Below are 44204 nucleotides of genomic sequence, written 5' to 3' on the forward strand. Positions count from 1 at the left end.
AATGACTAATGACTAATGACTAATGACTAATGACTAATGACTAATGACTAATGACTAATGACTAATGACTAATGACTGCTGTCGAAGCGGAATCTCGATCGCAAACTCAGTACCTTTCCCCAATTCCGAATTGCATTTTAAAACGCCGCCGTGTTTCTCTACCACAATTTGGTAACTAATTGACAGTCCCAATCCAGTACCTTTACCCACTGCCTTAGTTGTGAAAAAAGGGTCAAATATGCGTTTGCTCATAGATTCCGAAATCCCCGTACCGTTATCAGAAATCCGAATCACCGCGCTAGGAATATTACCATTAAGTTGACCGACAGCAGTAGAGATTTTAATTTGAGGAGCTACAGATGAACCAGCGAGCAACTTGTGCGATTCCAAAGCATCGATCGCATTCCCGATTACATTCATAAACACCTGATTCAACTGTCCAGCATAACACTCAACTCGCGGCAAAATGCCGTATTCTTTCACTAGCACAATGTTTGCACCGTCCGCATTAGATTTCAGCCTGTGCTGTAAAATTAACAGCGTGCTGTCAATGCCCTCGTGAATATCAACCGCCTTCATTTGACTTTCGTCAAGACGAGAGAAATTCCTTAAAGACAGAACTATTTGACGGATGCGATCTGCTCCCACCTTCATTGACGATAGCAATTTTGGCAAATCTTCTAGCAGAAATTCCAAGTCAATATCTTCACTCAATTTTTCTATTTCAGGACTATAATCGGGATATTGCTGCTGGTAAAGTTCCAGCAAACTCAGTAAGCTAGCAGTATATTCACTAGCGTGATTGAGATTGCCGTAAATAAAATTAACCGGATTGTTAATTTCGTGAGCAATCCCGGCTACCAGTTGCCCCAAACCAGACATTTTTTCAGTTTGAATCAATTGAGCTTGAGTGTGTTGCAAATCTTTTAAACTTTGAGCGATTTGTTCTGCTTGGCGTCTGGTTTGAGCCAGCAAATCGGCTTGTTGGATAGCAACGCCTAATTGATTGGCAATCTGAGCTAAAAAGTTGACTTCTGAACTTTCCCAACAGCGGGGCCCAGAATGTTGATACGCTGTCAGCAAACCCCAAAGTTCTTGTCCTACAAAAATCGGCGCGATCGCATAAGCCTTCACCTGAAATTGCTCTAAAATACCAAGGTCACACTCCGAGTGGCAAACTTGATAGATATCGTCAACGGCTAGAGTTTCATTATTGGCATATCTGCCGCCTCGGTTTGACTGCAAATAAGTATCTTGCCAAACCGTATTGATACCTTCGCCTACCAATTTTATCCAGCCATCTTTCACAAACTCTGCCACATAATGGCCGCTCCAATCAGGATTAAATTGATAGACAGCAATTCTATCAACTTGCATAAACTGACACACTTCTTGGGTGGCAGTCTGAAAAATCGCGTTGATATCGAGAGATTCTCGAATCTTAGCCACCACTTCAAACAGTATCCGCTGTTGCTCGGCTGCCCACTGCAAATCAACTGATTGCTGCCGCGTTTTAGCCAACAAATCTGCTTGTTCTAATCCTACACTCAACTGAATTCCCACTTGCGTAGCAAACTGAATTTCCGAAGTGTTCCAATGGCGCAAACCGCTGCACTGGTGCACGCACAGCAAACCCCAAAGTTGGCTGCCATTCATCAGTGGCATAATCACCTGAGCTCTAATTTGAAATTGAGCTAAAAGAGCAACATGGCAGTCTGAAAGTCCAGCATTTTCGACATCTTGTAGCACTTGAATCTGTCCCTGACTATATTTTTTAGCATAGTTTTCGCTAAAGAAATGATCGCGAACTTTTACATTCATTGCCGAAGAAAAACCAGGCAAAACATCTTCGGTAATAAATTCGCCTTCATTAAAGTTTAAACTAGGATCGAAGCGATAAATGCCAACTCTATCGGCCTTTAATATCCGCCGCACTTCGGTAGTTGTAGTACGAAAAATTGTATCTAAATCGAGAGATTGTCGAATCTTAGTAACTACCTCAAACAGTATTCGCTCCTGCTCTGCTACCCGCTGCAACTCAACTGCTTGCTGCTGAGTTTGAGCGAGCAAATCTGCTTGTTCTAGGGCGATACTGAGCTGAGCGGAAATTTGGGTAGCAAACTTAATTTCGGAAGATTCCCAGTTGCGGGGAGCCGAACATTGGTGTACGCACAGCAACCCCCAAAGGTCGTTGCCTTTCATAATCGGTGCAACTAAAGTAGCTTTGACCTGAAATTGCTCCAAGACTTGCTCAAAGCAATCTTCCAGTCCGGCTTGTCTGATGTCAGACATGGCGTGAACTCGCCCCTGAGAGTAGAGATTGGCGTAGTTTTCTCCAAAGCAGCGATCGTGCACTTTGACTGCCATTGCTGACCGAAAATCTGGCAAAACATCTTCGGCAACGAATTCGCCGTCCTTAAATTCTGATGCGGAATCGAAGCGGTAAACTGCCACTCTCTCTGCATTTAAAGCCCGCCGCACTTCCTGGGACATCGTGCTAAAAATCTTGTTTAAGTCGAGGGATTGCCGCATTTTTGCCACCACTTCAAACAGCACTCGTTGGTGTTGGGTCAACTGCTGTAGTTGAGCAGTGCGCTTTTGAACTTGATTTTCTAAATTTGTGTTAAGTTCCTCTATTTGTTGATCGAGTTGGTAGTGGTTAATAGCATTAGAAAAGTGGTTGCCCAAAATTTGGAGCAATTCAATTTCTTCAGCCTTCCATTCGCGAATTTGGGCAGCTTTTGACTCTTTCCACGCTTCAAAAGATATCCGAGATTGGGCGAGCCGCTCGTCCCTATCAAACTGTCTAGCCCAGAGAGTTTCGGTGTCAAATTCTTCTCGAAAAATGGTCAAGTAACCGAATATTTGCTGGCGGGTTCTGAGCGGTACGATTAAAATGCTGCGAATTTTGGTCGATCGAAATGCAGGTTGCAGGCTTCTCAAACTGCTAATTTGGTACAAGTCGGGAATTGCCCAAACCTGTTGAGCGCCGGATTTAAAATATTCGTGCCAGACGCTGTATTGCTCAACCTGGGGGTATTTGGCAGAAATTGGCATCTTCGGCCCTGAGCCGCAAGTGTAGACTGTGAGTTCGCGAGTGGAGTTATCCGAATAGGGAACTAGATTCGTAACCTTGCTGCTGTCGCAAACGAATGGCGTGGCGAAAATGCACAGCCTGCCGCCGGCGGCATCTAGTGCTGCTACCGATTCTGCCAAAGCTGTTTGGAGTTCAATCGCCGGCTGGGAGTTAAGGGCTGTGGCGACGCGGTTGACGGCAGCTTCCCGTTGAGCTTTCGCCCTTGCTTGGGCGAGGAGGGTTGACTGGGCTATGGCGACGCCGAGCTGATCTGCCACCGTCTGAACGCCTTGGAGTTCGTTTTCTGTCACACTCCGCGACTCGGAGTGGTGAGATACCAACAACCCCCAGAATTCTTCGCCGTGAAAAATTGGTACTACCAAGCAAGCCTTGACGCCCAGTGCAGTCAAGTATTCAGCGTGGCAGGGGTCAACCGCGCGAAAGCGCATTTCGTCGTCGGGCAGCAGTTTGCCGGAAACCGCCTCGCGGCGCGGACTTTGGCCTAGCAGCCCGGAATCTATATCGACGATCGATCGCACCTGTAGTTGCGCGAACATTTCGCGGGCGTGAGGGGGAATATCGTCTGCTGGAAAATGCAGCCCCAATAGGGATGGCAAGCGGTTGCCGTTAATTGATTCGGCAATCACTTCACCGCTACCGTCGCTATGAAATTTGTAGATTTTTACTCTGTCTGTTCCCAAGAAGGATTGAACTTCTGCTGCTGTTGCGCTCAGAATTTCGGGTAGTTCTAGAGAGTGGCGAATGCGGTTGGCGATGCGTTCGAGCAAATTTGCTCGATCAAACCTCACCTTGACATTTTCGATCTTTAATGAGTCCATTATTAATCTTTTGCTTTCCTAGCAATAATAGTAAGCGGCCCAAAAGTTTTGTGCCTGTTAAAAAATTCGGCAAGCACAGCCATTTAATAAAATATAAATATCCTGATGGCGATCGTCGATTAGTTTTGCACCGCTAGCGAGCTGCCTTCAAATTGCAACTTTTCATTGTGTGGGATTAAAACTTTTCTACTTTAAATATAAACTTTGTAGAGCCTGCCTTGCAAGTCTCATACCCTAAATGATTACATTTGTCAAGTTTCAAGACTTGCAGAGTCACTCACAGAAAGGTCGAGCGAGCGCAAAGCCCATTTTTCCAGATATTTGCTGAAAAAAAAGCTGCCGCCGCGCGAGCTGGAGCTTTTTTCGATGAGACAATCAAATCAGAAATAAATTCGATCGATTAGTCCAAATCAGGCATAGCCAGCACTGGTTCATTTTCGCGATTGAGCCCCTTCTCAAAGCCAGCGACAGTAGCGCGAGCGCGACCCGCGTGCCACAAGTGGCCGACCAAGAAGAAGAATCCCATTACAAAGTGGAAACAGGACAGCCAAGAACGAGGAGAAGTGAAGTTAAACGAGTTAACTTCAGTTGCGACTTTGCCTTGGCTTCAGGTGTCCATTTTAAGTCATCGGAAAATTCGGAATCGGGCATGGCGTATTGGGCGATCGACTGCAAGCCTTCTTTTGTCTGCTTTTGAGGGAAAGCCTGGATTTATTAAATTTACCATGAGTGCGATCGGGCCACACCTTCTCACTCTGCATCCAATTGCTTGCCTAAAATAGCCAACGCTTCTTGTAAAAGCTGACTCTGCTCTTGTCGAATTGCCTCCAACCTTATCATCCCCAAGGTCGTATCCAAGCAACTGATGAACTCTCCATCGTGTAACACTTTTAACCTTCGTTTAGCAACTCTCTCAACCGGGCGGATGGTGGGGTCGCGTCCAATCAGTAGCCTCAGACTCGTCAGGGCCTTCATACCTCAGCAATTTTTTGATTGAATTTTCACTATCCTTGGGCTTCAAATATAATGTGCATTCTCTACTAACCTCTTCTTCAGAAATCTGATTTTGATCGCACCATTTTCTAATAGCCATATCAGCCAACTCTTCTACTATGTCCGCCTCTACTAAAGCAACTTCAGTTTCAGGAGTACATTCAATTAAATCTAGAATATACTCAGGTGAAGGAGAGCGCAAGTTGTCTTTTTGTCCATCGTACAATAATATTTTATAGTCATCATTATGTTTCAAAAGAATATATATAAGAATATATTCACCTGAATAATTTAAAGCACTAACCAAATCACTTTCGAGACTTTCCGCATGATCGCGATGGAAATGTAGTTTACGAGTATGTTGATAATAACGAGAAACGTCTTTATCATCGGCATTCTCAAGAGTTAAAATTCCCTTTTTAACTTTAGTATCAGAAGCAAAATCTGGCATATTAATTAATTGGTTATCATCTGATGTTAAAACAGGCAAATCAGTTAATTTACGAGATTCTTCATGGCGTTGCATTAACTTATCCCAACGTTTACCTATATCTACAAATTCATCTTGTAACTCTTTGGTCTCTGTAAGAATTGGAATGAAAGTATATATTCTTACAGTCCGAAAATCATCCCAAAGTCTTAAAATTCTTCCGGCTCTTTGAATCGGCTCAATAGGAGTCCATGCTATGTCATAATTAACTACAACTGAGGCATCCTGCATATTAACGCCAATGCCATAATTATCAGTAGTGATAAATACATCATAAGTATCTTCACCATTTGGAGAAGTATTATTAGCAATGGGGGCAAACTTTTCAATTGCTTTTTCTACTTTATTTAAAGTTTTTGGTTGATATTTAGTATCTTTATTTTTTTCAATCGTGCTAAATATTCTTAAAAATGGCTTTAACAATTTAATTGTTTCTTCTAAATAAGAAGCAGTAGGATAACGTTCACAAAAAATAACTAATTTTTCTTGAGGACAGTGAAAATCTATAATCTTCAGCAAATTTTGGAGTTTTTTATCTTGTTGTGGTTTGGATTTATCTAGCTTACTAATAATTGGATTTAAAACTTCTTGACGTTCTTCTTTTGAAATCAAAAATTCAGACTTCTCCAAAATAAATGCTTTTTCTCCTCCAGGGGTATCGACAACACTTTCTAAACTTTCTTTTAATGCTAAAGGAGAACTTGCCCAGGCTTTCTTGATCTGAGTAACAATATTTTTTCGATATATAGCATTAGGTATGTTTAAATCAAAATAGCCTTGAGTGATTACTGAGCTTAACTCAGATTCCAAAATTACAGGAAAAGAAATAGTAAAAAGAAGAACATCAGGAAAATATTTTTTTTGTTCTCCCAAATTGATATAACGTCCTTTTTCATCTGATTGACCATAATATTTAGCAACGTGGGGAGTTGTTAATTGGTGAGCAACAGGTAATTGTGTGAATTGACTTGATTCTTCAATTTTCCAAGCACGAGCATTATCAAAAAAATCCGGAAATAAAACATCAGGTGGGGCAGTGTGAGGTAATAAAAGAAGTTGAACATTAATATTCTCAATATCTGTGGCGTAAGGTGAACCTGTTAATAATAAAACTTTAACTCTTTCGGGATTTCCAAATTCATTCACAACTTTATTGATTCTAGTGAATGCTTTTCTTTCTCTTCTTCTTTCACTTTTAGAATATTTATTTCCAAATTGATCTGGATAACGCTTTCTTAACTTATGACTCTCATCAAATATTAATAGATAACGTCCTTTCCCTGAGCAGATATCATCAATAAAATCCTCCCAATTATCCAGATCCATTGCCTTATTTGAATCTTCTTTATCTAAAGTTTCCAGAGTGAAAAAATCAGCAGATATACTAGCATCTCGCATTTCTTTACGCCAACTAGCCTTAACAGGCATTGGACAAATAATAATCACTTTATCAATAAAATCTTCTGATTTTAATTGAACGGCAATTAAAGTTCCCATCACAGTTTTACCTAGTCCTGTTGAAGCAACTAGCATTGAGCCACCATGTTCATAAATTTGGCTTAATGTTAAAGAAATCATATCTTGTTGATAAATGAGAGGCTTTTTACTATAAGTAGTTTTAACTGGTTTAATTTGCTCTAAAGTTAATAGTGTTTTTAGATAAATATCCCAAGGTGTAGCAAATTCTAACCATTTCTTCAAAATTTCTAGTAGGTCTTGGGTTAAATCGTGAGCGTTGTTAAAAAAGTTATCAAATTCTTGAATTAAGTCTATCAATTCAGATTTTTCAGTAATAATATTTCCGCCTTCGACTTGCTCGATGAGTCCTTTTCCCGTTAAATTTGAGGAGGTTTGAATAGCAGCTCTTTCATCAGAAATATAAAGCTTGTTATGGTGGTCTTTGGCCCTAGCATCAACAATTTCAAATTGATTAGACTCGATTTTTTTCACAAGGTCACGAACCGACTTTCTTCTATCTATGTCTAATCCTGTTCGTAAGTCTCGCATTATTTCTTGAATTAAAGCCATTCTTGCTCGTTGTTCACCAGGATCGTCTAAGCCAACTAAAAGATAGGTTTTTTTACCTGTAGTGTAACGACGGATTAAGTTCCATCCTTTAATTGTAAAAAATCCTGTAGCAATCCGAATTTTTTGTTTAGCTTTTTCTAGCTGCTCAGTAATATTTAGCAATGATTTACCTGCTTCAAACCAACTTAAGCGTTTTTTATTGTTTTGCACAATTACTCTACCCTAATAATATTCATTACCTCACCCGTCAGCCCATACAGACGCGGGTTTTCCCTCTCCCCGCTCAATTTTTTATATCCATATCCCCTTGGGAATTCAATGTTTCCATAATCCTCCCTATTTGTCAACCACACTTTCCCCAACATTCCCCTACAAAAAAAAGCTCCCGCCGTTAAGCAGGAGCCTTTTTCGATTAGACAATCAAATCAGAAATAAATTCGATCGATTAGTCTAAGTCTGGCATAGCCAGCACTGGTTCATTTTCGCGATCGATACCCTTCTCAAAGCCAGCGACAGCCGCGCGAGCGCGACCAGCGTGCCACAAGTGGCCGACCAAGAAGAAGAAACCCATCACAAAGTGGAAACAGGACAGCCAAGAACGAGGAGAAGTGAAGTTAAACGAGTTAACTTCAGTCGCCACACCGCCCACAGAGTTCAAAGAACCCAAAGGAGCGTGAGTCATGTACTCAGCCGCGCGGCGAGCTTGCCAAGGCTGAATGTCATTCTTGATTTTGTTCAAGTCCAAACCGTTAGTACCGCGTAAGGGTTCCAACCAAGGGCCTTGGAAATCCCAGAAACGCATCGTTTCACCGCCGAAAATGATTTCGCCAGTAGGAGAGCGCATCAGGTATTTACCCAGACCGGTGGGGCCTTGTGCAGAACCGACGTTAGCACCCAAGCGTTGGTCGCGGATCAGGAAGGTCAAAGCTTGCGCTTGAGAAGCTTCCGGGCCCGTCGGGCCGTAGAATTCGCTGGGGTAAGCAGTGTTGTTGAACCAGACAAAGCAGCAAGCGATGAATCCCATCAGGGACAAAGCGCCCAAGCTGTAAGACAGGTAAGCTTCGCCAGACCAGATTAAGGCGCGGCGAGCCCAGCCGAAAGGCTTGGTCAAAATGTGCCAAACACCGCCAGCGATACAAATCAGGCCAACCCAGATGTGACCGCCGATGATATCTTCCATGTTGTTGACGCTGACAATCCAGCCTTCGCCACCAAAAGGAGAGCGAGTCAAGTAGCCAAAAATCACAGCCGGATTCAGAGTGGGGTTCGTGATAATACGCACGTCGCCGCCGCCTGGAGCCCAAGTGTCATAGACACCGCCGAAGAACATGGCTTTAGCTACCAGCAGCAAAGCGCCGCATCCCAACAGAATCAGGTGGTAGCCGATGATGTTGGTCATCTGGTTCTTGTCTTTCCAGTCGTACCCGAAGAACGAAGAGTATTCTTCGAGAATTTCCGGGCCGCGAACGGCGTGATAAATGCCGCCCAAACCGAGAACAGCAGATGAAATTAAGTGAAGAACGCCGACTACGAAGAACGGGAAGATATCAGTGACTTCACCGCCGGGGCCTACGCCCCAACCCAAAGTAGCGACGTGGGGCATCAAAATTAAGCCCTGTTCGTACATGGGCTTTTCTGGGATAAAGTGAGCGACTTCAAACAAAGTCATTGCACCGGCCCAGAACACGATCAAACCAGAGTGAGCGACGTGTGCGCCCAGCAGTTTGCCGGAGAGATTGATTAAACGAGCGTTGCCAGACCACCAAGCGAACCCGGAGGATTCTTGGTCGCGACCGCTTGCGTAGGAATTAGAGAGCGTTACCACCCGGTAGAACCTCCAACGATTTTAGATTTTGGATTTTGGGTTTTTTTGTTCCCCAGTAGGACACGGGAGTACCGCACCTGCGCCGGGGAATTGGGATTTGGATTTCAGATTAATTTAAAAAAACTAAATTAATCTGAAATCCAAATCCTGATTTTTTTAAAGTGCGTTACCGCGAGGCAGAACTTCTTCAGGGAAGATGAAGTTTTCGTGAGGTTGGTCAGTCGGAGCCATCCAAGCACGAATGCCTTCGTTAAGCAGAATGTTCTTAGTGTAGAACGTTTCAAACTCAGGATCTTCAGCAGCGCGTAATTCTTGTGATACGAAGTCATAGGCGCGCAGGTTTAATGCTAAACCGACAATGCCAATGGAACTCATCCACAAGCCTGTGACAGGTACGAACAGCATGAAGAAGTGCAACCAGCGCTTGTTGGAGAAGGCAATTCCGAAGATTTGCGACCAAAAGCGGTTAGCTGTAACCATCGAGTAGGTTTCTTCAGATTGAGTTGGGTTGAAGGCGCGGAAGGTGTTTGAGCCTTCGCCGTCTTCAAACAAGGTGTTTTCTACGGTTGCACCGTGGATAGCGCACAACAGCGCGCCGCCCAAGATGCCTGCAACGCCCATCATGTGGAAGGGGTTGAGCGTCCAGTTGTGGAAGCCTTGCAGGAATAGCAAAAAGCGGAAAATTGCTGCGACGCCGAAACTGGGGGCGAAGAACCAGCCTGATTGACCCAAGGGGTAAAGCAGGAACACCGAAACAAACACGGCGATGGGGCCGGTGAATGCTAGGGCGTTGTAGGGACGGATGCCTACCAAACGGGCGATTTCAATCTGACGCAGGCAAAAGCCGATCAGTGCGAAGGCGCCGTGGAGGGCGACAAATGTCCACAGCCCACCGAGTTGGAACCAGCGGGTGAAGTCCCACTGTGCTTCGGGGCCCCACAGGAACAGCAGGGAGTGTCCGAGGCTGTTGGCTGGGGTGGAGACTGCTACGGTGAGGAAGTTGGCTCCTTCGAGGTAGGAGCTTGCCAAACCGTGGGTGTACCAGGATGTGACGAAGGTGGTGCCTGTTAACCAGCCACCGATGGCTAGGTAGGCGCAGGGGAATAGCAGGATGCCAGACCAGCCTACGAAGACGAAGCGATCGCGTTTGAGCCAGTCGTCGAGGACATCAAATATGCCTCTTTCGGTCTGGGCGCGTCCGACTGCGATTGTCATTGGGGTAAAATCCTTTTGCTTGTTAAAAGACCAAGGTTTCTAATTAAAGTTAACATAACTATATATTAGAAGTTCATAATTTTTCAACATAATTAGCAGGAGTTGATACACAATGCCGATCGGTCGATCGCGATCGCGCCAGCGAACCGTGACGCTCGGTGGGCTACTTGAATTAAAATTTGGCTTTAAGGCTGTTTAGTTTTATGACTGCACAAACAACGACCTCGACCGATCCTGTCCTGCGCTACCAGGTTGTGGGCTCCCGCCGCTTCAGCAATTTCTGGTGGGGGACGATTGTCAGCATTGGAGGGACTGGTTTCCTGCTGTCGGGCCTTTCCAGCTACTTGCACGTGAACCTGCTGCCTTTTGCTGACCCGACTCAGCTTGTTTTCATCCCCCAAGGCATTGCGATGAGTTTCTACGGTGTCTGCGGCGTGCTGTTGGCGCTATACCTGTGGCTGACTATTCTCTGGGATGTCGGTGGCGGTTACAACGAGTTCGATCGACAAACTGGTAACATTCGGATCTTTCGCTGGGGATTTCCCGGCAAAAACCGCAAAGTTGATTTTACTTGCAAGACATCGGACGTGCAATCTGTGCGGGTGGACATTAAAGAAGGTCTCAATCCCCGCCGCAGTATTTATCTTAAGCTCAAAGACCGCCGTCAGTTTCCTCTGACTAGAGTCGGACAGCCGATTGCTTTGTCTGAAGTGGAAAATCAAGCGGCCGAATTGGCTCGATTTTTGCAAGTTCCCTTAGAAGGACTTTAGGGATTTTCGATTTGCGATTTGAGATTTGAGATTGGTAATGTCTCGTAGGGTGCGCCGGGCCGCGCACCTTACCTACCTGGTAAGTGAAAAAGATCGATCTGCGAGTAAGCCCGTTACCAATTTTTGAATCTATCAATTAACCATACTTGCGAAAGTTTTTGATTGCAAACCGTAGAATAAGAGTTTCAAGGCTCCAAAGCAAGTTCGCTATCCAAGGAAAATCGCTGGTTTTAGACTACGAACTAAAAACAGTTCGGACTATTGAATTAAAATCTTTAGTTGCAAAGTCCGTAATTGACTCAAAGTGAAAATACAAATGCAAATGCAAATCAAAATTCAGCGGTGGTTGTTCTCACTTTTAATAATTGGCGCGTTGTTTGTCGGAGGATGCAGTAGTTCCCCTGTGGCAAACTCGACTCCGACACCGAATCCGGTGTCGGGTGAAAATATTTCTTTGTCTCCGTCTCCTTCTCCTGCTGCTGTAGCGGCGAGTTCGCAATTTAGCAATTTGCCACGATTGCAAGGAAAAGCAACGGTGGTGATGACGGTTAAAGGTGCTCCAATTACGATCGAACTCGACGGCACAAATGCGCCAATTACTGCGGGCAATTTTGTCGATTTGGTTCAGAAAGGAGTTTACGACGGGCTGGTATTTCACCGAGTCGTGCGGGAACCTCAGCCTTTTGTAGTTCAGGGCGGCGACCCCCAGGGTAAAGACCCTAAATTCCCTACGGCGCGGCTGGGAACTGGTGGTTTTATTGACCCGAAAACTACTGTAGAACGCAGGATTCCTCTGGAAATTAAAGCTAAAGGTGCTGCCAATCCGACTTACAGCGCGACCCTACAAGAAGCTGGGGTTAAGGAGAAACCCGTGTTGATGCACAGTCGCGGGGCTGTGGCTATGGCTCGATCGCAAAGTCCTGATTCGGCTTCTTCTCAGTTTTACTTTACTTTGACGGATGTGCCGTTTTTGGACGGTAGCTATGCGGTTTTTGGGTACGTGAAGCAAGGGATGGATGTTGTTGATAAGATTCAAGCGGGCGATCGCATTGATAAGGCTACTGTTACTCAGGGTTTGGAAAATTTTAAGCCTGTTCAGTAGTCAGTAGTCAGTAGTCAGTAGTCATATCAATTCCGGTTGCACAATGGAGATGATTGTTGACTGTTGACTGTTGACTGTTGACTGTTGAGTCGGAGTAGAAAAACTGACTGATTGTTGACGGTTGATGGTTGACTCGATTTTATGATTCCGATGCAACCGGAAACGATATCAGTCGTTGGTCGTTGGTTAGTAGTTAATAATTTGTTCCAATCATAAATAACTAATAACTAATAACTAATGACTAATGACTAATGACTAATGACTAAAAATTTGGGAATCTGAGGGCTGATGTGGATGTTGTTATTACGGGAATTGGCCTGGTTTCTGCTTTAGGCACTCTGGATTGTAGCTGGAAAAGATTGTTGTCTGGGGAATCAGGAATTCGGCAACATCAACCTTTTATAGAACTTGAACGGCGACCTTTGGCTTTAATTGGCACAAAACCGACCGATTTAATAACTTTAATTCGGCAGGTTTTAGCAGATGCTTTGCAAGATGCTAATTTGACTTTGCCTTTGCCTGATTGCGGGATTGTTATTGGCTCTAGCCGAGGTTTTCAGGCAAATTTGGAACTGTTGGCGAGGGAAGGAAGAGGGAAGAAGGAAGAAGGAAGAAGGAAGAAGGAAGAAGGAAGTTCGGCAACGGATTCTGTAACGGATGTAAAGGATAGAAGGAAGAAGGAAGAGGGAAGAAGGAAGAAGGAAGAAGGAAGAGGGGACAAGGAAGAGGAAAGAGAATTCTCAATGCCCAATGCCCAATGCCCAATGCCCAATGCCCAATGCCCAATGCCCAATTCTCAATTTGTGAATTTTTTGCCTCACATGGGGGCGATCGCGGCGGCGAGGGCAATTGGCTCGATGGGGCCGGTGCTGGCGCCGATGGCTGCTTGTGCGACGGGCCTACAGTCGATCGCCCGTGCTGTTGATTTAATCCGCACTGGTGAGTGTCAGCGGGCGATCGCAGGTGCTGTGGAAGCGCCTATCACACCGCTGACTCTGGCTGGATTTAGCCGGATGGGTGCTTTGGCAAACAATGGGTGCTATCCCTTTGATGAAAATCGGGAAGGCTTTGTGCTCGGTGAAGGCGGGGCTTTATTTGTATTAGAATCGGCCGAGTTGGCAAGGCGTCGTGGTGCTAAAATTTACGGTCGAGTTTCCGGTTTAGGCTTGACAAATGATGCTTGTCATGCTAATGCCCCGGAGCTGGGGGGGGAAAGTGCGATCGCGGCGGTAAGTCAATGTTTGAAACGCAGCAATTTAGCGGCGATTGATATAGATTTTATTCATGCTCACGGTACTGCAACTGAGTTAAATGACCGACACGAAGCACTGTTAATTGAGAAGTTATTTCACCCAGGAGTTGCTGTTAGTTCGACTAAGGGGGCGACGGGTCATACTTTGGGAGCTTCGGGAGCTTTGGGCGTGGCTTTTTGTTTGATGAGTATTAAATATCAGATGTTGCCGCCTTGCGTGGGAATGAAAAAACCGGGGTTTGAATTAGATTTTGTTCGCTGTGCGCGATCGGCTATTGTCAGAAATGCGGTTTGTTTAAGTTTTGGCTTTGGCGGGCAGAATGCTGCGATCGTTTTAGCGGGCGATCGTTAATTTTTGTAAACTCGGTCGATCGGCATTTAAATTACACGATCTCTCTACAGTTAAAATCTTCTGAGGAGGCCGGAGAACCCCCGCACATCCAATTTAAATCTCAAAAATACTACAATACTTATGTATTTTAGTCAATTAACTGAGAATTTTGGTGAGATTGCTGGTGCTGCTATGCTAGTCTGGCTCTGCATCCCGACGCTAATCCTTGCGTCAAAGCCTCGGAGGCTAGAAAAGAGAGCCAGATTAAAGCAGTATTGTATTTTATTAACGCACCGATGGTGATCAGCGAAAATAGAAGAAAGAAACTGTTTAAATTAAGTCTCAGGTATTTTCACATGGATCTGGCCTCTCATCGATTTATGTCTTATTTTGAACCAGAGCAAGCTGCTCACCTTTGCCAAATAGCTGTTTTGGAGAGTTTTGCTGAGGAAACGCTGGTTTTTGAAGAAGGAGAAACAGCGGATTTTTTATATCTAGTTTTAGAAGGTAAAGTCGAGTTTAGCAAGCGGATCGAAAATCATAAATATCAAACTGTTGCTGTCGCTAACCCAGACGATTATTTTGGCGAACTCGGAGTTTTAGACGGAGAGCCTCGCAGTGCTAGAGCTGTGGCAGTTACCGGCTCGACTTTGGCCAAAATAGACCGTGAAGAACTAATAACAACTCTCCAGTTTGCTAAAGGCAGTTCGGTACTGCAAATGTTTAGTTTCATTACTAAAAATTTACGGGATACCACGGATCAATATGTTAGCCAGTTGGTACACAAACAAAAAATGGTATTGGTAGGAGAAATGGTGAGTACAATTATTCACGATTTCAAAAGTCCTTTTACCGGAATTAAACTCTCCAGTGAAGTGCTCAAAGAAATGCACCCGGATGAGGAAACTCAGGAGTGGTGCGAACTTATTCAATTGCAGGTTCAGCGAATGTTGGGGATGGCTGAAGAAGTGTTAGAATTTTCGCGCGGCAATTCTGTATTAAATAAAAAACCAGTTAATCTAATTCAGACGTTGCAGCAGTTTCAAAAGTTGAACCGAGTTTATTTTGAAGCAGCAAAAGTAGATTTGGTAGTACGGGTGACAGAAGTGATAGTGGAAGCGGATGAAAATAAGATTTTGCGCGTTTTACAAAATTTAGTTGGGAATGCTGTTGAGGCTTTTGGCGGACGAGGGGGGCGGGTGGAGATTGCTGCGTGGCAAAGTGAGGATTGGGCAGAAATTAGCATTTACGATAACGGCCCCGGCATTCCACCTGCAATTAAGGAAAAGTTATTTGAACCGTTTGTGACCTATGGTAAACGGACTGGTACTGGGTTGGGAACGGCAATTGTTAAGTCGATGGTTGAGGCTCACAAAGGGCAAATTACTTATGAGTCGGAGGACGGAAAAGGGACAACTTTTTACATCCGCTTGCCGAAAACCGAGGCTTTAGCAGATCAAAATTAAGTAGGTTAGAAGATATATACTGAGGACTTTTTCACTAAGCCTCAGAGACTTGGTTGATGAGTAGATATTTTGTAATCAAACAATATTTTTCTAAGAAACCGGCTGGAAGAGCGTAAGTCCTAATACTGTGTAGCGACTTGCAGAATAAAGTAGAATTGAATTAACGAAATGCTAAAAATCTGATGCCAGTTACTATTCAAACCTTACCCACAGAAGTTATCAATTTAATTGCCGCCGGCGAAGTGATTGACTCGATCGCCGCAGCGGTACGAGAATTAGTTGAAAATTCTCTGGATGCTGGCGCAACTCGCATCGTTGTTTCTGTCTGGCCCGAACAGTGGCGGGTGCAAGTTGCAGATAATGGTACAGGAATGGATCTGGAAAATTTGCGGCAGGCGGCTTCCCCTCACAGTACGAGCAAAATTACCACTGAAGCTGACCTTTACAAAATTGATACTTTGGGATTTCGTGGGGAAGCTTTGCACAGTTTAGCTCAGTTGGGCTGTTTGGAGGTTTTGAGCCGATCGAATGATTTGGGATTAGGGGATTTTTCGGAAAATCGAGATTCGGCGCAAACCCCCGCTAAATCTTCCTTTAACAAGGGGGGAGTTGAAAATGCTCGATCGGGCTGGCGGGTCGTTTACAATAACGCAGGCGTTGCTGTAGAGGTGGAAACAGCGGCGATCGCTCCGGGTACGGTGGTGACTGTTGATAATTTGTTTGGCAATTGGCCTTTGCGCCGCAGTTTTTTGTCGCCGGCACAGCAAATGCGATCGATCCAATTAACCCTTCAGCAAATTGCTATTTGTCACCCGCACGTTAATTGGCAGTTGCGTCAAGGAACTACGCCTTGTTTGCACGTAACTCCTGGTAGCACAGCGGAACAACTTTTACCTCAATTCGTGCGCGGAATTCGCTTGAATGATTTGCAGTATTTAAAAGTAAATTTGCCTTCAGTTCCTGAAAGGAATAAATCGCCAGATTATTTCGCACACACGCAATTGTTTTTGTCAAAAACACAGCCGAGTTACCAATTCCCAATTCCCGATGCCCAATGCCCAATGCCCCATGCCCAATGCCCCATGCCCAATTCCCAGTTTTTAGAATTAGTAATTGGTTTGCCGGATCGCTGTCACCGCAGGCGGCCGGATTGGGTGAAAGTTGGGGTAAATCGGCGAGTTGTGCGATCGCCCGAATTAGAGCAAACTATTCTCAGCGCCTTTGCCCGCACTTGTCCGCGCGATCGCTATCCGGTGTGTTTTGTTCACCTGCAAATCTCCCCTTCGGAAATCGACTGGAACCGCCACCCGGCTAAGGTTGAAATTTATCTGCACGATCCGAGTTTTTGGCAAGAACAAGTTAGCGCGGCAATTGCTCGTGCTTTGCACCTGAACGATGAAGTTTTGCCGTCTGCCCCAATTCCCGATCGAGTGGGAAAATTGCTGAAGGCATCGGAACAAAAAAGTGCTTACAGTGTCGGGATTTCGGCTATACAAAATGAGGAAGGCGACGAACAGGAAAAAGCTAATAAAATAGGATTGATGGAATTGAGGGCGATCGCTCAAGTTCACAATACTTACATTGTTGCAGAACATTCCAGCGGCATGTGGTTGGTGGAACAACACATCGCTCACGAGCGCGTTTTATACGAGCAATTATGCGCGGCTTGGCAGCTAAAATATCTGGAAAAACCAGTAATTCTCAGTCAATTATCGGCGCTGCAAATTGAGAATTTATCCCGCTTGGGTTTGGAAGTAGAAAGTTTTGGCGAACAGCTATGGGCTGCCCGCGAAGTTCCTGAATTGTTAGCCGAGCGAGATGACTGTGCGGATGCGCTGTTTGAGCTCAGTAAAGTCGCAGATTTACAAGCGGCTCAAGTTGCGACTGCTTGCCGTAGCGCTATGCGAAACGGTACTCCTTTGAGTCTTTCCCAAATGCAAAACTTGTTGGATGAATGGCAGCAAACTCGTAATCCGCGCACTTGTCCTCACGGCCGCCCCATCTATTTTGCTTTGGAAGAATCGACTTTGGCTCGGATTTTTCGTCGCAGTTGGGTGATTGGTAAAAGTCACGGGATTTGAAAGTTGATTTGACATCCGAGGGCGTTCACCTCAATCTGGCTCGATCGAAAAAAACATCGTGAAGCTTTATTAAAAATAGGGGCTGATTTAGATAAAACAACTTAGAATATATTAAAATTTAAATAATGCAGTGTTTTTAATATCTTTTGGGCAACAGGCAAGATGCCTGTTCCACAAGAAAAAATGCCTGTCTTACCATAAAAGATTTAATTACACTACAAAAAGCTGCAACAGGCAAGATGCCTGTTCTACAAGAAAAAGTATCTATATTACCATAAAAAAGGTTAAGTATACTACAAAAAATGCCGATTTACCCTAATAATCTTTGTTGTGGAACAGGCATCTTGCCTGTTCATGATATTAGTCCAATAAGTAGATTAAAAATAAATCAATAATAAATATGGATTTTCCGATCGCCCGACAACTCTTTTATCGAGAAATAAATCAGCCCGATGGCTCGATCGACCTGGCGAAAGCTGCTCTTTACATGGCTTTGGAAGAATACCCAAATTTAGAGCCAGAGGAGTATCTCAACGCTCTCGACACGATCGCCGATGAAGTGCGCGATCGCCTGCCGGCACAGAATTATCCGCTGCGGATAATTCAAACTATTAACGGCTATTTATACGGGGAGTTGCAGTTTGCGGGCAATGATGTTGATTATTACGACCCCCGCAATAGCTTTTTGAATGAAGTGATCGATCGGCGTACTGGCATTCCCATCTCTTTATCTTTGGTTTATTTGGAGGTTGCTAAGCGCATTGATTTTCCGATGGTGGGAATTGGGATGCCAGGACATTTTTTAATTAGACCGGATTTTGAAGATGCTGGTATTTTTGTTGATGCGTTTAACGGCGGCGAAATCTTGTTTCCTGAAGATTGTCAAGCCCGACTTTCTCAAATTTACGGGCAACCTATGGAGTTGCAGCCGACTTTTCTCGCCCCGGTAAGTCGCCGACATTTGTTGGGGCGAATGCTGGGAAATCTCAAGGCGATTTACTTGCAACAGGGAGATGCTGTGAGGGTACTCTGGGCGATCGAAAGGATTTTGCTGCTGTTTCCCGAGGCGCTGGGGGAACGGCGCGATCGCGGAATTCTCTATTATCAACTGGGACGCTTGGTCGAAGCGCGCCACGATTTGGAACTATACCTGAGAAATGCTCCGAATGCTCCTGATGCTGCTAGAATTCGCCAATTGGTCGATCGGCTCGATCGGGATCTGTGAACGTGAACAAACCTGACGGTCAACTGAGTACAGTTAGACTGCAGGCTTCTTTTTCCTTTTTTTTCTCATGCTTTTTATAGTGAGGTAGTTCCACCCCCACTTGCTAATATAGTATCAGAGTATTTCCCGATCATGAAGGGGTATAAAAGAATAATTGTCGGTTTCCGTCCCTACACCCGACGAGCCTTTCATCACGCGGGCGTAATTTATTCGGGCTACGGGGCTCCGCGCTCAGATTAATCCCCTCTAAATATACGCCCGGGACTTCCCGGCTGGTAGTTAAATTTGGTATATGTCGCACAGCACACTATAAGACATAAAAGTGAGACTCAATAAACTGCTGACCGACGACCAAATTTCGCTTTTATAATTTTTGCAAAGGTATCTAAAATTGTCAAACAGCTAATTATAACATATTAATTCTCAATTAATACCTATCTTTTGATAGGTTAAATTTGCTTGACATGACTGTAAAATCATAGGTCATTTACCGAACTTCCGAGTCCACTTTCCCGACTGATACCCGCACTGATACCTGCACTGATACCCGCAATGACGAGCGATCGAAAAAGTATTTTGACGTAAAGAGGCACAAACTCATGAACTTTCAGTTTCAACAAGGTTATCTCAACGGAATGCAACCGCTGTCAGCCAATTTAACCAAAAGAATGTCAAAGTCTTTATCATTTGGTTTGGCGCTTTTGTTGGGAACAAGTGCAGTATTCCTAAGCAGCGGCAAAGCCTTGGCATTAGATAATGTCACCGTAAAATACGGTGCTGTTGACGTAACATTACCGATGAGCGACTTACAAAGCTTTGCACAAACCGGCAAACCATCATCTCAACTGCAAAGCGTTCTGAGTCTTGCGAAACAAACTCCCGAGTCGGTGCGCCAAATATTAACGCAAGAAGTCCCTTTAGATTCCCAATTAGTAGCGGGGCTGGCAAATACTTATTTTGGGGAAATTGTTTTCAAACAATTGGGGGAGGTTGCTTATACGCCGGCCACTCGTCTTCAAAGCGCGCCCGCACTGCGCGATGCTTTAGTCGCAGCTTCCAAAGATGGCAAAATATCGCTGATTGAAGTGATGCAAAATTACGGCCCTGCGGCCTTAGAAGTTGACGGGAATCAAGCTATGGCTATTTACCAACGAGTGATTAAAGACTTGCAAAATTTGCAAGCTATGTATCAGAATTCCCCTGCTTTGCAAAATACCGCCGGCCAAGCGGTGAATTCGGCCCGACAAATGATTTGTCAGCCCAGTCCATCAGGAAGTGCGAAATAAATAACTGAAGTTGGAGGGAATTGGGAATTGGGAATTGGGAATTGGGAATTGGGAATTGGGAATTGGGAATTGGTGCTTTTTTTCCTATTAGCTCTAGCTTTCAGCTATTACCAATTACTCATGACCAATTACCAATTATTCGGCTACGCGAGGGTAATAGTTTCCCAGGGAGCATCTCATATTTGCAAAAACACTTCTTTCTTCTTCCTTCTGACTCTTTTCTCCTGGCTCCTGACTCCTGACTCCTAATTCCAATTTCGAGCTTTGCTGCTTTCATTGAGATGCTCCCGTTTCCCATTACCCATTATCCATTACCCCTTACCCATTCTTTGAGATAGTTGCTCGGCTACCCGCTTGAGTCGGCGGAGTTGGTCTTTCATATCTTTTTCCGTCCAAGGGGCGGCAAAGCGATTGAAACCAAATCTAATTAAACGATTGGGAATTTGAAATTCAAAGCGGTTAATCAAGAGAGTTCCTTGGATTTGCGGCTGGCATTCCCAACGATCGCATCCTTTGAAAAATCCGTCAAACCCCCAAACAATTAAACCTGGTTGTCGCTCCAACACAACACTCTCTAAAGAGGGTTGCAAAACAGGAATTTTTATGATAAACAAGCTGCGACTTCCTACGGCAGTATCCCATTCGCCCTGGGGATCGCAGCGTAGCAAGGGATTGAGCCACTTGTGCATTAAAGTGCGATCGACTATACAGCGCTCCACCAGAGTAGCAGCCGCCTGAATTTCAATGGATTGCTCGAAAACTTGACGAATTGACATGAGAACCTGCAACAACGAGGGTATTACAAAACTTTGCTTACTTTAATAGTCCTTTATTTACTTGTAACGTCAATTTTTCCATAAATTAAAAGATTGACACACTCATAAATACAGTGTATCATCTTCAAATAAAGTATATATACTGATTATGGAGTTAGTCGAAAGGCACATCATTAAACCAAATCATAGGTTTTATCGAGAAGCCGAGAGACTGTCTTTGCTGTGCAAAAATCTTTACAATAGCGCTAACTACATCTACCGTCAAAACTTTTTCGCCAGCCAACAAACAAATGCTCTGGCTGTTTATCTCGCGCTCAAAACAAGTCCTGATTACAAAGCACTGCCCGCAAAGGTAGCACAAAGCACGATCAGCTTAGTCCTCAAAGCATGGACTAGCTATTATCTGGCGGTGCGAAACTATCAGGAATACCCAACTAAATTTAAAGCCGCCCCGAAAATCCCTCATTACAAAGGTTCAAGAGAGCGAAAAAGAGAGGACGGGCGCTATGTAGTTGTATTTAATTGTCAAGCTGTCAGCAAAAGAGCCTTAAAAAAAGGATATGCTCGTCCCTCTGGGACTAATATTTGGTTGCCCTCAAAAGTCAGCTCGATTCTGGAAATCCGGATTGTTCCCAAAGTAGGTTGTTATGTTGTCGAGGTGGTCTATGAAAAGTTAGAACAGCCTTTACAAGTTAATCAGAGAGCAGCAGCCATAGATTTAGGATTAAACAATCTGGCAACATTAACTTACAATGTTCCTGGGTTAGTACCGACAATCTTCGATGGACGGGCTGTTAAGTCAACCAACCAATACTGCAATCAAGTTTCATCGGCATTGAAATCATTGCTGCCCGTAGCGCCAAAAAACAGTAAAAAAGTTGCCCCATTGTGGCACAAGCCTAACTGTAAAGTGGATTACTACCTCCACACGACGAGTTCCGCAATTATTAAAGAACTCGTTAATCATCAAAGGGGCTTGCTAGCGATAGGCTGGAACCATGATTTTCAAGATGGGATTAATACTGGTAAGGTTAATAATCAAAATTTTGCCTGTATTCCCCATCGCCGATTCGTGCAAATGTTGCAGTACAAAGGACAACTTGCGGGAATTAAAGTTGTGTTAGTTGAGGAGAGTTACACATCCAAATGTTCAGCTTGGGATTTGGAACCAATTCAACAACATTCCGACTACATTGGCAGTAGGGTAAAAAGAGGATTGTTCAGAACCCAAACTGGACTCTTCATAAATGCCGATGTCAAGGGTTCTTTGAATATTGGCACAAAAGCAGTCGGAGATGGGTTGATCCCAAATTCGATAGAGGGTTTTGTAGTTAACCCAGTACGATTAAAAGTGTACAAACATTAAATTTAGGCGATGTCTAGATTTTTTGGAACTATTATTAAAGTTTCGTCTTCTCCTTGTCAAATGTGACGTTAACCTGAGAAAAAAATGAATGAAACTTGGCAAGAAATAACTCAACCGATATCGGGCCCCATAGCGGCTTTGTCCGATCGCCTTTTGGCACAGGCCCAGCCCGCAAATCCGCTGGCACAGGCCGAACGCGGAATTAACAATCTCTTTCAGGGCTCAAACATTGAAAATCTCCTCTGGGCCGTCGGTATCCTGCTAGTTGGCTTGATAGTATCAGCCGTCGTCTCATCTATAGTCGGGGGATTGCTCAAGAAGACGACGATCGACAATCGGCTGGCGGCTTGGATTACCGGCCGCCCGGAAGGAGCTGAAACCCCGCAAGTGGAAAAATGGATTTCCACAGCGGTGTTCTGGATCATTTTTATCTTTTTCCTAATTGCCTTTTTCGATCGCCTGAATCTAACGGCTGTCTCGCAACCGCTCAATACTTTTCTCAATCAAATTACCGGTTTCTTGCCGAAGTTAGCCGGCGCGCTAATTTGGTTGGGGATTGCTTGGGTGTTGGCGACAGTCGCCAAAATGGCCGTATCGCGCGTGATGCGGACTTTTAGCGTAGACGAGCGCTTGAATCAGGAGGTGGGCGCAGCGCCCACTGAGCGCCCTTTGCTGCTGAGCGATACTGTGGCGAATGCGCTGTACTGGTTCATTTTTCTGCTGTTTTTGCCGCTGATTCTCGACTCACTGGAAATGCAGCAGGCTCTGCTGCCGGTTAATAATTTACTCAACCAAATTCTGGCGGCAATTCCGAAAATTCTGGAAGCTGTGCTGATTGGGTTTGTGGGCTGGCTACTGGCTATGGTGGTGCGGCGGATTGTCACGAATCTGTTGGCTGCTGCTGGGGCGGACGGTTTGGGCGCTCGGTTTGGAATTTCGCGGACTTCTGGCGGACAATCGCTGTCGTGGATTGCCGGGACGATCGTCTATGTTTTGATTTTGATTCCAACCGCGATCGCAGCTCTCAACGCTTTGGACATTCAAGCGATTTCGCAGCCGGCAATCGCGATGCTCAACGACATTTTGGGCGCGGTACCCAAAATCTTCACGGCAGCCCTGATTCTGGCGCTTGCTTACATTTTGGGGCGCTGGGTAGGCGATTTGGTTACTAATATCCTGACCGGAATTGGCTTTAACAATGTCTTTTCTTGGTTGGGAGTGCAGGCACCGAAACAGTCGCTGAGGCTACCGCCAAGTTCGATCGATCCGGAGGCAACGATTCTTCAGGAACCGGAACTTCCGGCCCGCACACCTTCTGAGTTTGTCGGTATTGTGGTGCAGGTGGGCATCATCCTGTTTGCTGTGGTGGCAGCTACCGACGTGCTGCAAATTCCCGCGCTGACGGCGATTGTTAGCGGTATTGTCCTGGTTGCAGGTCGGGTGCTCGCCGGTTTGGTGGTATTTGCGATCGGCTTGTATTTGGCGAATCTGGCGTTTAGTTTGATTGCCAGTTCTGGAACTCGTCAAGCGCGGCTTTTGGGCCAAGCGGCTCGGATTGCTATTATTGCCTTTGTTTCGGCCTTGGCGCTGCAACAGATGGGCATTGGCAGCGATATTGTGAATTTGGCTTTCGGGCTGCTGCTTGGGGCGATCGCAGTTGGTATTGCTCTAGCTTTTGGTTTGGGCGGGCGCGAGATTGCGGCCGACCAAATTCGCGAATTGTTAGCGTCGTTTAAACAAGATAAGACGCCGCGTTCGTAACTCTATAAAATGGCGTTTGTCAAGTACAAACGCCATTTTTTTATGATTAATTTCATTGTAAGGGTCGCGAACCAATCGCAAAGCCTTTGAATTTGAGGATACAGCTATAGCAATCCTCGCATCATTTGCATAATTATTGTAGGGGCAATCCCACGCCCGGTTGCCCGATAGATAGGGGGTAGGCACTCTTAGCACTACCCGTACAAATTTATCTGAATCATTTAGGATTGCTATAGCGCGTCGCGTGAGAACCCCGGTCTTTCCCGCAGGGTATGAAACGCAGTTGCAGCCTTTAGGCTGCGAGTAATCTGTGTTATAATCTAACAATGCGGAACAAGTAGGCGTATCAACTACGTGTTGAACCATTCCTAGAACGGTGAAATTCCGGGCAGTAAGACACCCTCAGCATTTTTGACCGAAGAACGAGCCCGCCGGGCCCCGGGCTTTAGACACGGGGATAAGTCGGTAGCGGTTTCAACCGCCTTCAGTTTTTGATATAATTCAAACAGCAAGTAAGAATAACCATCTACGCGAAGAATCATCAAGCGTGCGGAGAAATCCCGGCAACGGAGACATCCGCCTTTGATGCGGAATACTTAAAGGGCGAATAATGGCAGGGTGAGGAGCGTACCTATCTGGCTCGTGCGATGGACTCTGAAAGTAAGAAAAACTCTAAAAGTAAGCGCAATTGCAATATCTTTGATACGGGTATTGTTTTGAGCGTCTAGGGGGACTTTTGCCTGTCCCTTCCAAGTTTAGCTTGGAGAATCCCCAGGCTTCAGCCGTGGGGAGTGTCAAATCACCATAATCAGTGGTTTTTATTAGCCCGTTTGGAGCGAGCCTTTGGGAGGGTTGGGTAATTTTTGATTTTAGATTGACCAGCGCAAAAGTTGAGGTAGAGCAACTCAACCATTCTTAGGCCGCTTTTTGACAATTTTTTCAACTTTCAGGTCCATCAAATTAAGGAAGTATTTATTACGTTCAGATAAATTTAATTCAATCCTCACAAATCACTTTTCTGTAAAACTCCAAACACCATTCCAGTTATCAGGCACACCCTCCCTCATCAATTGCTCAATCCTCTCCAAATAAAGGAGAGCAGTTTTATCAGCAGGATGTACAGCAATCACCTTCTCAAAACTTTCTCTCGCAGATTCCAGCCGATCTTTGTGCCGATATAATTCCAATCCTTGTTCAAAATCCAGTTTGGTTTTCAACTTCAGTACCCTGACATCCTCATGTTCTGCATCCAGGACCTCATAAACCGCAATCGGCTCATTTCGTCCCTTCACAATCGCCCGGTCTAAAAAGCGCAATTGGTATTCATCGGCATTAGTTGAATCGTCTAGCACTTGCTGAGAAATCAGAAGAGAAACGCCGTAAAACTTTGTTAGCCCTTCCAACCGTGCCGTTAAATTAACATTGTCAGAAAAAGCATCACCCTGCATCCGGTTCTCTTCGCCGACCATGCCCAGCATCATGTGACCCACATGAATACCAATCCCAATCTTAATAGGTTGCTCACCTGCCTGAAGTCGCCCCTCGTTGAATTGCTCAACGACTCTAAACATAGCAACGCCCGCTGCCAAAGCATCATTGCCTCCATCTGGAAAAACAGCCATCATACCGTCCCCCAGAAACTTGACAATCAAACCATGATTGGTACGAATTTCTGGACTAACTTTCTGCAAATAAGTATTGACAAAAGCAAAATTTTCCTTGGGAGTCATTTTTTCAGACAGCGTAGTAAAGGAGCGAATGTCAGAAAACATCACCGCCATAACTTTGCTGACATGATCTCCTAATTGCACATCAGTAATGCTTTTCTTCCGCAGAAACCTCAGATAATCATGAGGAACAAAGCGACCATAAGCTGTCAGCAGCTCTTCCAAATTTTGATTTGCCCTGGTCAATTCCTTCTCTCGTGCTTTGACCGTATTGACCATCTGAGTAAAGACTCGTGCCAGTTGTCCTAGTTCGTCACTGCGTTTAGCAACCTCTGTTAGTGCATCCGGTTGAAAAGCATCTCGTTCCACCTCAGAAGCAGCACTTGTCACCTTACCAACTTGCTCAATATATGCTGCTTGACGTAAAATTTCAGCTTTGAAAAGTCCTTCAGCTTCCTGTCGCTTGAGGAAATTCAAATAGGCATTGGAGTGATAGCGGATGCGAGCGATCAGTTCCATGCGATCTGGCAGTTTCACTAGGTAGTCATTGGCGCCCAGTCCAAAGGCCTTAGCTTTGATAGTAGGGTCTTCTTTACTGGACAGCACAATTAGCGGAATATTACAGGTAAAACTGTCTTTGGATCGTAGAAATCGAACTAACAGCAAGCCATCCATTTGGGGCATAACCAGGTCTTGCAGTATGACAGTTGGCTGGCACTCCTCCGCAATGTCAAAAGCTTGAGTTGGATCGCTACAGTAGTGAAATACGATGTCCGGTTCGGAAGCCAACATTCGACGAATGGCTTCACTAATGATGGGTTGATCGTCAATTAATAAAACTGTTATTTGCTCGTGTATCAAAGTTGTCATAAGTGGTAAAAAGAATAAAGTCAGTATAGAGAGCCAGCTTTTAACTAATCCGTGTTTGACGTTTTATTAGATGTATTTACTTAATTAGCGGTTTAGTATGAGATTTTGGCGGAGGGTAGTGCCGATCGCATCTGGTGATAAAACCTCTACAGCAGCATTCAACTCTACCGCAGCTTTAGGCATTCCATATACCACACAACTGTCCTTATCTTGAGCAACCGTGTGCCAACCTTGAAGCTTCAATACGCTTAATCCCTCCGCCCCATCTCGACCCATTCCAGTTAGCAGAATCGCAGTTCCCTTGCGCGTCCAATGTTGAGCAACACTCTTGAAAAATACGTCAACTGATGGACGATAGGGATAATTAATCGGCTCTTTGGTGTAGCCGAGAGTCAAGTCCGGTTTTAAATACAAATGATCGTTAGTACCTGCCACTAAAATAGTTCCCTTTTCCAATCGATCGCCCGCAACCGCAATTCTTATGGGCAATACTGTTTGTTGTCTCAACCAATCAACCAATCCACTAGAAAACTGATCGTCTATGTGTTGGACGATCGCGATCGCTGCACCAAAACTAGCAGGTAGCTGCGAAAGGATGGTTGCTAATGCTTTCGGGCCACCTGTAGACGATCCAATCGCCACTAACGGGACAGTAGATACAGTAGATGAAAGTCCACTTTGTCGCTCCAATTCCAGCGACGAAGTGGACTTTTTTGCTTGTATCTTTGTTGAAGAAGGCTGTTTTAGCAGTTTGCGAATTGTGCCAACTTTAGCGAGTAGCGCGTTTGCTGTATTAACGCTGTCTGCTCCACTCAAAACGGGTGTATCAACTGCATCTAAAGCGCCGTGTCCCATCGCTTCATAAACTTTTGCAAGATTTTTATCAGCACTGGCTGTAACAATCAGAATGCGACAAGGAGAGTGTTTCATAATCTGACGGGTTGCTTCTACTCCATCCATGACAGGCATCAGTAAATCCATTAAGATTATGTCGGGCGTATCTTGAGCGCACTTAGCAACTGCTTCTGCTCCATCCCGTGCAGTCCAAATCACCTGGTAGTCAGAAACTGTCTGCAAAACCCGTCGGAGTGCAGCAGTTGCGATCGCCAAATCATTAACAATTGCAATTCTCATCAGCAAATCCCCCTAAATTAAACGTAAAACACGGATGAGTCAGTCGATTTTAGATTTTAGATTTTAGATTTTAGATTTACCCCACAGATAAATCAGGGATCTTGAACTTTGGTCTAAATTTTTTATCTTTCCACGACAGGAGTACGTGGCACGGTATCCGTTTTTGGGCTGGGTCAAAAGCTCGGTGTCTATGCCTTCTTCCTTCTGCCTTCTTCATTCTACTTATCAACGCCCAATTAAATTCACGACGGCATCAATCAGGGTGGCATCATGAAAACTACTTTTAGTTAGATAGTAATCTGCACCCGCTTCTAAGCCCTGAATCCGATCCTCCTCGCGATCGCGATAAGACACAATAATCACAGGAATGGAATACAAACGGGAATGGTTCTTCATTTGCTTCACCAGTTCAATCCCATTCATGCGTGGCATATCAATATCACTAATCACTAAATCGTAGTGGTTAGTCCGAACAGCATTCCATCCCTCCATCCCATTGACAGCAATATCCACGCTATAGCCGCGATTTTCTAGCAGCTTACGTTCCATTTCCCGCACCGTGATCGAGTCATCCACAACCAAAACTTTCTTGCGTTTGTCTTTAACGACATCCGTTACCTCGCCTCCCACCTTTGTTAATCGTCCGGCGTTGAGGATAGCATCGATCGATCGCACCAGATCCGATACATCAACAATTAGAATCGGCGAGCCATCTCCCATTATAGATGTGGCACTAATATCAGGTACTTTGCCCAAACGCGGATCGAGTGGTCGAACCACTAAATCGCGCTCACCTAAAAACTTGTCCACCACCAAACCATAGGGATTAGATTGATCGCTGATCACCACCACAGACAGCGAACCTGGATTAGAGGATGGTTCAGGTAATTCTAGAACTTGATGGGCAGCGATTAAACCAATATTTTGTTGATTCATCGTAAAGTATTGGCGATTTTCCACCTCCGAAATGTGCGATCGCTCCACAGTAACAATCTGATCGATGCGAGCCAGGGGCACCGCATACGGCTTGCCAGAAACTTCCACCAACAACGTGCGAACCACCGACAGCGTTAGCGGCAGTTGAAAGTGGAAACTCATTCCTTTGCCCGGTTGCGATATAGCACGCACCGTTCCGCCTACTTCCTGTGCCATACTTTTAGCAATATCCAGACCCACACCTCTTCCAGAGATTTCCGTTACCTGTTTAGCGGTGGAGAATCCAGGTAAAAACAGAAACTCCATCAATTCAGCATCCGTAAGCTGGGCTGCCATTTCCGAAGTTGCCAGGTTTTTGTTAATCACCTTTTGGCGCAACTGCTCTGGATTGATACCTCGCCCATCGTCGGAAATGGTAATTGCTAGCATTCCACCTCGATGAAATGCCTCCAGTCGAATCATACCCACCGCCGATTTTCCAACAGCAGTCCGTTCGTCTGGTAGTTCAATTCCGTGATCCGTTGCATTTCGCAAGATATGAGTCAGGGGAGCTTCCAGCTTTTTGAGAATGTCGCGATCGACCGGCGTTGCCTTACCTACAATTTCTAACCTAACTTGCTTATTCAACTTGCGTCCCAAGTCGCGGATCATGCGCGGAAAGCCTTGTACGCCATCCACAAAGGGACGCATATGCGAGGTAATGACTTCCCGGTAGAGGCGATCGGACAGATTAGCAGTCCGTTGGGCATATAGCTCCAGTTCCCCCAAGCGCTCGCCCAGAAAGTCTAGACACTCTTGTTCTTGGTTTCTTGCTGTTTCTAGATACTCCTTTCCTTCTGGCTGATAGGCACCGTGTTCAAGGCTATCCTGCAACTGTTCTAGCGTTCTGGAAATTTCGACCATCCGCCGTTTCAGGGACATCATGGAGTCTGCGTAGGGTTGCAGCCAGTTGGCTTCAATCAGTGACTCACCTGCGAGCCCCATAATTCGATTTAAGTTCTCAGCACTGACTCGCACTACGCGATCTTGAGTAGCCGCGTGTTCTGATTCTGAAGAGGAAGATTTACCCCGCTCTGGACTTTCCTGCACCATCACGTCTGATGGCGATGATTCAGCTTGATCGATCGCGATCGCGGTATATGAAGATGTGGACTGAATGCTAGATTGGTTGGAAATTTCTAGGGATGATTCGGAAACTGTAGAAGCGACTGAAACACGGGACTGAGAAACTATATTTTCCTCTTCTCCATCTCTAACTCTCGCGCGATCGAGTTTGGGTGCAGATTCTGGGGTCAAAATAGCAGTGATCGCCCCTCTTGTTATTTCAAATTCGGCATTATGTTCTGCTAACCAACTGGCTAATTCTACATCGCTTACTTGACCTATACCTTCGAGCAAATCCACACCTTGAAGCAGCACATCGACACAATCGGGATTCAGTACCACTGTCTTGTTCTGTGCTGCCACAAAACAGTCCTCCATCACATGAGCTATATTGACTAACGCATCGAGTCCAACAATGCGAGCAGCCCCCTTAATCGAGTGGGCTGCTCGCATTAATGTTTCCAATGCCTGCGTCGATTGAGAATTGCTTTCCAATGCCAGCAATCCCTCATTCAAGATAGCAACCTGTGCTTCTGCTTCCAGGCGAAATAAGTCCATCATGGAGTCATCGCCAGTCAGCGTCGCTGTTACATCTGGGGGTGCTGTAGGGGTTGTTTTTGTAGTATCCAGTGCCGCTGACACAACTGGGGGTGCTGTAGGCGTTGTTTTTGTAGTATCCGCTGCCACTGTTACATTTGGGGGTACTGTAGGCGTTGTTGTGATAGTTGGGTTGGAGGAAATGGCGATCGCCCTTTCTTCGTGTCCTCCGTTATCAGAAGGGATAAGTTCAGAAGGGACAACTAAAGTTGTCTTCGGTACAGACTCAGAAGATGTTGTCTCCTGACTAAATGAAGACACATCAGTACCCACTTCGTTCGCCTGAACTGAAGGAACAGCCATCATGTTAACTTCAGAGGACAAGACGATCGAAATAGCTTTTTGGGTCGTTGCCAAATCCCAGGAATGCTCCCTCATCCACCGCTCCTGCTCCTCCTCTGTCACTTTGCTCATACCCAAAAGTAAATCACCCGCATGAAGTAAGACATCAATTTGCTCATCACCTAGGGTAACGGTCTTGTTCTGAGCGGTAATCAAACACTCCTTAATGAGTTGTGCCAGATGGGAAATCGCCTCCATCTTTACAATTCGAGCAGTTCCCCATACCGAGTGGGCTGCCTGAATTGCTTGCCCAAGTTCGAGCATAGAGAATGGTTGCGTTTTGAGTATAGGAAGCACTTCCTTGAGGATGGTGACCTGAGTTTCAACTTCCTGACGAAATAGCTCCAACTTCGAGTGATCGCTCATAATCCGCTCCGTGTTCTGCTACAAAATTTTGTGATTGAGGGTGTAGAACAACAATTCAGAATCGAGATAATTGACTTGATTGCCATGCCAATGAATAATTCCCTGGGTGTAAGCCTCAGTGGCTTTAGTAATCACAATAGGGGCATCTCGTAATTCATTTAGGTGGAAGCGGTAAACTCCATGAACTTCATCAACCGGAAAGACCCACTTATCGTTTCCCTGCCCTGCCATTATCATTCGTTTGGCATTGGCGGATGTGACAGTGGAGGAAGTCTCCTTAGCCGATTCTAAATTCAACAAATGACTCAGGGAAGCACAAAGCAACGTTTCCCCGCGAATGTTCACCAGTCCCAAAAATAACTCGTTGCTGCGATGGGGCAGGGGTTGAATGACACAAGGAGGGGTCACTTCTTGCAGAATTCGGACTGGAAGAGCTAATCGCTCATTCCCAAGTCGAAAGATCATGACCGAAATAGCATCCGCTGTGTGGATGACTATTTCATCGCCTTCTACATCCTCGTGGTCTACGGGTGTTTCTGCCAGAATATTGAGCCACTCATCTAAGTAATTCAGTGGTGGTTCGCGTTCTAGCAAACTATCGCCAGCTTCTGCATAAACTGGGCATTCATAGCAATGTATCACAGTTGCTAGTTGACCGCATGAGCGATCGCCCATGACCCCAATTTGATTCCAGCAGTCATTCAGGGAGCTTTCTACAGTCAATGGTTCACTCCAAGGGTTAGTCATAACTAATTTGGTTGTTAAGTAAATCCACCTAATTAAACGTAATGTCGGGCTAAATGTCGGGCTAAAAAGTTTGCTGTATAAGCATTCTTCACCTCGATATTCTTCCTCATTCCTTCTATAGCGGTTCTCAAGCGTTGTGATGTATGGGGGCGAGTCCAATGCCTATGCCCCATGCCCGATGCCCCATGCCCCATGCCCGATGCCCCATGCCCGATGCCCCATGCCCGATGCCCCATGCCCGATGCCCCATGCCCCATGCCCCATGCCCGATGCCCCATGCCCCATGCCCCATGCCCCATGCCCAATGAGTACCTCATGTTACTGAGAAAGGCTATAGTTAACCATCTTTACCGATAAGTCTTAGACCGGGATATCTCTTTCCGTAATCCTTGGGCTGCATCATCCAGTTGTTCCAAGGCACTATTCGTTTCACGTAAAGCATCCACTGTTTGATGAGAAGCTTGACCGAGTTGCTCCATTGCCTCGCTAATTTGCTGCGCCCCCTCCGATTGGTCTTCAATGCTTTGACTGACTTGTTCAAATCGAGGTGGCAAACTCTGTACTTGAGTGATGACTTTCGCAACTTGGTCGCTAATCTTGCTGACTCGATCTACACTATTGTTCACCGAGTTGTTGAATTTATCCATTTCCATCACACCAACCGTAACCGCCGATTGCATATCTTTTACGATTTGCTCAATTTCGAGCGTAGCGACTGCCGTCTGATTGGCAAGTCGTCGAATTTCTCGCGCAACAACCGCAAAGCCCGCACCATATTCTCCCGCTTTTTCTGCTTCGATAGCTGCATTGAGTGACAGGAGGCTGGTTTGGTCTGAGACCTTTGTGATTGTAGTCACAACATTGCTGATGTTTCCGGCTTTTTTATTCATCACTCCTAGTTTGGAGGAGATAGAAGTCGTTGCCTCCGCCAGTTGCCTCATGACATTTTCCATCTCGGCGAGTTCATCCTGACTGTCGTTTGCAGAGATGGCGGTTGTTTGAGCCATCCCAGCAACTTGTTCCATTGTCTTTACCAAAGTTCTGGAGGTTGCAGCAATTTCCTGTGCAGTGGCGGTGACTTCATTGGTGGAAGCAAGTTGTTCAGCAACAGTGGCCTCTAATTCTTTACCAGATGCTGCAATTTGAGTTGCAGAGGTTGTAATTTGCACCACTGACTGTTGCAAGCTCTGAATCAGCGCATTACTGAGAAATCGGCCTAAAAGAATTGCTACCCCAGGGCCGATCAGCATAGCAATAATTGTCCAAAACTGTGATTGGCTAATAGCTTGAGTGGCATTTTTTTCGGCTATAGTAGCAGTGTCTTCATTAATTCTCAGTGCTTCTAGAATCGCTGCTGTTGCAGTATCAAAAGAGGCACGATTGGTCTTGGCACGATTGCGTAGCTGCTCGAAAACACCAAGGGCTTTTCGAGTATTGGCTATTTCTAGAGGATTAATTGGTCTCTGACCAATTAACTCCACCTCTCTGGCATAGGGATGCAGAATTCCTAAACTTTCAAATTGCTGGTTTAGTTTGAGAAAATCTTCATGATCGTTTTTCCATCTATCCCAGTTACTCTGAAGGTTTTTATAGTTTCTATTCTCTTCTTCCGTTCGAGGAGTGGCTTCATACTGCTTAAACCCTTCCTCGATTTGATTCCAAGCTTTTTTGATTCGCTCTAACTCAGCTTGTCGTTCCTGGGCAGTTAGTCCAGCAACCAATAAAGCTCGTTCTGACGATTCAATCTGGGTTTGCCCTTCGTTGACTTTCCACAATCCAACCAGGCTCGGCAAACTATTATTGCTTAATGTATCGATGTTACCACTTAAGCGCAACGTAGAGATTAAGCCCACTAGCCCTACGATAAGAACCAATGCTCCCATGAAATTGAAAGCGGTCTTAATGCGACCTTGTAAAGATTGATCTTTGAACACGTTATTCACCATAAATACTGCCTCATTGTTATCCGCATAATTGGGTATCTTGCTGTATCTTCTGAACTCGCTGCTTAAGAATTTCTGCACCCACAATATCGCCCCGATGTTCTTTCAAAAGAGATAGATGTATCAGGGCTTCGTAGCAGTTAGGATTAAGGTAAAGTGCTTTCTGAAAATATCGCTCAGCTTGAGCATTTTCAGTTTTTGCTTGATACAATGTACCCAGTAAAGTATAGGCTTCAACATTAGTAGAGTTGCCAGCCAAATATTCTTGGCAATGATTAATTGCCTTTTCTACTTGCCCGACATCCGCTAATTGTCTAGCCAGTTCCAGCCCCGAATGAGTTTTTGTGCTGCTGACTTTATCTGTTGATTGGATTGCTTTAGAAGGCAATTGAGAAGTAGACTGACGGGTAACGATCGCGGTAGATGAGGTATTGCCTGCTAGAGTTCGGGGCTGTTCTATCTGGGTTATGTGACTTTTGTTCAACGGTAAGCTTTGCTTTAATTCAGTAGATGCTGAAGTCTCTCTCAATGGCGACTGCAATTGAATGATATCAGATTTCCGGTACGCAAATGTAAAGGATTGTCGAATTGAAATAAAGGGATGGCTGGGAACTTTCCCGGTTTCAGCCGATCCGACGCAAAGTAATCCGTTTGGAAGTAACAAACGATCTAGGGTATTGAAGACTTGAGTACAGGCAGTGGGTTCCAAATAAATTAATAGATTACGACAGAAGATAATGTTATACTTGGTTTCGGCATCAGAAAACACATCTAAAAGGTTGCCCTGGCGAAACTTAACGATATTCCGAACGGGTGCAATGATTTCATAGCCGGCTACTGTTTGTTGAAAATAACGATCGCGCTCAATCCAGTCTTCGCCCCGAAATGAGTTTTTCCCATAAATGCCTCGCTGCGCTTTGGCGAGCGCCTGTTTGCTAATATCGATCGCATCAATGCTGAACCGATTTACAGACAAGCCAGCCTCCAGTAGCGCGATCGCCATTGAATAAGGTTCTTCGCCACTTGAGCATGGTACGCTTAACAGACGCAGTTTGGTCGAACCTGATTTGTTTAACCATTCAGAGCGGACGTAGTTGATCAGGAAATCAAAGGGTTTGCGATCGCGAAAAAACCAGGTTTCTGGAACTACAATTTTTTCAATGAGTTCTTCTAATTCTTGGCGTGAGGTTTGTAAAACTTTGAAATAGGTATCAAAATCGGGTAAACCACAAGCTGTTTGACGAGTTTGGACGGCTTTGGCAATTTTGTGAGAGCCGATGATATTAGCGGCAATTCCAATTTTTTGACTTAACAAGGTTTCAATTTTTGCTAGGCTCATCAGTATTGGGCGCTCCTGCTGCTAAATAAAGGTGTCGTGCATCAGTGAATAGTTGCTCCAGATGAATCCGCTGAATCATGCCGTTTTGATCTAGAATCATTCCGCCTAAGTAAGGTGCTACGTTCATGCGAGCATCGGAATTTACTAATTCAGTTTCTGGCTTATCCAATGTCTTGATTACCCGTTCCGCCATCAATCCCAGGTATTGCAGCCTATTATCATTAGTGGAAGAGCTGACCATAATAATCCGCGTACTCAATTTAAAGCCGCTTGGTTTTCCCTGAATCAGATGGCAAAGGTCAATAACAGGTGCTATTTTACCTCGGTAGTTAAATAATCCTGCGACATACTCCGGTACATGATTCATCTTCCTGAGAGGAACTCTAGGTATTACTTCTACCACGCGAGAACTCTCGATGGCATAGGAATCTTTTCCAATATAGAAGAGTAACATTAACATGGTAAGACCCCTTGCTTCCTCAAATAGTAGGTAAAAATACAGAAGTTTTGAAGTTAAAAATTACACATAAAACTGTTTAAAGTCGGCTAAGTTTTTGACTGTAGTCGGGAGCATATCACTTGTGCAGCCCAGCTAGAAATTGGAGTTTGGAGACACGAGACAGGAGGCAAGAGTCAGAAAGAAGGAGCACGAAGAAGTGTTTTTACAAATATGAGATGCTCCTTGTAGTACCCAATATAGTCAATATTAATTGTTACACTCATTCCCTAGGAATGTCAAGGATATTCTGGACATTTTGACCACAAATAATGGTGAGCTCGTTCTCAACACCTGTCTTTTCAATTATACTACTTATGTAATGCTCCAACTTGAAGAATGTAATCAATGCTTCAAGTGGTGTATCTTCGGCGGTAGGAGTCCTTGAATCAATCTCTTGAATCGTTGTCGGATTTAAATATTGAAAGACCTGATAAGTCAGAACTTCAATTGCATCTGCTGGCAAATGTTCAATCTCACGGGCATATCGAGTCAGCCGTGACTTGGCAAAGCTGATTTGGAAGCGAGCACGCCTCAGAAGGCGCTGCCGGATATTCTCATAAAGTTCTGGATTTTCCGAAGCCAAAGTTTTATGATTTAATAAGATGGGAATGACATCGGGATTTTCTTCTAAGAACAAAAGACTACCTTCTCGCTCATAGGCGGCTACTCCTTCCATTCCCAATGCTCCAATATCTGCTAAGGCAATAATTATCGCTAGAGGTGATAGAGGTTTGCTGGAGTCATAAAGAGCAGGTTGATAAATCGCTTGCTCGGATGGTTCGTATATGCAAATGGTGGCTTCGATGGCGTCTTGAATAATCAATAAGTCTGCATCCGAGAACCGTGCAAGACTATTCAGATTTTGTTCGCATTGCTGTTGATTTAGGATGTTAATGTATTCAAACAACTTTTCAATTGTTGCTGCCTCACTTACACCCATCTCACGTCGTCTGGACTTGTGAGGTTGGGTTTCAGGAACAAAAAGTTGCAGCATATCATGGGCAGTTGCACAAATATCTAGTAGAAGTTGCATTCGTGCCATATAATCTGGCGTAGCATTGTCTTTTAGGGAGGTTTCCCAATAAGGACGAATTGCTTGAAAAATAATGTTCGCTCGGTGCTGTACGTTATTAATATGCTCGCGAGTATGATAGTAAAGCTGCTTTTGAGCAATTTCTCGATCGAACTCCTCAAGAGCAAAGTTTTTGAGTCGAGCAATCGCCGACGCAAACGTAGTGGGAATCCGTTCTAAGTTTTCCTCAGAGTGGTCTTGCGATTGGAAATTTGGATAATTTAACGAACTCATGTCAGGTCAACTCAGAACTACGTTGGCAAAAAGTATTTTCTTAGCAGCTACTCATCTCTATAAACTTGTAAACAAGAACAGGGTGTAACAAATTATATCGATTTCGGCCAGTGCTGTCTGATTCAGGGGTAATAAACTATTCTTGGGTGCTTTAACTTTTCCCATCTCAATAATAATTAAAAATATTTATAAATGAGTAATTGTAGAAATTTTTTTGTTTATGGATAATTTATGAGTTCAGCAATTATGGAACTTACGAGCGATTAACAGATGATGGGTTAACCCAGTGGCATCCGGCATTCTTGCATTTAGGTAAGAGTTTAGAGGAGTGCGCCCAGAAGTATTGGGGTTTCTGCCAGAGATACAAGGGGAAAGGGAAAACAGCGAATAAAAAGTCTCGCTGGGGAAACAAGTTACTCGCTGGTTTTTCCTTTTCTCTGCCTCAGTACCAGATATCCGAAGAATCTTCAAATGCGGCAGTTGTAGAGCAGTTTATCGAGGCGAATCAAGCGTTTGATGGGGGAACAAGGGCGATTGGTGTCAAAAATCCTAACCGATCTGTGTTATGATTCTGGAGGTGATGGGGACGTTTGCTTCCTCCCCTCACTCACCTAACGTCTCCCGCTTCCCTTCTGCTGGGAAGTTCTTAACCCTCCCCCCGCTACCAACTCCAACGCCTCCTCGGAAAGTTCCCCGCCTTCCCCCACATCCTTCGCTGCTGCTTTTTCCTTCATAATTTCATAGGTTTCGGCGGCTTCTTCGGCAGTGAAGTAGTAGCCATACTTTGTTCCCACTTCTACAACGGAGTGAGCAGCATCCATCAGCATGGATTCATCTTCTTTGCCTTCAATAGCTTTGAGGAAGTCTTGTTGCAAAGCAGTATCAGCGTTGATTTTGGCGAAAAATTCTGTACAAGATTGTTTGGTCATTTGAGTTCTACCTTATGTGTAATGTGTGGACTCGCGGATGGATGATTGTTGATACTGCCGCTACAAAAATTCCTTCCATCCCTTAAGCTAGTGGCGGCAAAAATAAAGAGGAATCCGCCCAGAAGTATCGGGGTTTCTGCCAGAAATACAAGGGAAATGGGAAGCCTGCGAATAAAAAGTCTCGGTGGGGAAACAACTTACTCGCTGGTTTTTCCCTTTCTCTGCCTGGCGTACCAGATATCCGAAGAATCTTCACAGGTGGCAGTTGAGGGAGCAGTTTATCCAGGCGAATCAAGCGTTTTATGGGCGAACAAGCGTGGTTGGTGTCACCACCCATTCCCGTAAGTGCGCGAGGACGAGGACGCGGACGACACACTATTATTTGTGTATATACTTGTGTATGATGTACCTTTGAGTACATATGTACTTGTGTCTGTACTTGTGTATGCTCTTGTGTATGTACTTGTGTATCCTGATGCTGATGCTCTATAATCATAATAATAAGCATCATAATAATTACCTCCCGCCACCATCTCCAACGCCTCTTCCGAAAGTTCCCCGCCTTCCCCTTCCATCGCAGCAGCTTCCTTGTTTTCTTTATATCTTTGTGCCACTTCTTCGGCAGTGAAGTCATAGCCATACTTTGTTCCCACTTCTGCAACGGAGTGAGCAGCATCCATCAGCATGGATTCATCCTCTTTGCCTTCAATAGCTTTGAGGAAGTCTTGTTGCAAAGCAGCATCGGTATTGACTTTGGCGAAAAATTCTGTACAAGCTTGTTTGGTCATTTGAGTTCTACCTTATGTGTTGCGTAATGTGTGGACTCGCGGATGGATGATAGTTGATACTGCCCTGACCAAAATCCCTCCCATCCCTTCGATGATTTTTTGAAGAAGCGGGACTTGTCTTATGTCTTTATGTCTTAAGAGGGATGACTATTTCTAGAATAGTCGGTTGACAGTCTTAAGTCAAGCAAAGGGAGAATATTTTTTCGGAACTTTAAGAAAATTTGATATTTGTAGCTGTTTTGTTAAGATTTGATGAAATCAAAAAATTTGACCTTGCTCACAAGTTCTTTCTATCCGCCACAGATTCCCCGATCGCGTGAAGCGATCGCCCACCTCGTTAATGGCCACTTCTAATCAACCGCGCTGGTGCCCTCAATTTCATTGGGTGCAATTAGGAAAACATCTTTTTTGTTTTAATGAGAGTAGAAATTCTGATGGCATTTAATTTATAGTTTAAGATAAATTTTACAAGAGTCTTGACCCATGCCCCGCAGACCTCGCCATCTCCAACCTGGATATTGCTACCACATCACTATTCGTTGCAATAACCGAGAATTTAACCTGGCCCAACGGCAATGTCGGGAACTGTTGCTCGCTTTGCATCAAGAAGGCAATCGATAAATATGGGTTTAAGCTTTATGCCTTGTGCATTATGAGCAACCACGTTCACTATCTTATCGAACCTGCACAGCCGGAAGATTTACCCAAAATCATGCACTTTCTCAACTGGTATGCGGCAATGTGCTTTAACCGAATCCTCAAGCGCACAGGACATTTTTGGGAAAAGAGATATTATAGTGACGGATTTCCCACAGGAGATTTAGAACGAGGATTAAATACTTTGCGCTACATTCACGCTAATCCGAAAGCAGCAAAAATGCGGCAGGGTTTTTTCTACGAGTTCAGCAATTACGGGACTTACGAGTGTTTAACAGATGATGGTTTAACCCAGTGGCATCCAGCATTTTTGCAATTGGGTAAGAGTTTGGAGGAATGCGCCCAGAAGTATCGGGGTTTCTGCCAAAGGTATAAGGGGAAAGGGAAACCAGCAAATCAAAAGTCTCAATGGGGAAACAAATTACTTGCTGGTATTTCCCGTTCAAGGAAGTACCAGATATAAAAAGCCCGGCTGAACAGGCAGTTGTGGAGCAGTTTATCCAGGCGAATCAAGGGTTTGATGAGCGAGCAAGGACGATAGGTTTACGATAATAACGATACGACGACGCGACCACCGACCGACCGACCGCCCTACCACCGCTGCCCCCCCCCTCCCGAACCGCTTCTCGTCACAGTCACATTCCCAACACGCTTCTCTACTATTCCATCCCAGTGTCTCCTCCCGCCCGCTACATTCTCCAAAGCCTCCTCCTCGATTTCTCCATCGTCTGCAGCGGCGATGATTTCTTGATGCTTTTGGGCAGCTTCCTGGGCGGTGAATTCATAGCCATGCTTTGCCCCCACTTCAACGAAGGCGGTAGCTGCTGCCGTATCCTCTTTGCCTTCTAAGGCTGCGTCTACTTCCTGTTGCAAAGCAGCATCGGTATTGACTTTGGCGAAAAATTCGGCACAAGCTTGTTTGGTCATTTGAGTTCTACCTTATGTGTTGCGTAATGTGTGGACTCGCGGATGGATGATAGTTGATACTGCCCTGACCAAAATCCCTCCCATCCCTTCGATGATTTTTTGAAGAAGCGGGACTTGTCTTATGTCTTTATGTCTTAAGAGGGATGACTATTTCTAGAATAGTCGGTTGACAGTCTTAAGTCAAGCAAAGGGAGAATATTTTTTCGGAACTTTAAGAAAATTTGATATTTGTAGCTGTTTTGTTAAGATTTGATGAAATCAAAAAATTTGACCTTGCTCACAAGTTCTTTCTATCCGCCACAGATTCCCCGATCGCGTGAAACGATCGCCCACCTCATTAATTGCCACTTTTAATCAACCGCGCTTGCACCTCCAGAGGCGATCGCCCTTGGAGGTGCTGGTACCCTCAATCTGGAGCCCTTCTTGAGTGTTTTGGGCCTAATCTGACCAGAGTGTTAACTTTTATTTATATGTGATCTGTCAATTTTTATTAAATCTTTATCAAAGAGGGCGGGTAAGAGGGCAAAAAGGGGGATATTATAAACAAACAGCAGATGTCAATCGGCCATTAGATAGATAGGTGAGTGCGGGTGCAGCCGATGACATACTCCCAAAGCCAGATGCCGAGAGACAACGCAAAGCCCTGACCAGTTTGAAGGTGGCTGGCGCGGTGACTCGGAGCGAACCCCTTTAAAAGGCATTTATTAGCGACTGGGAAGCGATCGCGCCCTGGTGTAAAAACCTACAGTCGCATTTGCCACCGAATTTCACCTCTCAAAATCCCAACAGCTTTTCGATTATGCGAGAGTGTTCTAAATAATGACTTACTTAATCGATTTCCATGCTTCTAAACAAGTAATTAAAAGCAACAGCTTTTTGCCGTTAGATGCACCGGATACGGTGTGGATGGTAAAGGATGGAGCAATGGCAGTGTTCGCGATCGCCACTACCAATGGTAGCCCACAGGGAGCGCGACGCTATCTGTTCGATATTGCACCAGGAGAGGTGCTGTTCGGTATCGCGACTGTATTTGAAGGTCAGTCTCACCAATTAATTGCCGTTGCTTACGAGGAAACCCATTTAGTATCGATCGCTCTAGTAGATTGGATAGGTCAGGTAATAGGCGATGGCAATGGCACGCGGGAGTTGCTTCTTCAGCCGTTACAACAGTGGAGCGATCGCTTAGCCGCAGTTATCCGAGAGGCGGATATTTCACTCAATGCTATTAAGGTAGAAGGGCTAGATACTTTAGAGTGGGTTAGTGAGTGTGTAGAGCAATTCCATGCAGACTTCTTACTGTCCCTGCACCAACTCGACCAAACAGAAACTCTAACGCGCTCCGAGCAATTTCGTTCGCGCCTGCGACTCAATCAAGAGGCGAGCGATCGAGCGATGGGCAATCTCACTGCTATTTTTCGCCGTAAAGAAGCAGAATTTTTTCAAGAAGGAACAGCTTTATTAATTGCGGCGGGGGCGGTGGGTAAAGCGATGGGGATTGAGATTCGTCCTCCGGCGCGATCGGAAGACCCCAAGCGCGTCAAAGACCCCCTTGAGGCGATCGTGCGCGCATCGCGAATTCGGACTCGCCGAATCATTTTGCGGGGTGCTTGGTGGCAGTTCGACTCTGGTGCAATTTTGGCGTATACGGCGCAGGATGAACGTCCGCTGGCGCTGCTTCCGGTAGCTGGCAATCATTACGAAATCTTCGATCCCGAACAAAAGCGGCGCATTCCGGTTAATGCAAAGACGGCTCAGATGATTTCGCCAGTCGCTTATGCCTTCTATCGACCTTTCCCGGAAAAGGTGCTGAAATCCATAGAAATTTTGAAGTTTGTTACTAAGGGTACGCTGCGGGATGGGGCAACAATTTTAATCCTGGGTGCAGTCATTGCAATATTGGGGATGGTAATTCCCCAGGCGACGGGGATTTTAATTGATACTGCCATTCCCAGTGCCGATCGCGGATTGATTTTTCAAATTGCTTTAGGGTTACTAGCCGTAAATTTTGGTAGCACGCTTTTAGACTTGGTGCAAAATGTCGCTACTTCTCGCGCTCAGACGCTTGCTGAAGTGCAAACGCAAGCTGCCACTTGGGATCGGCTCTTGAAGTTGCCCCCTCCTTTCTTTCGTAAGTACGCGCTCGGTGATTTGCAATCTCGCGTATCTGGCATCAACCAACTTAACCAAATTCTGACTGGCACTGTAATGCAGTCACTATTCGATAGTTTCTTTTCGCTATTGAATTTGGGTTTACTGCTTTCCTACAATTCTCAATTGGCATTGGTGGCGATCGCCGTAGCGGCGAGCAACATCGCAATTACACTGTTTTCTTTCTTTGTTTCCCGCCCAAAAATGATTCCCATGCAAGAAATGAGCGGAGAATTATCTGGGTTGACTGTGCAGTTAATCGGCGGGGTAACGAAGCTGCGAGTTTCAGGCGCGGAAGAAAGAGCCTTTGCCTATTGGTCGAAAAAGTTTGGGCAACAACTCAAGTTAATGCTCAGTACAGAAGCGATCGAAGATGGGGTAACGCTTTTCAACACGATGTTACCGACTGTCAGTTCAATAGCGGTTTATGCGATCGCAGTATCGCTAATTGTCCAAGCGCAATCCCAAGGACAGACGGGATTTTCTACGGGAACTTTCTTAGCGTTTAATGCAGCATTCGGTACTTTTGTGAGTGGGGTTACAGGTTTGAGCGGCACAATTATTAAACTGATGGAGGTTAATGTTATTTGGGATCGAGTTAAGCCAATTCTGGAAGCAAAACCGGAAGTTGACGATGACCAAACCGATCCAGGGCGGTTGAGGGGTGGAGTGAAGCTCGATCGCGTTAGCTTTCGCTATCGGGAAGATGGGCCATTAACGCTGGATAAAGTGACAATTGAAGCCAAGGCGGGAGAATTTATTGCTTTAGTTGGGCCATCAGGAAGCGGGAAATCAACAACCATTCGGTTACTGTTAGGTTTCGAGCAGCCGGAAGAAGGCACACTTTTTTACGATGGCCAGGATTTATCGGGATTAGATATTTGGGCAGTGCGGCGACAATTGGGTGTTGTTTTGCAAAACGGGCGGATTAATGGTGCTTCGATTTTTGAGAATATTTCCAGTGGTGCATTAGTCACAATGGATGAATGTTGGGAAGCTGCGAGAATGGCTGGTTTTGCTAAAGATATCGAAGAGATGCCGATGGGAATGCACACGGTAATTTCGGAAGGGGGAACGAATCTTTCGGGAGGACAGCGCCAGCGTTTGTTGATTTCTAGGGCGTTGGTTTTGAAACCGAGAATTCTGATTTTTGATGAAGCCACTAGCGCTTTGGATAATCGCACCCAAGCAATTGTCAGTGAAAGTTTGGAACAGTTAAAGGTGACAAGAATTGTCATTGCTCACCGTTTGAGTACGATTCGCAATGCCGATCGAATTTATGTGATTGCGGCGGGACAGGTTTTGCAGCAAGGTAACTTTGAAGAGTTGATAGCACAACCAGGAATGTTTGCTGATTTAATGTCGCGGCAAATGGCTTGAAAAGAAAAGGGGATGGGGAGAATTTACTCGCGAATAAAAGGTCATTAGGTAGCCTGTCTCTTTATGCAGGTAATTTTATTGTTTTTTCAAAAAAATAACTCAAAGTATCGGGGATTTCACGGAACAGGGGGAAAGAATATCAACGATCGGGTAGGACGCTCAGAATTAAAATTTAGTTTATCCAATCTTTACAAAAAATTTATATTATTCGGGTTGACATCTAAAAAAAATAAGATTAATCTTGAAAAAGAAAGATAAATTAAGTTTCTTGGAGACCTTCCAAAATGGCAATCGAAAACGTCGTTAAACTGCTGCAAGCTGCTCAAGAAAACCCCGAATTGGCTTCAAAGCTAGAAACCGTAACTAGCTCCGAGCAAGTTGTTGAAATTGGGGCAGGGGAAGGCTTGGAATTTACCACAGAAGAAGCAGAAGCATTCCGTCAAAAGCTAATTGCAATGACACAAAATGCAGAAAATGGTGAATTGTCGGAAGAGGAACTCGATGACGTAGCTGGCGGCTTTCTCAATAAGATTCTCAACTTCAGTGCCAATTCATATGACACAATGTCTCAATACACCAAGGGCGTCAGTGTTGGCTTTGGTCCTGTAAGTGTTGATGTATCGCAGATGCAACAAAACAGTGC

30 protein-coding genes and 1 pseudogene are annotated in these 44204 nt (G+C 45.0%); 13 read left to right on the forward strand and 18 right to left on the reverse strand.

The window, feature by feature from the left end; translation table 11 throughout:
* Positions 1 to 54: 54 nt before the first annotated feature.
* Together QUA00_RS18795 and QUA00_RS18800 are read right to left on the reverse strand one after the other, a co-directional pair.
* Positions 55 to 3915: a GAF domain-containing protein gene (locus QUA00_RS18795; RefSeq protein WP_333410751.1), complete on the reverse strand. Its 3861-nt coding sequence runs from the start codon at positions 3913 to 3915 to the stop codon at positions 55 to 57.
* 400 nt (positions 3916 to 4315) lie between these two features.
* Positions 4316 to 4522 (reverse strand): annotated as a pseudogene (locus QUA00_RS18800) (photosystem II reaction center protein CP43); the annotation flags it as partial.
* Between QUA00_RS18800 and QUA00_RS18805 the strand changes: the two are divergent.
* Complete coding sequence (locus tag QUA00_RS18805) at positions 4479 to 4697, forward strand: hypothetical protein (RefSeq protein ID WP_333410753.1); 219 nt, start codon at positions 4479 to 4481, stop codon at positions 4695 to 4697. The pseudogene QUA00_RS18800 and the gene QUA00_RS18805 overlap by 44 nt on opposite strands.
* Positions 4698 to 4828: 131 nt before the next feature.
* Here the strand turns inward: QUA00_RS18805 and QUA00_RS18810 are convergent, their stop codons facing one another.
* From QUA00_RS18810 to psbD, 3 genes are all read right to left on the reverse strand, one after another.
* Positions 4829 to 7636: a helicase-related protein gene (locus tag QUA00_RS18810; RefSeq protein WP_333410754.1), complete on the reverse strand. Its 2808-nt coding sequence runs from the start codon at positions 7634 to 7636 to the stop codon at positions 4829 to 4831.
* Between the two features lie 235 nt (positions 7637 to 7871).
* A complete protein-coding gene (psbC, locus tag QUA00_RS18815) occupies positions 7872 to 9251 on the reverse strand; it encodes a photosystem II reaction center protein CP43 (protein ID WP_333282494.1) in 1380 nt (459 codons plus the stop codon).
* Between the two features lie 156 nt (positions 9252 to 9407).
* On the reverse strand, positions 9408 to 10466 hold the full coding sequence (gene psbD, locus QUA00_RS18820; RefSeq protein WP_333055206.1) for a photosystem II D2 protein (photosystem q(a) protein): 1059 nt from the start codon (positions 10464 to 10466) through the stop codon (positions 9408 to 9410).
* A gap of 203 nt (positions 10467 to 10669) precedes the next feature.
* Here psbD and QUA00_RS18825 point away from each other — a divergent pair, with 203 nt between their 5' ends.
* From QUA00_RS18825 to QUA00_RS18855, 7 genes are all read left to right on the forward strand, one after another.
* Positions 10670 to 11236, forward strand: coding sequence for a photosystem I assembly protein Ycf4 (locus QUA00_RS18825; protein WP_333410756.1), 567 nt, complete (start codon positions 10670 to 10672; stop codon positions 11234 to 11236).
* 316 nt (positions 11237 to 11552) lie between these two features.
* Positions 11553 to 12338: a peptidylprolyl isomerase gene (locus QUA00_RS18830; RefSeq protein WP_333410758.1), complete on the forward strand. Its 786-nt coding sequence runs from the start codon at positions 11553 to 11555 to the stop codon at positions 12336 to 12338.
* A 290-nt stretch (positions 12339 to 12628) separates the two neighbouring features.
* A complete protein-coding gene (locus QUA00_RS18835) occupies positions 12629 to 13942 on the forward strand; it encodes a beta-ketoacyl synthase N-terminal-like domain-containing protein (RefSeq protein WP_333410760.1) in 1314 nt (437 codons plus the stop codon).
* A gap of 335 nt (positions 13943 to 14277) precedes the next feature.
* Complete coding sequence (locus QUA00_RS18840; RefSeq protein WP_333139173.1) at positions 14278 to 15387, forward strand: ATP-binding protein; 1110 nt, start codon at positions 14278 to 14280, stop codon at positions 15385 to 15387.
* Between the two features lie 182 nt (positions 15388 to 15569).
* A complete protein-coding gene (gene mutL, locus QUA00_RS18845) occupies positions 15570 to 17468 on the forward strand; it encodes a DNA mismatch repair endonuclease MutL (protein ID WP_333410762.1) in 1899 nt (632 codons plus the stop codon).
* 400 nt (positions 17469 to 17868) lie between these two features.
* The gene (locus tag QUA00_RS18850) at positions 17869 to 18693 is read left to right on the forward strand and encodes a transglutaminase family protein (RefSeq protein WP_333410763.1); all 825 of its coding nucleotides are present in this window, start codon (positions 17869 to 17871) and stop codon (positions 18691 to 18693) included.
* A 599-nt stretch (positions 18694 to 19292) separates the two neighbouring features.
* Positions 19293 to 19979: an alpha/beta hydrolase gene (locus tag QUA00_RS18855; protein WP_333139167.1), complete on the forward strand. Its 687-nt coding sequence runs from the start codon at positions 19293 to 19295 to the stop codon at positions 19977 to 19979.
* 311 nt (positions 19980 to 20290) lie between these two features.
* Here the strand turns inward: QUA00_RS18855 and QUA00_RS18860 are convergent, their stop codons facing one another.
* A complete protein-coding gene (locus QUA00_RS18860; protein ID WP_333139165.1) occupies positions 20291 to 20755 on the reverse strand; it encodes an SRPBCC family protein in 465 nt (154 codons plus the stop codon).
* 148 nt (positions 20756 to 20903) lie between these two features.
* On the opposite strand from QUA00_RS18860, the gene QUA00_RS18865 reads away from it, so the two are divergent.
* Entirely contained in the window at positions 20904 to 22121 is a 1218-nt protein-coding gene (locus QUA00_RS18865; RefSeq protein WP_333410766.1) for a transposase, read from the forward strand.
* An 84-nt stretch (positions 22122 to 22205) separates the two neighbouring features.
* The gene (locus tag QUA00_RS18870; RefSeq protein WP_333139161.1) at positions 22206 to 23882 is read left to right on the forward strand and encodes a mechanosensitive ion channel; all 1677 of its coding nucleotides are present in this window, start codon (positions 22206 to 22208) and stop codon (positions 23880 to 23882) included.
* 1010 nt (positions 23883 to 24892) lie between these two features.
* On the opposite strand, the gene QUA00_RS18875 is transcribed toward QUA00_RS18870, so the two are convergent.
* The 11 genes from QUA00_RS18875 to QUA00_RS18925 all read right to left on the reverse strand — a co-directional run bounded on the left by QUA00_RS18875 (position 24893) and on the right by QUA00_RS18925 (position 38449).
* A complete protein-coding gene (locus QUA00_RS18875; protein ID WP_333410768.1) occupies positions 24893 to 26419 on the reverse strand; it encodes a response regulator in 1527 nt (508 codons plus the stop codon).
* An 84-nt stretch (positions 26420 to 26503) separates the two neighbouring features.
* Positions 26504 to 27553, reverse strand: a complete 1050-nt coding sequence (locus QUA00_RS18880) for a chemotaxis response regulator protein-glutamate methylesterase (protein WP_333410769.1) — start codon at positions 27551 to 27553, stop codon at positions 26504 to 26506.
* Positions 27554 to 27778: 225 nt separating this feature from the next.
* Positions 27779 to 30898: a hybrid sensor histidine kinase/response regulator gene (locus tag QUA00_RS18885; protein ID WP_333410771.1), complete on the reverse strand. Its 3120-nt coding sequence runs from the start codon at positions 30896 to 30898 to the stop codon at positions 27779 to 27781.
* 18 nt (positions 30899 to 30916) lie between these two features.
* On the reverse strand, positions 30917 to 31645 hold the full coding sequence (locus QUA00_RS18890) for a chemotaxis protein CheW (RefSeq protein ID WP_333308833.1): 729 nt from the start codon (positions 31643 to 31645) through the stop codon (positions 30917 to 30919).
* Positions 31646 to 31677: 32 nt separating this feature from the next.
* Complete coding sequence (locus QUA00_RS18895; RefSeq protein WP_333410773.1) at positions 31678 to 31962, reverse strand: hypothetical protein; 285 nt, start codon at positions 31960 to 31962, stop codon at positions 31678 to 31680.
* A gap of 30 nt (positions 31963 to 31992) precedes the next feature.
* Positions 31993 to 33591 (reverse strand): methyl-accepting chemotaxis protein, encoded by a 1599-nt coding sequence (locus QUA00_RS18900; protein ID WP_333410775.1) that lies wholly within the window; start codon positions 33589 to 33591, stop codon positions 31993 to 31995.
* Between the two features lie 16 nt (positions 33592 to 33607).
* Positions 33608 to 34927 (reverse strand): CheR family methyltransferase, encoded by a 1320-nt coding sequence (locus tag QUA00_RS18905; protein ID WP_333410777.1) that lies wholly within the window; start codon positions 34925 to 34927, stop codon positions 33608 to 33610.
* The gene (locus QUA00_RS18910) at positions 34908 to 35387 is read right to left on the reverse strand and encodes a chemotaxis protein CheW (RefSeq protein ID WP_333139145.1); all 480 of its coding nucleotides are present in this window, start codon (positions 35385 to 35387) and stop codon (positions 34908 to 34910) included. Before QUA00_RS18910 ends, QUA00_RS18905 begins: the two co-directional genes overlap by 20 nt.
* A gap of 259 nt (positions 35388 to 35646) precedes the next feature.
* Positions 35647 to 36732, reverse strand: coding sequence for a hypothetical protein (locus QUA00_RS18915; protein ID WP_333410779.1), 1086 nt, complete (start codon positions 36730 to 36732; stop codon positions 35647 to 35649).
* A 611-nt stretch (positions 36733 to 37343) separates the two neighbouring features.
* A complete protein-coding gene (locus tag QUA00_RS18920; RefSeq protein ID WP_333410780.1) occupies positions 37344 to 37661 on the reverse strand; it encodes a hypothetical protein in 318 nt (105 codons plus the stop codon).
* Positions 37662 to 37987: 326 nt separating this feature from the next.
* Positions 37988 to 38449 carry a Nif11-like leader peptide family natural product precursor gene (locus tag QUA00_RS18925; RefSeq protein WP_333410781.1) on the reverse strand — a complete coding sequence of 154 codons (462 nt, stop codon included), beginning with the start codon at positions 38447 to 38449 and terminating at the stop codon, positions 37988 to 37990.
* A 613-nt stretch (positions 38450 to 39062) separates the two neighbouring features.
* Between QUA00_RS18925 and QUA00_RS18930 the strand changes: the two genes are divergently transcribed.
* Positions 39063 to 39569, forward strand: coding sequence for a transposase (locus QUA00_RS18930; protein ID WP_333410797.1), 507 nt, complete (start codon positions 39063 to 39065; stop codon positions 39567 to 39569).
* Positions 39570 to 39697: 128 nt separating this feature from the next.
* Here QUA00_RS18930 and QUA00_RS18935 read toward each other — a convergent pair whose 3' ends face one another.
* Positions 39698 to 40033: a Nif11 family protein gene (locus tag QUA00_RS18935; RefSeq protein ID WP_333410782.1), complete on the reverse strand. Its 336-nt coding sequence runs from the start codon at positions 40031 to 40033 to the stop codon at positions 39698 to 39700.
* 819 nt (positions 40034 to 40852) lie between these two features.
* Between QUA00_RS18935 and QUA00_RS18940 the strand changes: the two genes are divergently transcribed.
* Both QUA00_RS18940 and QUA00_RS18945 read left to right on the forward strand, forming a co-directional pair.
* The gene (locus QUA00_RS18940; protein ID WP_333410783.1) at positions 40853 to 43561 is read left to right on the forward strand and encodes an NHLP bacteriocin export ABC transporter permease/ATPase subunit; all 2709 of its coding nucleotides are present in this window, start codon (positions 40853 to 40855) and stop codon (positions 43559 to 43561) included.
* 284 nt (positions 43562 to 43845) lie between these two features.
* The coding region (locus QUA00_RS18945) for a Nif11-like leader peptide family natural product precursor (RefSeq protein ID WP_333410784.1) at positions 43846 to 44204 on the forward strand (359 nt) is incomplete at its 3' end.

This window comes from Microcoleus sp. T2B6, from assembly GCF_036700475.1.
Lineage (GTDB): Bacteria > Cyanobacteriota > Cyanobacteriia > Cyanobacteriales > Microcoleaceae > Microcoleus.

Bases quoted from the DNA above. Each gene is read 5' to 3' on its own strand.
- QUA00_RS18795 (WP_333410751.1), bottom strand. From the start codon at position 3,915: ATGGACTCATTAAAGATCGAAAATGTCAAGGTGAGGTTTGATCGAGCA.
- psbD (WP_333055206.1), bottom strand. From the start codon at position 10,466: ATGACAATCGCAGTCGGACGCGCCCAGACCGAAAGAGGCATATTTGAT.
- QUA00_RS18825 (WP_333410756.1), top strand. From the start codon at position 10,670: ATGACTGCACAAACAACGACCTCGACCGATCCTGTCCTGCGCTACCAG.
- QUA00_RS18830 (WP_333410758.1), top strand. From the start codon at position 11,553: ATGCAAATGCAAATCAAAATTCAGCGGTGGTTGTTCTCACTTTTAATA.
- QUA00_RS18840 (WP_333139173.1), top strand. From the start codon at position 14,278: ATGGATCTGGCCTCTCATCGATTTATGTCTTATTTTGAACCAGAGCAA.
- mutL (WP_333410762.1), top strand. From the start codon at position 15,570: ATGCCAGTTACTATTCAAACCTTACCCACAGAAGTTATCAATTTAATT.
- QUA00_RS18850 (WP_333410763.1), top strand. From the start codon at position 17,869: ATGGATTTTCCGATCGCCCGACAACTCTTTTATCGAGAAATAAATCAG.
- QUA00_RS18855 (WP_333139167.1), top strand. From the start codon at position 19,293: ATGAACTTTCAGTTTCAACAAGGTTATCTCAACGGAATGCAACCGCTG.
- QUA00_RS18860 (WP_333139165.1), bottom strand. From the start codon at position 20,755: ATGTCAATTCGTCAAGTTTTCGAGCAATCCATTGAAATTCAGGCGGCT.
- QUA00_RS18865 (WP_333410766.1), top strand. From the start codon at position 20,904: ATGGAGTTAGTCGAAAGGCACATCATTAAACCAAATCATAGGTTTTAT.
- QUA00_RS18870 (WP_333139161.1), top strand. From the start codon at position 22,206: ATGAATGAAACTTGGCAAGAAATAACTCAACCGATATCGGGCCCCATA.
- QUA00_RS18875 (WP_333410768.1), bottom strand. From the start codon at position 26,419: ATGACAACTTTGATACACGAGCAAATAACAGTTTTATTAATTGACGAT.
- QUA00_RS18880 (WP_333410769.1), bottom strand. From the start codon at position 27,553: ATGAGAATTGCAATTGTTAATGATTTGGCGATCGCAACTGCTGCACTC.
- QUA00_RS18885 (WP_333410771.1), bottom strand. From the start codon at position 30,898: ATGAGCGATCACTCGAAGTTGGAGCTATTTCGTCAGGAAGTTGAAACT.
- QUA00_RS18890 (WP_333308833.1), bottom strand. From the start codon at position 31,645: ATGACTAACCCTTGGAGTGAACCATTGACTGTAGAAAGCTCCCTGAAT.
- QUA00_RS18895 (WP_333410773.1), bottom strand. From the start codon at position 31,962: ATGAGGTACTCATTGGGCATGGGGCATGGGGCATGGGGCATGGGGCAT.
- QUA00_RS18900 (WP_333410775.1), bottom strand. From the start codon at position 33,591: ATGGTGAATAACGTGTTCAAAGATCAATCTTTACAAGGTCGCATTAAG.
- QUA00_RS18905 (WP_333410777.1), bottom strand. From the start codon at position 34,927: ATGAGCCTAGCAAAAATTGAAACCTTGTTAAGTCAAAAAATTGGAATT.
- QUA00_RS18910 (WP_333139145.1), bottom strand. From the start codon at position 35,387: ATGTTAATGTTACTCTTCTATATTGGAAAAGATTCCTATGCCATCGAG.
- QUA00_RS18915 (WP_333410779.1), bottom strand. From the start codon at position 36,732: ATGAGTTCGTTAAATTATCCAAATTTCCAATCGCAAGACCACTCTGAG.
- QUA00_RS18920 (WP_333410780.1), bottom strand. From the start codon at position 37,661: ATGACCAAACAATCTTGTACAGAATTTTTCGCCAAAATCAACGCTGAT.
- QUA00_RS18925 (WP_333410781.1), bottom strand. From the start codon at position 38,449: ATGACCAAACAAGCTTGTACAGAATTTTTCGCCAAAGTCAATACCGAT.
- QUA00_RS18935 (WP_333410782.1), bottom strand. From the start codon at position 40,033: ATGACCAAACAAGCTTGTGCCGAATTTTTCGCCAAAGTCAATACCGAT.
- QUA00_RS18940 (WP_333410783.1), top strand. From the start codon at position 40,853: ATGACTTACTTAATCGATTTCCATGCTTCTAAACAAGTAATTAAAAGC.